Below are 55568 nucleotides of genomic sequence, written 5' to 3' on the forward strand. Positions count from 1 at the left end.
AGCGTTGTACCGGACCGGATCGGGCGAGGCCGAGAACCCGGCCCAGGGCGAGGATCATGAGGGAAAACCAGGCGAGATTGATAAGTGAGTGTACCACCACCAATGACATCGCGGAGCCCGCGCTGCCTCCGGCGGGAATGAACTGCGGGAACGCGGCGAGGTAGAAGATCGCGACTTTGGGGTTGAGCGCGTTGGTCAGAAACCCTTCCCTAAAGGCGCGCCAAAGGGTGCGGCGGCGCGCGGCCGGCGTGACGGATGCCTGTGCCGCGTCGCCCCGGATGGCAGTTCGGACGGCCTTGAGCCCGACCCAGGCGAGATAGGCTGCGCCCGCGATCTTGACCACCGTGAACGCCTGCGCCGACTGCGTGAGGATGACCGAAACCCCAAGGATCGCGAGTGCGCCGTGCAGGTAGAAGGCCGCGACGAATCCCGCGACATTGGCGAACCCGACCGCGCGCCCCGAGGTTGGCACGGTCCGGGCGATCAGCACGCCGTTGGGGCCGGGAGAGATCACCAGAAGCGTGGCGATCAGCGCGAAGGCGAGCAGCGCTTCGAAAGTCATGGTTGCTTCCTCACAGGCAGTACTGCGTGCCGCGCGGGATCAGAACGGGGTAGACTTGGCCCAGATATTCGTAGCCGTAGCAATTGTCGGCAACCCGTACGTCCTGCGCCGTCACACCCCGCGGCAGAAGGCGGGAGACGGCGAAAGGAATGGGCGCGTCGGTCGTGGCATAGGTCTGCGGATCGGGCACCGGGGCCTGCGCGGTGGGCAGCGCGCATCCCGCCAGCGCCACGAGGGGCAACAAGATTGCGGTCTTTGGAAGGGTAGGCATGATCCGGCTTCTCTGTTTCATAAATACTTCGGGGGTGTGGGGGCTTGCCCCCAGGGCGCGATATAGGTTCAGGAGGTCACCTCGGCCGTCTCGACCACGGCATGCAGCAGCACATCGGCCCCTGCCTTGGCCCAATCCTTGGTGATTTCCTCGGCCTCGTTATGGCTCAGCCCATCGACGCAGGGGCACATGATCATGGCTGTGGGGCAAACGCGATTAATCCAGCACGCATCGTGGCCCGCGCCCGAAATGATGTCCATGTGGCTGTAGCCCAGCCGTTCGGCAGCGGTGCGCACGGCCCTGACACAGGTCTCATCGAAGGTCACGGGGTCGAAGCCGCCGACTTTCTCCAGTTCGACTTCCATGCCCATGTCGGCGCAGATCTTCCTGGCGGCGGCTTGCAGTTGCGCCTCCATGTCCTGAATGACCGACAGGTCAGGGGAGCGGAAATCGATGGTGAAGACCGCCTTGCCGGGGATCACGTTGCGCGAATTCGGGTATACGTCGATGTGGCCCGCGGCCCCGACGGCGTGGGGCGCGTGGCTTAGTGCGATTTCCTCGACCTTTTCCAGGATGCGCGCCATCGCCAGCCCGGCGTTCTTGCGCATTGGCATGGGGGTGGAGCCTGTGTGGCTGTCTTTGCCGTGGACGGTGATCTGCGTCCAGGACAGGCCCTGACCGTGAGTGACGACGCCGATATCGCGGCCCTCGGCCTCCAGAATGGGCCCCTGTTCGATGTGCAGCTCGAAGAAGGCATGCATCTTGTCGCGGCGGTCGCCGACCTCCTCGGTGCCGCGCCAACCTATGCGGTCAAGCTCGTCGCCGAAACGCTTGCCCTCGGCGTCCGTCTTGTTCTCCGCCCACTCCTGCGTGTGCAGTCCGGCGAAAACGCCCGAAGCCAGCATGGCTGGTGCGAACCGCGTGCCCTCTTCGTTCGTCCAGTTGGTAACAACGATGGGATGCTTGGTCTTGATGCCCAGGTCGTTGAGCGTGCGGATCAGTTCCAACCCGCCCAGTACCCCCAGCACCCCGTCGTATTTGCCGCCCGTCGGTTGCGTGTCGAGGTGGCTGCCGACGTAGACGGGCAGGGCCTCCGGGTCGGTGCCCGGTCGCGTCGCGAACATGTTGCCGATCTTGTCGACGCCCATGGTACAGCCTGCATCCTCGCACCATTTCTGGAACAGGGCGCGGCCTTCGCCGTCGGCATCGGTCAGGGTCTGGCGATTGTTGCCACCCGCGACGCCTGGGCCGATTTTGGCCATCTCCATCAGGCTGTCCCACAGCCGGTCCGGATTGACCTTCAGGTTCTGTCCCGCGCTGGCTGTCATGCATTCCCCCGAAAATATTTGACCGTCTGGTAAAATGGACGCTACCAGAGGAACGATCCCAGTCAACAGTGACGCGACTCCGGGGGTCACGCAACGGCGGTTGCCGAAAAATCAGGCGGGGTTTCGCCCTGCCGCCCGAGGAACGCGCATGACCGACGATTCGACCCGCATCCAGAAGAACCGCCGGGCGCAAATCCTGGAGGCGGGGTTGGAGGTTTTCTCGGTCGAGGGGTTTCGCGGGGCCACGTTGGACGGCATCGCGCAGGATGCCGGTCTGTCTAAGCCGAACCTGCTCTATTATTTCCCGTCCAAGGAAGCAGTTTACGTGGAGTTGCTTGCCGGGTTGCTGGACACCTGGCTGGACCCGCTGCGCGCGCTGGATCCGTCGGGCGATCCACTTGCCGAACTGCTGGCCTATGTCCGTCGCAAGCTACACCTCGCGCGGGATTATCCGCGTGAAAGCCGGCTTTTCGCGGGCGAAATCCTTCGCGGTGCGCCGCATATGGAGGGGCACCTGTCGGGCGACTTGCGCCGGCTCGTGGATGAGCACGCGGTTATTCTCGCGGATTGGATGGATGCGGGCCACATCGCCCGCGCCGATCCGCACCACTTGATCTTCTCTATATGGGCTTTGACGCAGCACTACGCTGATTTCGACGTCCAGGTGCGGGCAGTTCTGGGCGAGGGGCGCGACCCGTGGGCCGAGGCAGAGCGCGAGGTCGAGGGGCACTTTCGCCGGGTGCTGAGGGTTTGAACGCTGGAGCGCGGCGGTCTGCTGTGCGGACCATGCGTCAGTTCGTAAAGCGCATTCTTTCAGCGGCGAGCCTCTTTCGGACTTCGCCGACCTGTTTTGCTATCTGGCCGATATGGCGCCCATCAGTGCCGCAGCACCCCCCCCAGACATTTATGTGAGGAAACCGTTTTGCAAGGCGTGCCATCTGTCCGCCAAGTTCATCGGGATCACCATCTTCAAGATGACCAAGCTTGCAAAGGTCAAGCGTTTCCATCGCGACTGCGTTCGGCATGAATCCACCTAACCGCCTAGACCAATCGCCATCTGTTAATCCCGGCTCGAACTCCGTAGGATGTGTGCAGTTTATCATGTAGTATTCTGGAGCATTGTCGGTCGCGACATCAATACGTGCGATCGCTTCCTCCAACGTCTCTCCTCCATTCAGTTTTCCGCCCTTTGCGACGAAGAACGAGATTACAACCGGCATATCGGCAGCTTTCGCCGCACGGACAAGGCCGGTCGCCTCTTCAACGCTTGAGAACGTCAAAGCAGTCACAAGATCAGCGCCCGCTTTCTTAAATGTCAGGATCTGCTCGGAATGGTAGTCCTCAGCTTCAGCCGCATCTGGTGTGCGACCAATCTTGTAGGCATCACCCCGTGGTCCGATGACGCCGCCGACGAGCATCGGCGTTTCTGGGCTATCATATTCTCGGGCGAAGGCTTTGTAGAACTCGATTCCACGAATGTTGATCTCTTCGAGACCTTCTCGGGAAAATCCAATCAACTCTCCCCAGTCCCGGCTGGCACGGTAGTGAAGGCCCTCATTGATGACGCCAAAATCATTCTCGACCGCCGCCTCCACGAGTTTGCGGTGATAGTCGGTAAGGCAGGCGACGCCGCGCTTGTCGTCAATCAGTTCAAATGCGCAGAAGTGTCGCAACTCGAACCCGTCTACATATTGGAGCCAAGTCTCGAAACCGCCCCCACAAACCATGTTGCGTCCATTCAGTTGCGGTAGCTTTTCATTTCCTGCCATCGGAGCCCCCCATCAACAAGGCACCGAAACATTATAGCAGAAAAGAGCGACGCAGTCTCGATACCTCGACAAATGGGAATGATCGGCAGCAGCTGCTCAGGGCTCGGCGCGGACATCTTGGGCCTTATGCTCAGTCCACTTTCCCTAATCTACTCTGCCGCCACCGCCCCCGGATTGTTCGGGTGTGTCGTCCAGTCGGCGGGGGTTTTTTGTACCACCTTGCCGGTGCGCGGGTCGGTCGTGCCGGCCGCCAATGGCACCATCGAAATGCAATTCTCCACCGGGCAGACCTCCACGCACAGGTTGCAGGCCACGCATTCCGCGTCGATCACGCTGAACGTGCGGTCTGGGGACATGGCGATGGCCTGGTGCGACGTGTCTTCGCAGGCGGCATAGCAGCGGCCGCAGCTGATGCAGGCGTCCTGGTCGATCTTGGCCTTGGCCACGTAGTTGAGGTTCAGGTATTGCCAGTCGGTCGTGTTCGGAACGGCGGCCCCCATGAAATCGTCGATTGAGGTGTGGCCCTTTTCGTCCATCCAGCGAGACAGGCCCGCGATCATCTCCTGCACGACCTTGAAGCCATAGGTCATGGCCGCCGTGCAGACCTGCACGTTGCCGCAGCCCAGTGTGATGTACTCGGCTGCGTCGCGCCATGTTGTTACGCCACCGATGCCCGAAATCGGCATCCCGGCCGTGGCGGGCGCACGCGCGATTTCCGACACCATCGACAGGGCAATGGGTTTCACCGCCGGGCCGCAATAGCCGCCGTGCGTGCCCTTGCCGTCGATGCTGGGGTGAGGCGACATCGTGTCCAGGTCGACCGAGACGATGGAGTTGATCGTGTTGATCAGGCTGACCGCATCCGCACCGCCGCGCCGCGCCGCCTCGGCCGGTTTGCGAACGTCGGTGATGTTGGGCGTCAGTTTTACGATGACGGGCTTGGAATAGTATTGCTTGCACCAACGGGTGACCATTTCGATGTATTCCGGCACCTGGCCCACGGCGGCCCCCATGCCCCGCTCGGACATGCCGTGCGGGCAGCCGAAGTTCAGCTCGATCCCGTCGGCACCGGTCGCCTCGACCTTGGGCAGGATGGCCTTCCAGGCCTCCTCCTCGCAGGGGACCATGATCGACACGATCAGCGCGCGGTCGGGGTAATCCTTCTTGACCCGTGTGATCTCGTCGAGGTTGGTTTGCAGGTCACGGTCGGTGATCAGTTCGATGTTGTTCAGGCCCAGCACGCGCCGGTCGGCCCCGTGGATCACGCCGTAGCGCGGGCCGTTGACGTTCACAACGGGAGGTCCCTCGGAGCCCAACGTCTTCCAGACAACACCGCCCCATCCGGCCTCGAAGGCGCGGCGGACATTGTATTCCTTGTCCGTCGGCGGCGCGGAGGCCAGCCAGAACGGATTGGGGGATTTGATGCCGAGGAAGTCGGTGGTCAGGTCTGCCATGTGTCTCTCCGTAGGGGGCCTCAGCCCTTTCTGAACGTGATTTCAACGGGTTGGATGTCTCCGGCCTCGACTGAGCGAGCCATGTTCGCGGCCTTGTCGCCCGCCGTGTCGCCCATCAGCATCGGCAGGCCGAGGCGGGGCGGCCCATGTTCGGCGATCTGCGCCTGCATTCGGGCAAAAAAGGCCTTGGCCACCTCGCCGCGGTCGGTACGCGTCTCCAGCCGGAACCCGGCGGCCCGGGCGGCGTCGAGATAGGCCTCGGGCGTGTCGAGGAACGAGTGATCGGGTGTCGCCGCCCAGGGCAGCGGGAAGTCGGGATGCTCGCCGAAGCGCATCACGTCGTATATGGCGAGTATCCCGCCGGCGTGCAGTATCCGCGCGGCCTCGGAAAAGAAGCGGGGTTTATCCGGCAGGTTCATGCCCACGTGCAGAAGGGTGACCACATCAAAGCTGTCGGTTTCGAACGGCATGTCGAGCGCGCTGCCCTGGACAAAGGTGATGTCCGGCCCGGTCAGCGCCGTCAGTCGTTGTGCCGTCTCGACGAACTCCGGTGTCAGGTCGAGCCCCGTGACTTGCGCCCCGTAACGTTCCGCGATGTGCCGCGCCGCGCCGCCGATGCCCGAGCCGACGTCGAGAAGGCGCGTCCGAGGCCCGAGGTCCAGCGGCTCCAGCAGCGCCTCGGTCGCGCTGAGTCCGCCGATGTGAAACTCGTCGATGGGCTTCAGGTGATCGGCGGTGATTTGCGCCTGGGGTATGCCCTCTGCGGCCAAGGCGGCCAGAATCCGGTCGTAAAGCCCGGCTTTGCCGTAGTGTTCGGAGATGCTCCGGTCAGTTTCACTCATATTTTCGGTCCCCACGTTTTCGAGTGAGGGATTTTATCACAAATGCCGCGTTTCGTCGCGCTGCGGGTGGGGCGGGCCGCTCCGACTTCGGTAATATGCAAGAGCTGGCCCATTCGGTCAGGCGTCCGTCACGGCATCTTCCGGGACGGCCTTGGCGGCCTCCAGCCGCGCCTCGGCTTTGTCCCGTGTGGCGGAGTCGAAGTCGTCGGCATGGCGCAGGATAACGGCCTCGCCGGTCAGGTCCTGCAATCCGCGTGCAATCAGAGTGTCGAAGGCTGAATACTCGGCCGTCGCCGTCGGAAAGTCGCTGAGCGCGTTGACCGCGCCCGATTTCGTCAGCTTCATGCGCGTTCGGGTCAGGCGTTTGGCCTTGCCCAGTTCCTCACGCACCAGTTGCTCATAGGCGAATATCGTCTGAAGCGCGTCGTATTCGATCGTGCCCGGCTCTCCTTCGGTCTGGATCAGGGCAAGGCGTCGGAAGGCCGCATCGCGCACGGGCATGACGCCCATCCGGTCGGCGTTGGCCATCAGATTACGAAGCTTTTCAAGGTCTTCCATCCCATCCACGCGGGCCAGAGCGGCGTCATTGCGGGCTGCCAACTCCTTCTCGGTCAGGGCGGCGGGTTTGGGGGCGGGGGGGGATTTAGTTTTTTTCATTGGGCAACTTGGGTCAGCGTCGCGTGAATGTCCATTGCGGCATCTCGCCCCTCGGCCACGGCGGTCACCGTCAGATCTTCCCCGCCGCTGGCACAATCACCCCCGGCCCAGACGCCGCTCAGCGATGTCCGGCCGGATCCGTCCACCGCGATTTTGCCGCGCTCCAGCGAAAGCCCTTCCACGGCTTCCATTTTCTGCCCGATGGCGCGGAACAACTGGTCCGCCTTAAGAGTCAGGCTCTCTCCGGTCGGTTTCATGTCGGCATCGACATATGCCAGCTCCACCTCTTGCAGCTGCGCGTCGCCGCGCAGGGCCACAGGCACCACACCGAACATCAGGCGCACGCCGTGGGTTGCGGCCAGGTCCTGCTCATAGCGGCTGGCGGGCATCCGATCCTGTCCCCGGCGATAGGCGATGGTGACGGTCTCGGCCCCCAGCAGCTTGGACTGCACGGCGGCGTCCACGGCGGTCATGCCGCCGCCGATCACGACGACGTGGCGTCCCACGGGCAGGGTGGTCAGGTCGGGCGATTGGCGCAGGGCGGCGATGAAATCGACCGCGTTCTGGGTGCCGGTCAGGTCTTCGCCCTCCAGGCCCAAGGCCCCGACGCCGCCCAGACCGATCGCAAGGAAAACTGCGTCGTGCTCGGCGCGCAGCGTGTCAAGGTTCAGGCCCTGGCCCAAGGCCTTACCCGTCTCGACGGTGATGCCGCCGATCTTGAGCAGCCAGTCCACCTCGGCCTGCGCATAATCGCCCACGGTCTTGTAGGCCGCGATGCCATACTCATTAAGCCCGCCCGCCTTGGGCCGCGCGTCGAACAGGGTGACGGCATGTCCATGCATTGCCAACCGGTGCGCCGCAGAGAGACCGGCGGGGCCAGCGCCCACGACAGCAACCGATTTTCCGGTATCAGGGGCGCGGGTGAACGGATGCTCTCCCTCGGCCATCATGGCGTCGGTAGCGAACCGTTGCAGACGGCCGATCTCGACCGGTTTGCCCTCGGACACCTCACGCACGCAGACCTGTTCGCACAGCGTCTCGGTCGGACAGACGCGGGCGCACATACCGCCCAGGATATTCTGGTCGAAGATGGTCTTGGCGGCGGCGTCCTCCATCCCCGTGGCGATCTGGCGGATGAACAGCGGGATGTCGATGTCGGTGGGACAGGCCGTCACGCAGGGCGCGTCATGGCAGAAGTAGCACCGGTCGGCGGCGATCATCGCCTCGTGTCCGGTCAGCGGCGCGTGCAGATCGTCGAAATTGCGGGCCAGATCCTCGGCCCCCAGCCGTCCGGCACGAATGCCGTCGAGGCGCAGTGCTTCCGTCATGGGTCTCTCCGGTTGAACTTTGTTGTGGACAGAGTGCCATGAAGTGAAATTTTATCAACTGGTAAAAAATTGGCAGGAGAAGAAAATGCCCAATGCGTACTGGGTGGCCCATGTCACCGTTACCGATCCCGACCCCTACGCACTCTATGCCAAGGGCGCGACGGAGGTATTTTCCAAGTGGAATGCGAAGGTTCTGGCCCGTGGCGGCACGGTGGTCGGGCTGGAAGGCGAAAGCTGCCCGCGCAACGTGATCATCGAGTTCGAGAGTCTGGAGGCCGCGCAGGCATGTTACGATTCGCCCGAATATCAGGCGGCGCGCAAACATCGCGTCGGCGCGGGCGAGGCGCAGATCATGCTGTTGGAGGGGGTGGAGGATTAGTCGCGCACCATTACCGGCACCGAACGCGCAGCGGCGCTTTGCCCCGGTACGCGAAAGAATATCCAGCTTGAGGCGGAGTTGCGCGTCTCCTAGAAGCGCACATGGCCCAAAGCGATGAACCCACCCTTATACGCCTGGCCCGTGAAAACGGTGCCCAGGTTCAACCTGAACCGATCGACCTTGGCGTGCGTGTGCGTGACTTGCGCAAGGCGCGCGGCTGGACCTTGGAACAGGCGGCCCAGCAGGCCGGGCTGGCCAGATCGACCCTGTCCAAGATCGAGAACGGTCAGATGTCGCCCACCTTCGAAGCGCTCAAGAAGCTGGCTATCGGTTTGGAGATCTCCGTTCCCCAGCTTTTCACCCCACCTTCCAAGGCGCAGGTTATGGGCCGTCGCGATATCACGGTCGCGGGCGAGGGGCAGACCCATGTGACCACGACGTACGAGCATGAATTGCTGGCATCATCGCTAACCAAAAAATCGATGCTGCCGTATCGCGCCCGCGTCCGGGCCCGATCCTTCGATGAATTCGACGGTTGGGTGCGCCACGACGGGGAGGAATTCCTCCTCGTCCTGACGGGCACCATCCGCTTGTTCCTTGAATTCTACGAACCGGTCGACATGAAGCGCGGGGACAGCGCCTATTACGACGCCTCCATGGGTCACAACGTCGTCTCAACCTCGCCCGAGGACGCGACGATCCTCTGGGTTACCAGTCTGGCGTGATCAGCGCGTCGCCATAGGTGCGCTTCAGGTCGATACTCTCAACCACCAAATTCGGAAAACTGGCCACAACATCGCGGAAAGCGTGTTGCCGGGCGTGGGCCTCGGCCTGCCTTACGGGGCGGTGCATCGACAGCCGCGCCAGGTTGCGACGATAGGATTCGGCATAAAGCCAATACTGGTTCGGCGTCAGGGCGGCAGCCCCGTCGCGCCCGCTGAACACGATCCGTACCCGCGCGTCGCCGGGGTCGGTGGTGTTGGGCGCATCGAACCACGCGTAGGAGGCATCGTAGTTGCCAGAGATGTCCAAATGCGCCTGAGCGGTCGATCCGATCATAAGGGCAAGGGCGGCGGCACTTGCGAACAGCGCGCCCTTCATGTGGACCGCCCCATCGGCGTCTCGGCCGTCCGGTCGTCGCCGAACCGTTTATCGTCTGACATGGCGTCTTCTCCTTCTGGGATGTAATCGCCGCTGTCTGCCAGCGACGCGTTGTCGTGCACCGGTGCGGAATAGGCGTCAGCCGGTAGGGGACCGGCGAGAAATTCGTGCAACGTCATTTGGGCCTCGTCCACGTCAATGCCTTGATTTTTGGCAATTCGCTTGGCCAGTTCGGCGGTGGAGCCGTCGGCGGCCTCAAGATCAGCGTCCGTCAACTCGGGGTAGTTCGACAGGAGCGGGTCGCGGAACGGGATCCAGTTCTCGGTGAATTCTTTGCGGCTCATGTTGTTTCCTTTCCTTTCGAAGGAAACGCCGACCGGCGGGGCAGGGTTCCGGTGCCACCAGCTTAAACCGGTGGGTCCGGTTCTGTCACTTACGCAAAAGGATTAGGCGAACATCGCTTCCAAATCGACGGAGGACTCGTTCCCGATCCGGTCGAAGTCCCGATCAAGAAAAGCATCCGCCGCGCGGTGCCCGGCGGTGCGCAGTTGCGCCATCACGATCGGATTGGCGACCGTCTTGGTAGCGACCGAAAGCTGCCGCATCAGCGGATCGTCGGCGACCATGTGGACCAGCACATCCTTCATGGCATCCGAAGGAATCTTGCCCGAACGGGTCAGCCGCTGAACGAATTCGATCGCGCGCAATTCGCGCAAGAGCGAACTGTTGAAGCTGATCTCGTTGATGCGGTTCTGGATGTCGCGCGCCGTGACCGGCAGTTCGGGCCGTTCCAGAGGATTGATGTTCACGACCAGAATGTCGCGCGGCAAATGCGGCTCGAACAGCGGAAACAGCGCGGGGTTCCCAGTATAGCCACCGTCCCAGAAAAACTCGCCCTCGATTTCGACGGCGGGGAAGAGCGTGGGCAGGCAGGCGGAGGCCAAGATGGAGTCGACGCCGATCGTCTCTCCGGTGAAGATCTTGATCTTGCCGGTGCGCACGTTGGTCGCGCAGATGCAGAATTGCGGCCCCTTGTCGGAGCAGATGGTCTCGAAATCCATTCCGTCCACGATCTTGCGCAGCGCCTGTTCCGAAAGACTGCCGGTCAGATACGGCGACACCGTGCGGCCCAGGCCGTCCGACATTTGGTAGAGGGGCGACATCTCGATCGCCTGGCTGATCGCCATGGGCGAGAACGCGTCCAGCCAGGGTGCCAGCCGCTCATCCGTTTCCGCGCCGATGTCCGTCCACAGGTTTTCCAGCGTCTCGCGCGCCAGTTCACGGCTGCCGTGGGCCAGTCCGCGTTTCACAGCCGCCCCATTCAGCGCCCCGGCCGAGGTGCCCGAGATGGCCGCGATTTCCAGCCGCTCGTCCGTGAGAATGCGATCCAGGACACCCCAGGTGAACGCCCCGTGCGCGCCGCCACCCTGAAGCGCCAGGTTGATCCGCTTTGGCGTCACCCACGCTCTCCCGAAATTTTTCGCAGCGTTTGCAGGTCGCAGGTCGTGGCGTGGCCCATCGCGCGCTTGATACCGGGTAGCAGCGCCGCGCCGTTCATCGCGAATGACAATTCGATCAGCCCGCGCTGGCCATAGAAGTGCATGACTTCCTCACGCGCCTCGGGGTCGTCGGTCCGGTCGCGGGTGACGGCGTCTGAAAGACGGATGATCGCGGGCATGGGCGCGGGCAGGGACTGATCGGCAGCCAGGATCGCATCGATGGTCGCGGGCTTCAGGCCAGCGCGGCGGGCCAAGGAGATTTCCGCTTCTACGCAACTGCCGCAATCGGCGGCCAACGCCCCGCGCAGTCGGGCGGCGGCATGAGCATCGGCGGGCAGATGAGTGACCGGATCGAGAAAGCCAAAAATCCGTTTGTAGCGGCGCAGAAGCCCCAGATCGGCATCGGCAATCCGCCGGACATAGAGCAGCGAAACACCCAGTCGTTCCTCGGCCCGCTCGATCAGCACAATCGCAATGCGCTGGGCCAGCGATGGTTTGCGAGCCGCGGCCGGGCGGTCAGCCATCGGTCCACTTCTTCAGTAGGTCCGATACCAGAACGCCGTCGATAGTCATCCCTTCCAGATTGGCATCGCAGATCGCGAAGCCCGAGAGATTGGCGTGATCGAGAGTGGCCCCCGACAGGTTCACGTCGTGAAACCGCGTCGCGGCCAGATTGACGTTCGAGAAGGTCATTCCTTCGGCGTTCACGTCGTTCAGGCGCGCGCCCATCAGGTGGCTGTCCTCGATCTGCGCCTCCTTCAGGCTGACGCGCGTAAAGGTGGAACCGTCCAGAACCCGGTTTTCGATTGAAAGTGGTGTCTGTTTCACATTGCTGTCCATCCGCCATCGACGCTGATCGTCGTGCCGGTAATTTGAGAGGCGTGGTCCGAACACAGGAACAGCGCGGTGCCGCCCAGTTGATCGATGGTGGCGAATTCCTTGGAAGGTTGACGATCCAGCAGGACTTCCTTGATCGCCGTCTCCCGGTCCATGTCGTACTTCTTCATCGTGTCGGGGATCTGCGATTCGATCAGCGGGGTCAGCACGTAGCCGGGACAGATGGCGTTGGCGGTTATCGGTTCCTGCGCGGTTTCAAGCGCCACGACCTTGGTCATGCCGACGATCCCGTGCTTGGCGGCGACATAGGCCGATTTGTACGGCGAGGCCCGCAGCCCGTGCGCGGACGCGATGTTGATCACCCGGCCCCAGCCCGCCTTGCGCATCATCGGCAGCGCGGCAGCCGTCGTATGAAACGCCGAGGACATGTTGATCGCGATGATCGCGTCCCACTTGTCGGCCGGAAACTCGTCGATTCCGGCGACATGCTGGATGCCCGCGTTGTTGACCAGGATGTCGCAGGCCCCGGCCTTCTCGATCAGGGCGCGGGCGTCGTCCCCCTTGGACATGTCCGCCTGAATGTAGCGCACGTCGACCCCGTGCGCGGCGGCCAGTTCCTCCGCAAGGGCGTGGTCTGCCTTGTTGTCGGTGAAAGAGTTCAGCACGACGTTCAGGCCGGCCCCGGCAAAGCTGCGCGCGATACCGAGACCGATGCCCGAGTTTGATCCCGTGATGACGGCGGTTTTTCCCTGAAGCGACATGGCGTTTTCCTTGAAGTCCTGTTTATGGGGACTGGACCATAAATGCTGCGTCTGCGAAAGGCGGGGACAGTGCACAACCGGGTGATCCCGCCTCCCCGTCCTGTTGAGATTTCCCGACGCATGGCAGCCTGCGAGCGAGTCTGCAAACCACAAAAAAAAACGCCGGCACAAGGCCGGCGCTAAGTCATTGAGGCAGGTTTCATACAGGCAAGAAACCTATCGAGCAGTGATGCCTTTATAGACGTTCACGTCACCGAGTCCAAGGGAAAGTTTAAGCAGCGCTCGTTAGATGTTTCGATTAAACACCAAATTGAACAGGGCGTTACCGGGGGGAAGACAATGATCGGGCAGTGTTTCCAGCGAATCAGCATCGACGTTTTCGCACGACTCGCGGTTGTGGCTGTCGTTGTCGCTCCCGTGACAGCCTTGGCGGATGGGCATGGAATCGCCCTGTACGGCGACCCTGCGCTGCCTGCCGATTACAAGCATTTGCCGCAGGTCAATCCGGCAGCGCCCAAGGGCGGCACGTTTGCGGATGGACAGGTCGGCAGTTTCGACAGCCTCAACCCCCACATCCAGCAAGGCAACACGCCTTGGCAATTGCGCTTCCTTGCCTACGAAAGCCTTATGGGCAGGGCTTGGGACGAACCTTTCACGCTTTACGGTCTTTTGGCTGAGCGGGTCGAGGTGAATGATGCGCAGACCGAAATCACCTTCAGCCTGCACCCCGATGCGGCCTTCTCGGACGGCACGACGGTCACCGTCGAGGACGTCATCTGGTCGTGGAATATCCTGGGGCAGGAGGGGGCGAATGGTCGCTATCGCAGCGCCTTCGCCAAGGTCGTCTCGGTGGAGGCTGTCGGCGGCCGTCAGGTCAGATTCCGGATTGCCGATCCGGACCGCGAATTGCTGATGTCAATTGGGCTGCGTCCTATCATGAAATCGGCTCAATACGCGGACGATCCCTCGGCATTTTTTCGCTCAGGCGTGGGCAATATTCCGATCACGACGGCCCCATATGTCATCACCGAGGTCGATCCCGGTCGTTCCGTCGAGCTGAGTCGCGACCCTGACTACTGGGGGGCGAATCTGCCGTTCAGGCAGGGCACCAACAACATCCAGACGCTGCGGATGGAGTTTTTCGGGGATGCCACCGCGCATTTCGAGGCCTTCAAGGCGGGCGAGTTGTCGACGATGCGCGAAACCAACGCCGCGCGCTGGGCACGGGATTATGACTTCCCCGCCGTCCAGTCCGGCGAGGTCGTACTATCGGAGGTGCCGCACCAGCGCCCCTCGGGCATGACTGGCTTGGTCATGAACACCCGCCGGCCGCTGTTCGACGACTGGCGCGTGCGCGAAGCGATGATCCAGGCGTTCAACTTTGATTATGTGAACGGCGTCATAAACGCGGGTGTGCAGCCGCGCATCACCAGCTACTTCTCCAACTCCCCGCTCGGGATGGAGCCGGGGGCTGCCAGCGGGCACGTGGCGGACTTGCTGGCCCCCATCTCCGATGACCTGTTACCCGACACGATCCAAGGTTACACGCTGCCGTCCACCGATGGCAGGGCCGGCAACCGTCGCGGCTTGCGGATCGCCAGCCGCTTGCTGGAAGAAGCCGGGTATTCCGTCGAAAATGGCGTGCTGACAGGTACCGATGGGCCCGTATCCTTCGAAATTATGGTGCCGCAAGGGTCTTCCGAGGTGGCGTCCATCGTCGATATCTACGTCGAGGCGCTCAAGCGGCTGGGCATCGACGTGCGTGTCGCCTCCATTGACGGGGCGCAGTTCACCGACCGGCGCAATGCCTACGACTTTGACATGATCTGGTACTCTTGGGGCCTGTCGCTCAGCCCTGGCAACGAGCAACTGGCCTACTGGGGGCCTGACGGAGTCGACACCCCCGGCAGCCGCAACCTGATGGGGGCTGACGATCCGGCCATCGCCGCCATGATCGACGCAATGCTGAGCGCCGGGTCGCAAGAGGAATATGTCGCTACCGTGCGCGCGCTGGACCGGGTGCTGACCGCCGGCCGCTACGTCGTTCCGATCTGGCACAACCCGATAAGTTGGATCGCCCATGACGCCGACCTGAAGTATCCCGTTGATCGCCTGCCGATCTATGGCGACTGGATCGGGTTTCAGCCGGATATCTGGTGGATAGAGGAGTGATCGGGTGCGGGAGTCCTGTCTCCGCCTCAGGTCCAATGTGGCATTTGCCCGCCGGGCAGCGCCGCCCGGGCCAGCATCAACTGCTCGTATGGCATTGATTGTGTGTCGCAGACGCCTCGTACCCAGTCGTCGTCCATCATCACGAAATCCAGAACGCCGGCCAGGAAATCCGGATCGCCGGCGGCCCCTCGAATCGTGTCGCGATCCACGCCCGTCGCGCTTTGGAACGTATCGAGCAACTCCGCCTCGATCAGCCACTCCAGCGCGCCGAGCGCGATCACCTCTGCGTTGTCTTGCCTCATGTCGACTTTCTTTCCTGGCGAGTCCGATTGGAAATCTTTTGTTAACTTTAATGCTCTTTAAACACCTTTGACCAAGCTCTGAATCCTTGCGAGAATATTGAGATGACCGGCCGGATCCTTATTGTCGATGACGTAGCCACGAACCGTATCGTGATGAAGGTCAAACTTGCGGCCGCTTGCTACGACGTCGTACCCGCAGCAAGCGGGGCCGAAGCGCTGGAAATCGCCGCATCGGGCGGTATCGACATCATCATCATGGATATGATGATGCCGGGGCTCAGCGGGGCCGAAACCTGTCGGCGTCTGCGCGGCAATCCGGCCACAGCCACCATCCCCGTCATCCTCGTGACCGCCTCCGAAGACACGGAGGCCCGCATGGACGGTCTGTCGGCGGGGGCTGACGATTTCCTGTCAAAACCTGTTGATGAACTGGCCCTGCTGGCGCGTGTCCGATCTCTCCTGCGGTCGCGCGGGGAGGAGCGGGATTTCCAAGCCCGCGGTGGCGATGTGATCGAGTTGGCCTGTGCCTCCATGCCCGGCCTGGCCGAGGCGCGCGCAGGTTTTGCTGCCAAACCAATCGAACTAGCCCATGGGCGGATCGCCCTTATCGGTGGGTCGACAGCGACCTGGCTACCAGTGCAGCGGGATCGTTTGCGCCCCCTTTTTCGGGAAGCCGTGTCGATCATGAACCGCGACGCCGCGCTGGCCGTCACCGATGGAAGCGCGCCCGATCTGTTCCTGATCGACGCCGACCTTTCGGCCCACAACGAGGGTTTGCGCCTGATGTCGGAGTTGCGGTCGCGCTCGGCAACGCGCCACGCGGCGTTCATTGTCTTGCTGCCCAAGGGCGATAGCGAACGGGCCGCGACCGCCTTGGACCTCGGGGCGGCGGACGTCAGCTACCACCCATTCGCGGTGGATGAGATATCGATGCGGATCCGCACCCAACTGGCGCGGAAGCGCCGCGCCGACCGGATGCGCAGCACGCTGGAATCAGGCCTGAAAATGGCCATGTACGATTCGCTGACGGGTCTTCACAATCGGCATTACGGTCTGCACCAATTGGAGTTGGTCGCCACCCGCTGTCGCGCGCAGGGGATCAAGGCGGGGCTGATCCTGATGGACGTTGATCATTTCAAGAAGGTCAACGACACCTACGGCCATCCTGTTGGCGACGCCGTCCTGGCCCGCGTGGCCCAGACCCTTCAGGCCAGTCTACGAGCCGAGGACCTGGTCGCGCGTATCGGCGGGGAGGAGTTCATGGCGATCCTGCCCGATACCGACCTACGCAACGTTCAGGTCGTGGCCGAGCGCCTGCGCGCCGCCATCGAGGAGATGGGCGTGCCGTTACAGTGCGGTGGCATGCTGACGGTCACGCTGTCGCTGGGTGCTGGCATGTTGGACGAAAGGGACACTGCCGGGTGCGAGGCGCTGTCGCGTATCGACCGCGCGCTCTACTCCGCCAAGGACGGCGGTCGCAACTGCGTGCGCTTGGTCGGAGCCTGACCTCAGCGGCGTTCGCGCCGCGTCTCCATCACCCGTTCGGCAAGCACCGCACGCTCCGCTGGTGTCAGCCCGGCGATGATCTCAGACATCACCGCGATGCCACGCCCCGCCAGATCCGCCTGAAGGTCGCGCTGGGCGCGCATTGCGCCCTCGAAGGCCGCGGGGTCGAAGGGATCGGCCATCAGGGTTTCGGCAATCGCAACGCGTGCGGCCCCCATGCGCTCCCGTCCCCCGGCCAGTCGGCCACTCTCGCGCAGGGTACGGAAAAGGGCCCGGCGATCGGCGCGGTCCAACCCCTGGGCGAGCGCGGCGATCTCGGGCGGGCCACCACCATGACGACCCGGACTCGCCCGGTGCCGGTCGGGCCCGACAATGGCGATGGCTCCGATCACCGCTGCGACGATTGCCACGTTCAGCGCCAGCGACGCAATCAGCGCCCACTTGATCCAGGGCCGGGAGGTCCGGTCTTGGGTCATCCAGTTTCTCCTTCGATCCAGGTCGCTCCGAATACGTCATCCAGCAGCAGGGCATCAATCTCCGTCGTCGCGGCCCCCGGCACATAGATCAGCACCAGGTCCGCCTGCGTAATGCCGAGCCAAAGGCCCAGCACCGCGGCGGTTGGCAGGCCGACGAACCCGCCAAGCCAGCCAAGCAGGCGGCCAGGGCGCGGGGCCGGGGCTGCCTGTCGCGCGGCGTCGTCCAGAATTCGTGCCCGCAGCGCATCGCGAAGGGGCGCGGTGTCTTCGCGTGCCGTCTGAAGCAGCATTTCCAGATCATCGTTTTTCATCGCGCCCTCCATCAGTTTTGCGCATCACGTCCACAAGGCGTCGCTTGCCCCGCGCCGTCAGGCTTTCCACCGCTTCGACGCCGCAGTCCATCATGGCCGCGATATCAGGGTTCGAGTAGCCCTCGATATGTCTCAGCACCACGGCTTCACGCTGCCTATCTGGCAAGCTGGCCAGCGCCCGGTCCAGCGCCGATAGGTCTTCGTCGCGCATCATCCGCGTCTCCACCCCCGGTGACCCATCCTCCGGGTCCCAACCGTCGGGCATTCCCTGTGTGCGCGACGCCCGCCTGCGGGCGTCGATCGCAAGGTTCGCCGCGACCCGGCCCAGCCAGCTCGACATTTGCGCAGAGCCCTGCGCGTCCCAGTCGCCCGCCCGCTTCCAGAGGCGAAGAAACGCTTCCTGCACGATGTCTTCTGCCAACGCGCGGTCGCCCGCTGTCATCCGTCGCGCAAAGGCCATCAGACGCGGACCCAGCCGGTCGAGTAACGCCGCCGCTGCCGCGTTGTCGCCCCGGCCCGCGCGGGCCAGCAGATCGGCCTCGGTCTGGCAATCGTCGGTCATGCGCATCTTTCGCAGGTGCGACCGGGCGGCGCAAACCGCCCGGCATGGTTTCTCAATCGCGGCCGCGGCGCTGCCCCATGCTGTCCCATTCGGTCGCGTCCAGGGAACCATTGCCGTCTGCGTCCGCACGGTTGAAGGCCCATCCGCCGATTCCGCGTCCGGCTCCGCCGTGGTGACCACCGCGTTCGGCCCGTTCGTCGTGATCGCCCATGCGACCTCCATGATGTCCCCGGTCATCATCATCGTCGCCCCGGTGAAAACGTTCCCCTCGCCGTTCCATGCGGGCGTCCATTTCGTCGCGGCTGATCTGGCCATCGCCATCCGCGTCCATCCGCTCGATCATGCGGGCGCTGCGTGCTTCGAAATTGGCCTGGCTGGCCTGGGTCAACTCCGCGGCTGTAAGGAAACCGTCGCCGTCGGTATCGGCATCGTCGAACCGCGCGGCGCGCCGGGTTTCGCCAAGGGCGCGCATCTCGTCTTGGGTGATTTCGCCGTTTCCGTCCGCATCGACCTCCTCGAAGGCGGGGCGTGGCCCGCCGTACCCGTGGGCCTGCGCGATCGTGCCCAGCGATAGACCCGAGAGGAGTGCGAGGCTCAGGAAAGTGATCTTCTTCATGGTGGTCTCCGATTCTGCGACGCGGGCGTTCTTGCCCGGCGTTCCCTTCTCACACGCAGCGCCCCGACCGTTCCGTCGCGGCAATCGGAAAAAAAAGGGCGACATCCCGACGCAGCGACAGCGCGCGGTCTTTGCGCCGCGTGCGGCAGGGCGTAGGAGCAGAGCGAAAGGACACACCATGACAGACGTCGCCTCCCAGACCGAGACTTTTCCTGAAACCCAGACCGAGGGGGCAGAGCGCCCGATGGTGCCCGCGATGCTGCGGGGCTGGAGGCGTCGCTGCCCTAACTGCGGGTCCGGTCCGATGCTCAAGGGGTATCTGAAGGTGCGCGATGCCTGCCCAGTCTGCGATCAGGCGCTTCACCATCACCGCGCCGATGATGGACCGCCGTATCTGACGCTGCTGATCGTGGGGCACATCATCGGACCCGCGATGCTTTGGTTCTTCGTCGCTTATGAACCCGACCCGTACACCTTCATGGCGATCTTCATGGTGGCCGCGACGGCCCTTTCCCTGTGGTTCCTGCCACGGCTCAAGGGCATGCTGGTGGCGATCCAATGGGCGGCCCGGATGGGCGGCTTTGGTCAGGATGAGCCACCGTCGGACATCAGCAAGTGACCGACCGTCCGATCCGGGATGCCGCGACGATCATCCTGTTGCGCGACACGAACAGCGGGCCAAGCGTTCTGATGGGGCAGCGTGGGGCCGGGGCGGCCTTCATGCCCAACAAGTACGTCTTTCCGGGTGGCGCGGTCGATGCGGGCGACGCCGATGTGCCGCTGGCCGCCCCACTGTCCAACACAACGCGCGCCGCCCTTGCCGCCAATTCCACGACAAAGCCCGAGACTCTGGCAGCCGCTGCCCTGCGCGAACTGGCCGAAGAAACGGGTCAGATCATCGCCGCGTCGGGTACCGGTTGCCCTTGGCCCGGTTTCGAGGGTCTTTGCCCGGATCCATCGCAACTGCGCTTCATTTTTCGCGCGATCACGCCCCCGGGACGTCCGCGGCGGTTTGATGCGCGGTTCTTCCTGGCCCCGGCCACAGCCCTGCTGACCGATCCGGATGATTTCTCGCGGGCCGAAGATGAGCTTGGGCACTTGCATTGGGTCCCCTTGGCCGAGGCGCGGGCTTTGGACATGCCTTTCATCACCGAAGTCGTGCTGGCCGAAACGGCGGCTGTCGCGGCGGGCACCGACGCACCGGGCACGCCGTTCTTCGACAACTCCGGCGAGACCTCGGTTTTCCACCGGCTTTGAGACTGGCCGTTTCGCATCAAGAGCATGCACATTTCGCCAGAGGTACTTTGCGTTACGCTTGCAGCAGAATCAGCCCGACGACGCTGCAACTGACAAGTGCCATCGCCCAGAGTTCACGGCGCGAGAATCGTTCGCCCAGAACCAGCCAGGAAATCATCAACGACAGGATGAGTTCCACCTGTCCCACCGCGTTCACATAGGCCGCCGTCTGAAGCGTGTAGGCCGTGAACCAGCAGATCGACCCCGCCATCGACGTCAGCCCGACCAGCATCGTTGCGCGCCAACGGGTAAAGACGGCAACAAGCCCCGTGCGGTCCCGCCAGAGCAACCACGCGCCCAACATCAGCGCCTGCGCCAGCGTCACCAGCATCAGCGTGACCGCCGCGCGCAGGATCGGCTGCTCGCTTTCCACCACAAGCGATGCGCCGCGATAGCCCACCGCCGAGACCGAGAAGAACGCCCCGGACGCCAGACCCAGCAGCGATCCGCGGTTCAGCACCTGCCAGCCGCCGTCCACCGGGACCGACAGGACCACGACGCCCAGAAACCCTATGGCCATCGCCAGTAGGTCCAGCACCGTGACTGTCTCACCCAGCACGATGAAACCTGTGGCCACGGTCATCAGGACGGTTACCTTGGAAAAGGCGATACCTACAGCGAAATTGCGATAGGCGAACAAGGCCACGACGCACATCGTCGCCAGGATCTGGCTGATTCCCCCGGCAAGAGCGTAGGGCCAGAAGCCAACACCCACGTGGGGCAGGGCGGTGTCAGTCCCCAACGTCCAGATTGCCAACCCCGCGGCGATTACCACGGGGGCATAGACGAACCGGGCAAACGTTGACGCAGCAGGCGTCAGACCTGAAACCGCCAGACGCTTCTGCAAAAGGAATCGCAGGGCCTGCACCGAGGCGGCGAAAAGTGTGGCAACAATCCAGAGAGACATTGTGGCATGTGGCACAGCGTTTGGCACGGGCACCAGAGTAAAACGGACCACATTTCGCAACATCCACGCCCTTGCTGCGGAATTGTCTCGACTTGCGCGACCAAGTCGGGCCATCTTGCCACAATGTGGACCCAAATCCGCTCTAACTAGGTCTTATTCTTGCTGGAGTTTCGCCCTAATGACGCTTGCCGACCTACCGGCTTCCATCCTCGCCCGCCTGCGTTTCAGCGCTCGCAATTCAGAAATGGACCACGACTCACCGCCACGCAAGTTCGCAGCCGTGTCGCGGGTTGAGACGGTGTGCATGGTGTTCGGGTTGGGCGGTATGTTGCTGGCATTGGGTGTGACTGTCGCGCAGGCGACGCTGCCTCCGGTACTGGAAACCGAGGGGGCGCTGCGTCGCGCCGTTGTTCAGTCCGGGTTCGACGCCTCGATTTGTCCCGACGGCTGGGCCGCCGACCATGCGGCCATGCTGCCGTTGACCGAGGCGGAGGTCACAGCTTGGTATCTTACGGAAGCAACACGCCTTTCCGACGCTGAGGTGATCGCTTCGGTCGGGATCTACGTCACACAGATCAAGGATTTTCGGCAGATCGAGGGACCGGCACTTACGCGCAACCAGATCCTGCTCTGCATCGCCGAAAGCCGCCGTCTGGTCACGCCGCTGCACGACCGCATCCCCCCGGAATTGCGCGCCGTCGTCAGCGCGATCTGACACGCCTTAGCGGACCGAGCGAAACCTTTGGCGGTCGTCCGTCTGCGCGATCAACCGTTGCCTTTACGGCGCTTTCCATAAAGGCAAGTTTCAGGTGGCTTCGGGAGGGCGCAAATCTCTCTGGCCGTCGAAGATAGTTTAAGGCTAAACAAACTGGCAGCCCCCGCCAGAGGATCCGCAATGACCGACCAGAACGCCGACGACCCGCAGGCCGCCCAACGCGCCGCCGCGCTGCATTATCACCAGTACCCGAAACCCGGAAAGCTTGAGATCCGCGCGACCAAGCCCTTGGCCAACGGCCGGGATCTGGCCCGCGCATATTCGCCCGGTGTTGCCGATGCCTCTACCGCGATCTACGAAAACCCTGAAACGGCGCGCGATTATACCGCGCGCGGCAACCTGGTCGCCGTTGTGACGAACGGCACGGCGGTTCTGGGGCTGGGCAACATTGGCGCGCTGGCCTCAAAACCGGTGATGGAAGGCAAGGCTGTCCTGTTCAAGAAGTTCGCCCAGATCGATTGTTTCGATATCGAGCTCAATGAATCCGACCCTGAAAAGCTGGCGGACATCGTCTGCGCGCTCGAACCCACGTTCGGGGCCATCAACCTGGAAGACATCAAGGCCCCCGATTGTTTCATCGTTGAGAAACTTTGCCGCGAGCGGATGAACATCCCCGTTTTCCATGACGATCAGCACGGCACGGCCATCGTCGTCGGGGCCGCGGCCCTGAACGCGATCAAGCTCACGAACCGCAAGTGGGAAGACATCAAGGTCGTCTCCACGGGCGGCGGGGCGGCTGGGATTGCCTGTCTGAACATGCTGCTGACGCTGGGCGTAAAGCGTGAGAACGTTTTCCTGTGCGATCTTGCCGGCCTGGTGCACGAAGGCCGGACCGAGGACATGACCGAGCAGAAGGCCGCCTTCGCGCAACCGGGCGGGCCGCGTGGGCTTAACGATGTGATCGACGATGCGGACCTGTTCCTGGGCCTGTCCGGTCCGGGCGTCCTCAAGCCCGAGATGGTGGCACGGATGGCCGCGAAGCCGATTATTTTCGCGCTGGCCAACCCGAACCCGGAAATCGCTTACGACATGGCCAAGAAAACGGCCCCTGACGCGATCATCGCGACCGGGCGCAGCGACCATCCGAACCAGGTCAACAACGTGCTGTGCTTTCCGTTTATCTTCCGTGGTGCGCTCGACGTCGGCGCGACGGAGATCAACGAGGCCATGAAGGTCGGCTGCGTCGAAGGCATCGCCGCGCTGGCCCGCGCCACCACCAGCGCGGAGGCCGCGGCCGCCTATGCCGGAGAGCAGTTGACCTTCGGCCCTGACTACCTGATTCCCAAGCCCTTCGACCCGCGACTGATGGGCGTCGTTGCAAGCGCCGTGGCCAAGGCCGCGATGGAATCCGGCGTCGCTATGCGGCCGATCGACGACATGAAGCTGTACAAGGCCAATCTCGACGCCTCTGTCTTCAAGTCGTCGATGATCATGCGCCCGGTCTTCGCCGCCGCGGCCCAGGCACAGCGGCGCATCGTATTCGCCGAGGGCGAGGATGAACGCGTGCTGCGCGCCGCGCAGGCGATGACCGAGGAAACCACCGACATTCCGATCCTTATCGGGCGCCCTGATGTCATCTCGACCCGGATTGAGCGTGCGGGCCTGACCCTGCGCACCGGTCGCGACCTCGAGATCGTGAACCCTGAAAGCGACCCGCGGTATCGCGACTATTGGGAAACCTATCACGAATTGATGGCGCGCAAGGGGGTCGCACCCGACCTGGCCCGCGCAGTCATGCGTACCAATACGACCGCGATCGGCGCGGTCATGGTGCAGCGTGGAGAGGCCGATTCCCTGATCTGCGGCACCTTCGGTCAGTTCCTGTGGCATCTGCGCTATGTCACCGACGTGCTTGGGCAGGGAGAGTTGCACCCCGTGGGTGCCATGTCTCTGATGATCCTGGAGGATGGCCCGCTCTTTATCGCGGACACTCACGTCCACGCGCAGCCCACGCCCGAGCAGATTGCCGAAACCGTCATCGCCGCCGCACGCCACGTCCGGCGGTTCGGTGTCGAGCCGCGGATTGCGCTTTGCTCCTCGTCGCAGTTCGGCAACCTCGATTCCACTTCTGGTCAGACCATGCGCGGGGCGATCACGGCGCTCGATGCGATGATGCTGGATTTCCAGTACGAGGGTGAAATGAACGTCGACGCGGCGCTGGATCCAGATTTGCGCGCGCGCTTTTTGGCTGACGGACGGCTGGACGGCGCGGCCAACGTCCTCGTCTTCGCGTCCACCGATGCCGCCGGGGCGACGCGCAACATCCTCAAGATGCGCGGTGGCGGACTTGAGGTCGGCCCGATCCTTATGGGCATGGGCAACAAGGCCCATATTGTCACGCCCTCAATTACGGCGCGCGGGTTGCTGAACATCAGCGCCCTGGCCGGAACGCCGGTTACGCATTACGGGTAATTGCGAAACCGATCGCCGCCATCGGTACGGTACAAGTACGGTCACTTTTCAACACGGCTGCGCGAGACATGGCGTTGCGGGCTGTCCAGGGCATGTCTTGAAATGCTCTGATGGATGAATGGGAAACCTTTTCCATAGCCTGTCAGACCAGACCTACCGATTGGCGCTGGGCCAGCGGATTGAAGTCGCGATAGGTCAGGCGTTTAACGTGCTGCGGTGGGCCATAGTGGTGGGTTTCGCTCGGTTCCTGACAATGCAGGCCGGATCGATCTGGTTCAATGCAATCTACTGGGCCACCAGTGCGATGCTGTTCGGCTACCTTGCGTCGCTGTTTCTTTTGCGCCCGGAGGTGCCGCTGTTTCGCAGCGTTGATCGGCTCTGGAAACGGCGTCTTCAAACGGTGGCCAACCTCGTGCTGTGCATGGTCGCTTTCATGTTGGTGTTCCAAGGGATAAATGCCCTTGTCGATGGTATCGCGGTCTATCGCTTCTCGCGTTGACCGGCTTTCATGTTTGGCCAGGCCGTCTGAAACACAGCCCGTGGGGGCGAACAGGCGACACCGGTCGCGGGGCGCATGGATGCCGCGTTACCGTTCGATGCACGGGGCCGTGCCGCCCGTTCGAATGGCCGCGGGTCAACTGTCGGACAGGGTCCGATGCCGCCGCCGCGACAGCACCTCGATCGCCTCGGCCAGATGTTTGTCCCTGATGCTGGCATCCCCGGCCTTGGTGCGGATCTGGTGCGCCTCAAACAGGACATCGGTATGGGTCGCTCCCAGCGGCGGCTCGAACCGGTAGGACGCAAGCTCGATCAGCAGGCCCAGCGGGTCCTTGAAATAGATGGAGTTCATGAAGCCCCTGTCCTTTTCACCGGAGTGCTCGATCCCCTTGGCGTCCAGGCGGTCGGCCAATTGGCTATACATCGATTGGCTGACCGCGAAGGCGATGTGATGCACGCAGCCCGCGTTGGTCGGCGTGCGCGCAGGATCCACGGCGCGCGACTCGTTGGTGAAGATCGTGATCAGCCGTCCGTCGCCGGGATCGAAATACAGGTGCCCCTCGTCCGGGTTGTCGAGGTTCGGCTGCTCGAATACGAACGGCATGCCCAGGACCCCCTCCCAGAAGTCGATCGAGGTCTGACGGTCGGCCCCCATGATCGTAATGTGATGAACGCCCTGCGATTGAAGCTTCGTCATCGAATTTGTCCTCCCTGCGTGGTTGTCCGGACCGGGGCCGGATGTCGTTCCGGCTGATTTTTTGGATCAGCATGCGAAGGTACGTCTCCGTGCCGCCGGCATCGCGATTGAACATGACATGTTCCGGTCAGCAGGGAAACGCGCGTAAATGCACAGACACTCCGGGGGGACGGAACGTCCGACGCGGATCACCCGTTCTTCACCCCAAGCTCAGCGCAGGCCGCGGTTCCGCAATTCCGCCCGCGATACCGTGCGCAGATGCACGGCATCCGGCCCGTCAACCAGGCGCAAGGTCCTAAGATGCGCATAAATGCGAGCCAGATCAGTATCCTGGCTGACGCCCGCACCACCGTGCAACTGGATCGCGTCATCGCATATCTGCAAGGCCACGCGCGGGGCCATGATCTTGACTTGGGAGATCAACGGAGCTGCTGCCTTCATGTCACCCTGATCCATGACCCAAGCGGCCTTCAGACACATCAGCCGGGCTGCCTCGATGCCGATGCGGGCCTCCGCGATGCGGTCGGGGTTTCCGCCCAGACTGTTGATATCACTTCCGAAGGCTTGCCGCGCGGCCCCGCGTTCCACCATCAGAGTCAGGCATTTCTCGGCCAGTCCCACAGCACGCATGCAGTGGTGGATACGCCCCGGCCCAAGGCGGCCCTGTGCGATCTCGAATCCGCGTCCTTCGCCCAGCAGCATCGCGTCCAGTGGTACACGGACGTCGGTGTATCGGATGTGCATGTGTCCATGCGGGGCCTCGTCGTCGCCGAAGACCTGCATTCCGCGCAGGGTCTCAACCCCCGGTGTGTCGGTCGGCACCACGACCATGGAATGTTGGGCGTGGCGTGGCCCATCGTCGGCGGTTCGGCACATGACTATATGGACCTTGCACCTTGGATCCCCCGCCCCGGTCGACCACCACTTTTCGCCGTTCAGAACCCATTGGTTCCCGTCCCGGCGGCAGTGCAGGCTGATGTTCGTGGCATCCGACGAAGCGACGTCCGGTTCGGTCATGAGATAGGCGGATCGGATTTCCCCGGCCATTAACGGCTCCAGCCATCGCGCCTTCATGTCCTCGGTGCCATAGCGGGCGAAGACTTCCATGTTGCCGGTGTCGGGCGCGTTGCAGTTGAAAACCTCGGGGGCCAGCCATGACTGACCCATCTCCTCGGCGATCCACGCGTAGTCGACGGTCGTTATCCCCGGCCCGCTGGGCAGATGCGTCTTCCAAAGGTTCCACAGTCCCCGGTCGCGGGCCAAATTTTTCAGGCTGTCCAGGATTTCTGTCTGACGGGGTGTGTGCTCCCAACGATTTCCGGTACCTCCGGTTTCGGCGTGAAATTCGGCGTCCAGTGGCGCAATATGCTCGCGCACCATCCCTGCCACCGCATCGCGCAAGGCGCGGCCCCGTTCTGTCAGTCCAAGATCCATGGCATCCTCCTGCCGACCACTCTTGTCAGCGCGGCGGCGACGCGCAACCCTGCGCGAATGGATGGATTGCCCCCCGAGCTTGCCGATTGGTTGACCGCGCACTTGCCGGGTGCTCCCAAGATCACCGGCGCGCACCGTTTCGGCACGGGGCAGTCGAACCCGACATGGGCGCTGGAGACTGATCAGGGGGCGTTGGTCCTGCGCGCGAAACCGCCCGGCAAGCTGCTGCCGAAGGCGCACATGGTGGACCGGGAGTTCCGGGTCATGGCGGCGCTGGCCGAAACCGGTGTGCCGGTACCGCGGATGATACTGCTAGCCGACGAAGACACCCCTTTGGGACGTGATTTTTATGTCATGGAGCATCTTGCAGGCCGTGTATTCTGGGACCCGGCGTTGCCCGACATCGCGGATCGTGCCGCTATCTACGACGCAATGAACGACGTGTTGGCGACCCTTGCGGCAGTCGATCCGATGGCCATCGGGCTGGAGACTTTCGGACGGCCCGAGGGGTATTTTGAGCGGCAGACCGCGCTCTGGACCCGGCAATACCTGGCCAGCGTCGCCACGCCCGACCCTGGGATGGTCGAGATCGGGGCCTGGCTCGCGGCGCAGGACGTCGCGCCCGCGCCCCCCGCCTTGGTGCATGGGGATTTTCGATTGGATAATATGATGTTCCATCCGACCGAGCCGCGGGTGATCGGGCTACTGGACTGGGAGTTGTCGACGTTGGGCCACCCCTTGGCCGACGTGGCGTATCAATGCATGCAGTGGCATCTGCCGCATGACGGGCCGCTGCGGGGCTTGGGCGGAATCGACCGTGCGGCGGCATGCCTTCCGTCGGAGGAGGACTACGTCGCGCGTTGGTCCGCGGGCTGTGGCGTTGCGGTTACGGATTGGTCGGCATGGATGGTGCTTTCGGCCTATCGCCTCGGGGCAATTCTGGCCGGTGTCGGTGCGCGGGCGGCGGCGGGAAATGCGTCGAACCCGAAACAGGGGCGGGCCTATGGCGCGCTGGTGCCGGAACTGATCGCGCTCGGACTGCAGCTGCGGGAGTGAACGGCCCTTCCACACAAAAAAGGGGGCCTTCTGGCCCCCTTTTCGTTGGTCTGCTGGTCGCGATCAGCTCGCGGGCAGCAGAACCGCGTCGATGACATGAATGACACCGTTTGACGCTTCGATGTCGGCCGTTACGACGTTCGCGCCATTGACCGTGACGCCACCTTCGGTCCCGATCGTCAGCGTACCTTCGTTCACAGCGGTCGCTTCCATGCCGTCGGACAGATCGCCCGACATGACGGCACCGGCGACGACGTGATAAGTCAGGATGTCGACCAGCTGATCTTTATTCTCGGGCATCAGCAGGGTTTCAACCGTGCCTTCGGGCAGCGCGGCAAAGGCCTCGTCGGTGGGTGCGAACACGGTGAGCGGGCCTTCGCCCTTCAGCGTTTCGACCAAACCGGCGGCTTCGGCGGCGGCCAACAGGGTCGTAAAGCTGCCAGCATCGGCAGCGGTATCAACGATGTCCTTGCTGTGACCATCGGCGAAAGCGGTGCCGGCCAGAGCGGTGGTGGTCGCAAGGGCGATGAAGGTTCTGCGGAACATGAAGTCTCTCCTCAAGAATTTACCCGGCTTAGTTAGCCGGTGCATTTTAATTAGGCGGAAGAGACTGGACCGAAAGTGACAATTGGGCGCGCTTCATACGGACTTTTGGCTCTTGACGAACTTCATGGTCGGCTTAAGCGCGGGAGTTTTTTTGTATCCACTCAAATCAATGTGTTAGGCGATTATTTGCCGATCATCGACCGGGTGTGTCGAATAGCGTTCAACCCAGTAGAACGCCAATGACAACGCACATCAGGCCCAAGGCGGAAACCGCCAAAGCACCTAGGTTCAGCGCGACGAGTTTGCGCAAGCGGGTCTCCATCTCGACACCCTCAAGGCCCGAGGCGCGCGCACGGGCGGCCACGATTATGCAGATTATCAGGCCGGTCAGGCCCACGGCGGTCAGTGCCGCACCGACCCAGATCAAAGCTGCCATGTCGCGTCCCTCCGGATTGCATCGCGTCGTCCCCGGCGGTAGCGAAGGACGGGCAAGCCGACAAGAGGAGCAGGGAAAAATGGCAGATCTTAAAGTCGTCGATGACGGCCCCGCAGACACCTACCGCGTGACCGCTGACGAACTGCGGCAGTTCATCGAACGCGTGGAACGTCTGGAGCAGGAAAAGAAAGACATCGCTGAGCAGGTGAAGGAGGTCATGGCCGAGGCCAAGGGGCGCGGCTACGACACCAAGGTGATGCGCAAGATTATCGCGCTGCGCAAACGCGAAGCCGACGACGTCGCCGAGGAAGAGGCGATCATGGACATGTACAAGGAAGCGCTTGGCATGAGCTGACGCCAGTTGCCCTGATCCCCCACGGGGTCAGGGCACGATGAACGTCAGATCGTCCATCGACCTGAGGCGGGCGACGTCCCTTTCATACAGATCGGACAGGCCTGCTATCATCTCCTCTGACCAACCAGGCAGGGCGATATCGGGCGCAACCGCAGCCTCGTCCGCGTATTTGCCGAGGAATGCGGTGACGACCTTGCGCCAGGTTGACTGATCGGGCGTCGGATTGTCGCGAATGTAGTTTTCAAATCGACGAAACCCTGCGGGCGTCATGATCTGACGCAGGATCGCATCCTCGCCTTTCATTTTTGCATCGATACCCGCCACGCCGTGCAGCACGTCCGGCCAGATCAGCGGCAGATCTTCATTGCACCAGATCGTCAGCGGGACATCCGGACATGCCGCGCGGATCTGGGTGATCGGTTCGGACCAGGTGATCTGCGAAAGGTCGTGGCCCGACAGAAATGCGTTAAAATCGGTGGCGGAGGAGGCTTCGAACAATGCCGGTACGAACGTCGCCGGGTTGCGCATGGCGAGATGGAAGCTGACATCTTGCCCAAGAAAGATATCGCGCAACATCTGCGTCCGCTTGGCGGCGTCCGAGTAGATCGAGCGCCCGCTGAGGACCTTGGCATAGACACCGAGGAAGCCCTCGTAGCTGAGGATGAGGCGATCGGCCTCCGTTTCTTCGAGCAGTTCCTGCATCAGTGGATTGCCCATTCCGGGCACCAGGTTTCCGCCGCCTTGGAGGGCCTTGCGAATGGCCGGTCGGGCCTTGCCAGCGGCGGGGATAGCGACCGAATGCTGCAATAAAAGGGCACCGTTTTCGGACAGTGTCTTGAGGATAAGGTCTTCGTCGGTGCAGTGTGCACCCAGATGAATAGCGATCTGCACCAGCCCGGCCCCTCGGTTCTTTTGACGCAACTTAGCCGTGGCCCGCTGGACAGGCAAACGCCAATGCCGTAGCGCCAGGGCCATGTCCGACGGAAATACTCAGACACCGGCACTCTGGCACCCCGACCTCTGGTCGTTGGGTGCGGTGTTGATTGCGACGCTGGTGATGGTGCCGATTGTTGCGGTGATCTGGATGGCGTTTTTTCCAACCGAAAACATTTGGCCCCACCTGCTTTCGACAGTGCTGCCGCGGTACCTTGGAAATACGCTCATTCTGATGGGCGGGGTGGGCGTGTTCGCCGCCATTGTGGGTACGGGGACGGCCTGGCTGGTTTCGATGCACGATTTTCCAGGGCGTAAAGTCCTATCTTGGATGTTGCTTATGCCGCTGGCGATTCCGGCCTATGTCGGGGCCTATGCGCTGGTCGATTTCCTCGAATACGCGGGGCCGGTTCAGGTGGCTCTGCGCGCAAGCTTCGGATGGCAGAGCGCCGCTGATTATGCCTTCCCTGACATCCGCTCCATGCCCTTCGCGATCCTTGTGATCGGCCTTTCACTCTATCCTTATGTTTACCTGCTGGCGCGCGCCGCCTTTGCCGAACAGTCGGGGGCTGGTTACGAGGTCGCCCGCGCCTTGGGGGCCGGACCGTTTCGCCGTTTCGCCTCCGTCGGCTTGCCTCTCGCTCGTCCGGCCATTGCGGCGGGCGTGGCCGTGGTGATGATGGAGAGCGTCAACGATTTCGGTGTCGTCGATTTCTTCGGGGTGCAAACGCTTACGACGGGAATTTTCTCCGTCTGGCTCTCGGGTGGCAACGCAGGGGGCGCGGCTCAGATCGCGTGCGTGATCCTGCTGGTTATTGCATCGCTTGTTTTACTGGAGCGGCGCTCCCGCGCACGGCGGCGATTCTGGCAGGCGGCGCGATCACAGCGCCCCGTGAGCCGCAGCGTGGTCTCCTCCGGGGCAGGTTGGGCCATGGCCTTGGCCTGTGCGGTGCCGATCTTGCTGGGCTTCGTCTTTCCCGTCGGCGTGATGGGCTGGCATGCGATCTTTGCCTCCGGGGGATGGGTTGCGCCGGGATTGTTCGGTGCGCTCGTCAATACCGTGACGGTTGCCGGGATCGCGGCGGTGGTGACCGTGGCTCTCGCACTTTTCATGACCTATGGCGTGCGCATGACGGGTCGGGCGTTGCCGCGCCTGTTGTTGCCAGTGACGACGATCGGGTACGCGGCCCCCGGCGCTGTGCTGGGTCTTGGTGTTCTGATCCCGCTTGCGGCGCTCGACAATCGGGTGGCGGACATGGTGGTCGGGGTCACGGGATGGGATCCGGGGTTGATCCTGACAGGTTCCATGTCTGCGCTTGTCTTCGCATACGTCGTGCGGTTTTTCGCGATCGGGCAGGGGGCGGCAGACGCTGCGTTGACCCGGATTCCGCCGTCGCTGCCCATGGCGGCGCGATCCTTGGGGCAGGGGCCGAGCGCGGTTCTGCGTCGCATTCACCTTCCCCTGATGCGAGGGTCCGTGGCGATGGCCTTGTTGCTCGTCTTCGTTGATGCGGTGAAGGAGCTTCCTGCGACATTGCTTCTTCGTCCTTTTGGCTTTGACACGCTGGCGACCCGGGTCCACGATCAGGCCTCGCTGGAGCGTCTCTCCCAAGCCGCGCCTGCAGCACTCGTAATTACGGCCGTCGGACTTCTCGCAGTCCTCTTGCTCGCCCGGGCAGACGTCGCTAGATGATGCCCCAGTGCCCCTATAGCTCAGCTGGTAGAGCAACTGATTTGTAATCAGTAGGTCCGCGGTTCGAGTCCGTGTGGGGGCACCATTTAAAAACAACGGGTTAGTGGTTGATCTGATGATCCTTCTAACGCGTCTCTGCAACAAATCTGCAACATTCTGGTATTCTGCAACGGGCGACCCGAAGATCGCCCGCGCATGGGATTCTAGACGTTGATCGGGAAGGACCAGAACCGTTCGCCGGTTTCTGCGCATTTCGCGAGGCGGATTTCTGTCGTGTCAGCGAGGCAGATGATCACCGAAGTCAGGTCGAGGGTTTCCTCGAGGTCACTCAGCGCAGCCTTGATTGTCTGCATGTCCATTAGTCTTACTCCTATGTTGACCGAGCGCGCCATGCGCTGCGGTTCGCCGCAAAGACCTTATCGGGAATGAATGCTGCTTCATCATGGGCCAGGATGCCGTCTTTGATGCCGTAACCACGCGCAGACTCCCCGTCCTGACCGGCTGGGACGCAGACGACGGACGAGTGATTGTACAGATGCAGTTCCGTCAACGTGCGCCGCTTGGTCGCGATGGGCAGACCTATCGTTTCCCACACGCGGGCGATCTTGACGAAAAGTAGTTGGGACTGATGAAGATAATCCCGCTCGACATCCGCTGGTCATCAAAGCGCTGCACTCCATGGCTCTTCGGACAGTGCGGACGAAGCCGTGCCATCTGAGCGTTGCTCAGCCAGTACAAGTCGCTCATGTCGTGCCCCGAAATTCGGGAGCTTGAACCAAGCATTGTCGGGAGTCGCAACCAAATCAATGGATCTTGAGCCGAATATGCCCCACGGTGGGAAGCGTGGGGCCTGGATATACATCTCTAGCAGTCAAGTTTTTACGCTGAAATGAAACGAGAAGCCGACAGCAAGCTCAACTGCAAATCTGGATGGACTTCCGTCTGTTGGCAATCTCGCTAGGTGTTAGCGGCTTGTCTTACCTAGTGTGAGCAATGCGATGGCAGGTTGGGCAAAGGCAGATTAGGTCTTCCGTACTTGTCACGGTAACATCATGCAGATTGCCCAGCGGACTAAGGTGGTGGACCTCAATCAGGTATTTATCCCGTTCCCACTGCAGCCTAAATCCGCAGGTCTGACATGTGTAGTCGTCAATAACCTTTCGTTGTTCGACAAGCTTAGGGTCCCTGCTACGCCTGAGGTAATGCTGCTCTTGAAGGATGCCCTCAATCCCGGCTGCATATGCCGGGGAGCGCATGTCTACAGGATAAGCCTCTTTGCGGTAGTCTGGTAGTAAGCCCCATACGCCTTTTCCGTGCCCATTTACCGAATAAAACACCGCCCGTCCTCTGTAGTTTTTTGAGCTTTCGGCGTTGTCTTCTACTGTTCTTCGTATTGTGGCTGGAGACTGCTTAGTCCAACTTGCACCCGCTTTTTGGCGCTTTTCCTGCGCGAGTGGGTAAACTTTTTCATATGGCGCTTCTCCACCCAACTCGTTGTAGACTTCTATCAGGTCGAACAACCATGACCCCGGTTCGATATTTGCCATAGTGGGTAAGTCTCCGATTTAGCCCGGTCCGATTTCCGACTGTAGGTCATAGCGCACATCATGCTATGGACTTTTGAAGTTCTTTGAGACACAAAATAGGCGCATTTCGGGACACACAGCGCAAATGCTGGTCTGATTATCCTTTGAAAAACAGTGCCTTCTGGGTCGCTCAGAAGTCATGAATGGCCCGTGTGGGGGCACCATAAAGGTCACTTGAAGGCTCTGTTTTTCAAGGATATCAGGCACTTCGCATCCATCTCGAGACACAACTTGGGACACATATGGGACACTTGCGATGGTGGTGATGATGAAGCTCAAATACGTTGACGATCTACCGGGGGGCCGTAAGCGATTCCGGCGTCGGTTCTCGAAAGCTGTTGCTGGGGTCTTGGGCGAAGAAGTCTTTCAGGTTCCCATGAAGGCGCGAGAGGGTGCTGCGCTGGCCACGGAGCAGGAAGCCCTCCTAACCGAATACGAAAAGATCGAGGCGAAGGCCAAGCGCAGGGCGGCGGGGCAAGGCGCGCTCTCTCCCCTTGAGCATTGGCGTGACGCCGTTGCCGAGGTCGCTGCCATGAAAGACGCCATAGTTGGCGACCTGAGTGAAGATGATCGGCAAGCGGTCTTGGGGGATGACCTCCAGCGCCGGGGTGCCGACCCGGTCTTGATCAGGGCCTTGATGACCCCCGGCGCAGAGGAGCCTACGGTGACCCTGCAGGATGCGAAAGAGATGTATCGGAAGCGTCGAGTCGATGGGTCTAGGGGCCGCTACAAGGCGAACCAGCTTGATCGCGTATGCGGGCGCGTGGAGGCGGCGCTCGGCTCTCTCCGTACATTGCCGCTGGTGGACCTGAAAAGGGCGCACGGGCGGAAGCTGGAGGGTGCCTACCGAAAGGCACGCAAGAAGGATGGTACACCCCTCGCTTCCTCCTCCGTTGGGGGCGACCAGTTCAGCCTCGCGGCCACCTAGGGGGGCACCTTGGGCTCGGAGCGGACGTTAGCTGCGCTCGGCACCAAAGTCCGGTCTGGGCCGAAAGCGCCGATTGGGCAGATTCGAGTGAAGGTCTGGAAAGTCCCGCTGAGCCGACCTGACTGACGGTCAGTCGCAAGCGGCCCATAGCGGAACTTTAAGCGGTCTTCCGATTTCGCATTGCGGCTTTCGGAGTGCGGCCGATCATAGATAGCGCAGTATTCTCGGCGATTGAATGATCAAGCCGCGGCCAATGCAGCCGTTCCGGTCGTTGGCGTGGGCACCTGCACAACGGTTGAAGATTCCAAGCAACGAGCAGCTGCCGACCTTAAGCTCCCAACATTCAACGCATCGCCCGATCTCTGGGCGTGACATTTGCCAAAAATGAACCGTTCGTGAGGCATGTCATCTGCCTTCGTTCAATTCAGGCGTTGAACCAGCGGGTACGGCGCGTCTCGTCGAAGCCGTTCTTGAAAGTCTTCCCCGCGACAGATGGCGGATGAAACACGGCCTCGAGTTTTGGGCCCGTCAGAAAATCAAGTTCGGCATAGCTCACGCGGCCATCGCCAAATTCGACGATACAGGTGCCCTGACCCGTATTGCGCTGCACGTCGCCGCCTGCGAGCTTTGCAAGGATGGAACTCGACACGGATTGGGCGGCGCTTTCTGCAAATGTGCCCGATTTGGGCAACCCGGTCGCCGCCATGTCACCGATTGCGTAGACGTCGGCGAACCGTGTCTCCAACGTCGGAAGGTCGATGGTAACCCAACCGTCTTCGGTCAATCCGCTATCGATCACCACCTGCGGCGGCTGATGTTTGGGCACGCCCAGGAACAGCCCGAAGGGCAGTTCGGTCCCATCGTCCAGCACCGCCAGCCCTGGTTCCAGCCTCACGACTGTTTTCTGCCGCAAAAGGCGGATCCCGTATTCCTCGAACGTATTCACTAACTCGTTGGCCATCTCTGCGGAGGCGGGCATAGGGCTGGACAGGGGCGAAACGAAGGTGATGTCGCAGGCGTCCCGAATACCGCGTTCGGTAAGGTAGTGATGCAGGGTAAGAGCGCATTCGCTGGGGCCTGGGGGGCATTTGTAGGGAAACCCGCAGATTCCGACGATAACCGGTCCGCCCGAAAAATCGGGCATGATATCGCGCAGCCGGTCCGCTCCGGCGTCGGAATAGAACTCGTTGCCATGCTCGGAAAGGCCGGGCGTCGCGGCCATGTCGTAATCCGCTCCCAGCGCGATCACCAGGAAGTCGGCCTCGTAGGTGCCGCGATTGGTGGTCACGCGCTTTGCCTCTGCGTCTATGGCGGTGATCGTCTCCTTGACGAGACGTATGCCAGGCTTGGCGAAGGAGGCATAAGGCAGGCGAACGGCGTCCAGCGTCGTCTTGCCGAACATCACATCAATCCTGGAATATCCAAAGACGAAGCTGTCCCTTTGGTCGATGATGATTACGTCGGCATCGTCGCCTAGAGACCGGGACAGAAGAGTCGCAAGCTCCATGCCGCCGAAACCGGCCCCGAGAATAAGAACGCGAGATTTCATGATTGACCCTTTTTGGCGTGACCGCCCTCAGAGTTATCCGAAAATGCGCCCGGTCACTGGGAGTAGGTCTGGTTAAGTCTCGGAGTGCGTTCTTACGGAAAAACGCACACGCTCAACAGGCAAGGTTTCATCCGCTTTGTCAATCAAGGGACAACTCCGTGTCGAGCGCCCAAAGCATGTTAAATACCAAGGGCAGGACGGCGCAGATGGTTGGAGCAGTTCCTGCCACGCTGGGTCGGCTCACGCCACGATGCCTCTATGCTTTGCAGCCGTCGATCCCGCATCTGACGCGGTCGGCTCTACACCGATGTCTTCAGCGGCATGGCATCTCCCGTTTGCCTGATATCGAGGGGACAAACCAAAGCGCCAGCAGTTCAAACGCTACCCGATCGGATTCTTCCACATCCACTGCCCGGCAGTGCATGTTTACATGCACGAGAGGGGACATCGCCGAGGTTCAGACCGCCGAGGGTAAGCTCCATCTCTTTGTCGGCATGGACCGCGCCAGCAAGTTCGCCGTGACCCAGCTCGTCGAGAAGGCAGACAGGAAGACGGCGTGGGAGTTCCTTCAGCACATGCTCGAAGCGGTACCTTACCAAATTCACACCATTCTCACAGACAACGGCATCCAGTTCGCCGAGCAGCCCCGGAACCGGAACAAAACCTATTCTCGGCCAATGCGCATTGATATGATCTGCGATGCCAACGGGATCGAGCATCGGCTGACGAAACCGAACCATCCGCGGCCCAACGGCCAAGTCGAGCGAATGTACCGAACGATCAAGGAGGCGACCGTCAAACGCTACCACTACGACAGCCATGATCAGCTGCGCACACACCTCGCCGACTTCCTGGCAGCTTACAACTTCGCCCGAACTCTCAAGACGCTCAACGGTCTCACGCCCTACGAATACATCTGCAAAATCTGGACATCAGAGTTGAGCCACGGCCAAAAACCAATTGTCAATTGCGCTGACCGGAGACGTGGTCGTGCCACTTCCAGTTGGCTACCTGAGTGGACGTATTGCCGGTGGCACGGCAACTACCATCAAGCCTCGTTTCATTCCAGCTTTTCCAACGTCACCGCAAAGGTACCCTCGACTTCAACAGCGTCCGAAAGGTCGATGTCGCGCCCGAAATTCTCCGAAGTGCCCAACATTCCTTGAACCCTACCGATAAGGCTGAGCTGGGATCCATCGAAGACGTAGCTTTCTAGAGTCACGGACAACGCGCCGTCCTCTTCGTCTTCACCACCAAAGAGCCGGAGCGTCGTCTCGCCGTTCTCATAGCGTGACAGCCCCATCTCCTTGCGGCTGGTGTTCCCGCCAGGGGCGTCGAAGCTCAGCGTGACCACCAGCGGATCCTCACCATCGTTGTTGAAAGCGCGGGCGTAGATGTTGATCGACGGCCAGTTTTCACTACCGCTCCAATCGCTCTGTCGGTCCCAGAGCGGAACGACCTGCTCCTCGCCTGCGAGGTTAAGGGTCAATTCCCCCACGTTTTGCGCATGGCCTGGCGCAGCAAAGCCGACGAGCGTAGTGAGAAGTGCGGCAGTTTTCAAAAGCATGAAATGTCCTCGCGTTGAACTTATGGCTTCAGCGTAGGAAAGATGTATGCGGTAGCGCAAGATGCGAGACTCTGGGCTACGAAGCCTCATTGTTGTAGACTACTATCCGAAGGCCGAGCGCGCATTGAGCGCGCCATGGCGAATAACGACATGGGTACCGAGGGGACATTTCCCGCATCCATCCACGGCGGCCCCTAGCGTCTGCGGCAGCGATGGTAGGCCTCAAAGCTCAACTTGGCCGATGCTGTACCTTGGACGATGGCCATTTTGGGCGCAGAGCGGACCTCCGCTGCGCGGCTTACGAACGTCAGCTATGCGGACAAAGCAGACATTGGTCGATTCCCATATGCGGATAAAGTTCATTCGTACACATTGAACCTCGGGGCAAATAATGAGACGCGCTTTCCTTGACAGCTTTCCGATTATCTTAGGGGAAGGGTCTATGTACGAGCGCCTTCGAAGTGGTGGGAGCGAAGGATTTGACCCCGCCATCGCCTATGCTGGAATGCTGTACGACGAGACAGGACGGGAAGTGCTCGCAGCTACACACCGCGAGTATCTCGATATTGGTCAGCGATATGGGCAGCCTATGGTGGCAGCTACGCCCACGTGGCACGCAAGTGCATCCCGCATCGCAAGATCAGCTCACGCCGGAAGAGCGATAAACGCCGATGGCAGTGATTTCATGAAGGCGCTTCGAGCAAGCTATGGGCCTAACGCTGCGCCGATTTTGATCGCGGGCGTGACCGGGCCGTTCGGGGATGGGTACAAGCCGGAGGAAGCTCCGGATACTATAGCCGCCATCAATCTACATACACCGCAGATTGCCGCGCTCGCCGAGGCGGGCACCGATTTTTCAAGGTACAGACGCTACCGAGTGTTGCTGAAGCACGCGGCATTGCCAAAGTACTCGGATCGACTGGCTTACCATACGTTCTGAGTTTCGTAATTCGCCGAGACGGTTGCGTCCTGGACGGCACGCCACTCGATCTAGCCATCAACGCAATAGACGAAGAAACTCAAAGTTCACCTTCAAGCTACGCCGTCAATTGCGTGCACACGTCGGTTTTCTCCGCAGCCTATTCATCAATCCATGCTCGCAGCGCAACCGCTGCCGAGCGAATTCTTGGCATAGATGCCAACACATCCGCGAAGACCCCTGAAGAACTCGACGGGCTATCAGAAATTGACACCGAAGCACCTGATGATTTTGGCAGAAACGTTTCGGCACTGAACGAGAGTTTCGGAATTGCCTATCTAGGCGGATGCTGTGGCTCCTCAACCGAACACATCGCTGCGCTAGCCGCTCAGTGCGTTGCGAGGGGGGATGTCTAGGATTGGTTTTCTACTCTTACATACTTGGCCGATGAACATGGCAACTTTGGGCTCTTTGCCATCATTCAACGCGTCGTCACCCCACGGCGGCTTCAGACCGCCAAACGTCCCGTCTCCGATCCATCCGTTTGAAAAGAGTGAAGCTTCGGCGTTACAGGAACGGCGACAGTCGTCCGCCATCTCAAACCAGACATCGCTCGATCCGATCCATATCGACCGCTCCGAGCCCAAAGCGGTCGGACCAAATAGCGTTCTTTGCAGTTGCCGTTATACGTCAGAAGACCGATCGGTTAAAATATGCTACCCTTCAATCAGTTCAGTGCATTGTATCCTATTCCAAAAAAGAAACTTCCCTTGAGGCAGACTTAAAAAAGTTAATCCAGCGGTAAAACATCCGTCAGCAGGCGACGTAACCCAAGGGAGGAAGAAGTCATGTCTTCACCAAAATACATGATGATAACCGTGGCAAAATGTGCGCCACAGCAATATGGCCAAGCGATCGAACACCTGGAAAGTCTGGCCAACGACCTAAAGACTGGGGCGGGGGCGGTGACAACCCGGCATGGTATTGTGGCGACAGGTGAGCATACGGGTCAGCTCATTCTGTTTCAAACGTATGAAGAAATGAATGGTATTGACCGGGCGTTTGGCGTTTACGAAAAGTCAGAAGCTTATAAGGGCCTTGTGCACGATATTGCTATCTCGGTCACGCTTCGAAACATCCTTCGCATTGAAGACGTGGGGCTTAAAAACCCGTCCAGCGATGTTCCAGCCTATGGCGTTGCCACGCGCGTAAAGTCGGCAGGGCTCGAATTGGACAGATTACGCGCAGCCGTACCTCACTTCGAGAAAAATGGAGCTATGATATTTCGGTACTGCACTATTCTGACAGGACCCACAGCGGGGCATAGACTTCTAGTCGTGGGCTACCCGTCGATGGACGCGGTAGAAAAGACATATGATGCGCTAAGAGGCAGCGCAGAATACAATGAAATTCTGGAGACCCATGAGATTGAATGGCGTAATATAATTCGCATAACCGGCTAAGAAGTCGGCATCAACTGCAGCGAATGGCCAGACTAGTGTCTGGCCATTTAAATTTCAGTGAACGGCGGTTTCGTCCCGCAAGTCGGTCATTGGCCCCTCGGACCTCGCTACAGTCGCGACCAATATCCGCTTTTCTCGCTGCGGTGCAGCTGGTGGCTTTGGTCAGTTACATTGCTGCATCTGCGAGTGTCAGCACCGAAGCATGTCTGCTTCGGGCTCCAAGGAGACGCTCGCTGCGCGAAGCGCCAATGCCCGCTTCAGACTGACTTCTTCGACCAATATCGATAAGGCGTCAGAACGCACTGATGATAGAATCTACAAAAGATCATCAGCTCCGATAGCCCTCTGAAATCCCGCTATAATTCTTACACCAAGTCCTGTGCCCATCCAAAACTGATGGCCTTACGCCGGTCTCAATAGATTTCATCATGAGATTAAGATGGCACTTTCCAAACAAGCGAAGACGCTGAACAAGAACCAGATAAGTGCTGTCCTTAACTATTTGAGAGGCCGAAGAAACCAGCTTCGCAATCAAGTGATCTTCCTGCTGTCGGTCAAAGTGGGGCTGCTCAGCGCCTTGACCTCAACCGAACTGCTGGAATTCTGCGAATACACAGATGAAGAAGAGGAACGGCATTGATAGCGCTCTGCGCTTGTCTCGGTGATGTTAACACGTTGGGCGGGAAGTGGACATTCCCTGCGCGGGTTTTGAACGTCGAACTAGCGGACCAATGACCTTCGCAATCCGGAGCCTTTGAGGCAGCGGAGAGGGGTTTCATTCTGCAGCGCCGCATGTCGAAGCGGACGTCGGACTCCGCTGCGGTGTCTTTGGCCAACCAACGGGAATTTAACCGCTTGCGAAAGGAGTGCTGAGCTTTCGCCCGCTATACCCGATGCACGATGCGAGGACATGCCAGCCAGCATGGATACTACGACCGGAGGCGTAACGGTGCCATATCAATGCGATAGTCTTCACCAACCCGAAACACGGTCCCATTGGGAACCTGATACCAGTCGTCCCCATGCGTGATCGGTTCAGATGCGACTTCTGCCGCAAGATAAGAGCGCTTCGGGTCATGATGCACATGCGGCTGACCGCAGATGGGACAGCTGTAAGTGTGATCGCGCACCAGATAGAAAAGCGACCTGTTCAGGCATGATCCGATCATATGCTCTCCGTTTGTCAGGATGATATTCAGCCCGACACGCGCGTCTGGATCAACTTCTGCCGACCACATTATGATCTGTTCAAGGCCGGCTCTTGCCGTCTCAAATAGACCGCGTTCAGGATGCTGCAGGAACAGCCCCATGAGGTATCGGAAGATGTGTTCGCTATCCGTTGTCCCTTCAATCTCGGATCGGTGCAGCGGATCAAAATGGTCCAGCATCTTTTCACGGACCTCGTCGAAATTTGGGATCGTCCCATTATGGGCAAAAATCCAGCGACCGTGATGGAACGGGTGGGTGTTTTCGATGCTAGTCCCGCCCACCGTGGCACGCCGAACATGGGCCACGACGGTCCGCGCATAGACTCGCGCTGCCTTTCGGCTGAAATGCTCGCCATGAAAGGCAGCCCAGACCTGTTTTTCAATCATCGGAGTTCCGTTGGGATATTCCGCGACCCCCCAACCGTGGCCATGCGCAAACCCCTGCATGTCACGCTTGCTCTGTTGCATCAGCGCGTTTTGCGATTTCACCAGGCTGCATTCGACCCTGGTCGGTTCATTGGCGTGCATAGCATAGAGACGGCACATGAATGGATTCTCCTCTTTGGGTCACAGAATAGGCAATTAATCTTGGCCTGCCTGACCGAGATCAAATCTCGTAGAGATATTTCACCCAAAAAGGATCTATGACGGATCGTAACCCACCTACGGATCGCGGGGATCAACGCCTTGTTGCAGACCTGCTTGATGACGAACCGGCACTGCTGTCATCACTGAATTTTGGACCGTATGTTGCTCAAGGGCGCGCTGATGGGCCATCCTTGCTGATCGGGGACCAGTCCGAAATTGCACTGTTTGTATCGGCACAGGCATCGCGGCTTGATTATCGCATGGCTTTGTTGGCAAAGTCCGGCGACAGCGTATTGGTCCGCAGGCGGGTCCGCTGTTTCGAGGACTATCTTGCAGAAGTTCTGGGGCAAGAAGACGTTACATACCTGCATGGATCCGCTGATGACGCCCGCCCGGTTGCGCAACAGGTACGCACATCCGGGAAGATTCTGGAAATGCTGGCCTACTCGGTACAAAGGTCGAGCGGCTTGATATTGAAACCCTACCTGACGACGGGCCACAGTTGGCGCTTGGCTCAAAGTCTGGGAGAGGCAACCAAATGCTGTATCCATGTCTGGGGGCCCTCACCAAGACTGGCGCAGCGGGTCAATAACAAGCTTTGGTTCGGACAGCTTGCCCGCAGCATTCTAGGCAATCAAGCAACGCCCCCCACGCAGGCGGCATACGGCCCGGCGGCGGCGGCAGGGTTGGTGAGCCGGATGAGCAGGACGTGCAGTCAGATCGTGGTCAAAGTGCCTGATAGCGCAGGCTCAGCAGGAAACCTTCGCCTCGACACAGCTACGGTTCGGGGCAAAAGCCTTGATGACCTGAGAAACTTCCTGCTGCGTCGTATTCGAACTTTCGGTTGGCAAGACACATACCCGATCCTGGTGGGTGTATGGGACGAGGATGTCACGTGCAGCCCTTCTGCACAGATCTGGGTGCCGCGTGTTCAAGATGGCCCACCTGTTGTCGAGGGCATCTTTGAACAACACGTCCGTGACAGCGCGGCCACCTTTGTAGGCGCATCGCCGTCGACCTTGCCACAAGTATTGCAGGACCATTTGAGCGCTGAGGCGTTACGCATTGCGGGCATCTTGCAGCGACTTGGATATTTCGGAAGGTGCAGCTTTGACGCGGTGATATTCCGCGCCGCTGACGGGATCGGCAAGATCCACTGGATCGAATGTAACGGACGTTGGAGCGGAGTCTCTATCCCGATGACAGCAGCAGCTATTCTTTCGGGGACGCGGCCTGGCCCAGCCATCTCGATTGTTCAGGAACTGCACCCTGGCCGTCAGATGCAAACTAAAGCCCTTTTGCAGCGGCTTGGTGACCTGTTGTTTCGGTTCGGGCATAACAAAACAGGTGTGGTTGTGATGTCCCCGCCTGAACACGACGATGGTACACAGATAAATCTGCTTTCGATGTCTCAGACGCAGGCTGATTGCGATGGAATTCTGCATGAAGCAATGCAACGGATTCTGGACTAAGAGTTGGTCGAGGTAAGCCGCTTGGCATTTCACCGCGAACGGCAGGTTCGAGCCATAGCTGCCGTTCATGCCTGATGCGGCAATCAGTTTCTTTGAGCCAAAATTACTTGGCAAGAGGCTCTTAAGGACACCCCAAGAAAATGCCGTGGAGTTCTTCAGCGCCGTGAATCGTTCTAGCCCTGATCTTGCCGCCGAATGTTTCTTGGATTATTTTCACGGTTTCACGGTTTCACGGTTTCACGGTTTCACGGTTTCACGGTTTCACGGTAGGAAGTCTTTCTTCTGGGCGGAAGGTCACAGAGCTGACGCGCTGCGATCTCGGTAGCTCAGTGCCTCCCTGTATTATTCAAGACGTTAATTTTCGTGTTGTCGCATGATGTACCTTATGAACGGCGCAGAATGATCGCCGTTGGTTCAAGCCATAAAGAATCGAGTCTAATGACTGCAACGCTGTATTGAACGCCACCGGTACGTCCCGGCTCTGGTTAAGATCGTGCACACTGACGGCTGTGCCTGCGTTGCTACAATCTGAACGTCGCAAGCCGCTTTAGTCCAGTACCTCGCGTAATGTGCGCGCCAATTCCTGCAAACCGTAAGGCTTGCGCAGTGTCCGGTAGCCACCCTTTCTGGTCTTCCCGTTTGGCTCAACCCCCTTTGAATAACCGGTAGCCAACAGGATTTTTACGGCAGGCCTCAAAGCCACCGCCTTTTCAGCCACATCATAGCCTGTCATTCCGCCCGGCATGACGACGTCGGACAGTACCAGATCGATATCTTCGCGCTGCTCCAATATCTTCATTGCTTGCGGGCCGTCCGAAGCGAAAACAACCTTGTATTGCAATTCCTCAAGGCGTGTCACAGTCAAGCGTCGGACTTTCGGATCGTCCTCGACCACTAGAATAGTTTCGGTCCCCGTTTCTGAGACTTTTTCGGATGTTAAAGCTTTTCTGGTCCCCACTCTTTCCACAGCAACGGGCAGGAATAGATTGATTGTGGCTCCCTGTCCGGCCTCACTGTAAATTGCTACGTGCCCCCCAGACTGTTTCGCAAAGCCATATACCATACTAAGCCCCAAGCCCGATCCAGCCCTCGGTCCCTTTGTGGTGAAAAACGGTTCGAACGCCCGCGATTGCGTCTCGGGAGTCATACCGACGCCCGTGTCAGTAACGGATAGACAAACATAGTCCCCCGGCATGACATCGATCTGAGTGGCCGCAAAGTCGGCATCCAGCGCAACATTCCGGGTCTCCAGTGTAAGAGTTCCGCCATTCGGCATTGCATCGCGCGCATTGATCGCCAGATTCAGGATCGCGCTTTCGATCTGGCCCGGGTCTGCAAGCGTTGCTTGAAGATCGTCAGCAAGCCGAGTTTCAATGTTGATCTGCTCATTTAGAGTACGCTCGAGGAGCGGAAGCATCGTTCTTACCAAGTCGTTCAAAGCGACGCTTTCCGGTGCAAGGGACTGGCTTTTCGAGAAGGATAACAATTGACTGGTGAGCGCTGCACCCAGACTTGACGCCTCCAGCGCCTCATCGATAAGCTCACGCAACTGGACGTCGTCGGTTCGCATTTCGAGTAATTCAAGATTTCCAATGACAACTGTTAGCAAGTTGTTAAAGTCATGTGCCAAGCCACCCGTCAATTGACCGACTGCCTCCATTTTCTGGGCGCGCTGCAATTCAGCCTGCCTTTTCTTATCCACCGTCAGATCATGAATGATCCCTAGAAAATGGCGCGCGCCGTCGATCTCCAATTCAGACACCGTCAGCCGGATCGGAACTCGGGAACCATCCTTGCGTCCCGCATCCATCTCGCGTCCGATTCCAATGATCTTCTTTTCGCCGGTCTTGATGTAATGCTCCAGGTAGCCGTCGTGCCTGCTGCGATCGGGTTCAGGCATCAGCATCTTGACGTTCTGACCAAGAACCTCATTAGCCTTGAATCCGAAAATACCCTCTGCGCCTGAGCTGAAAGTGCCAACAATTCCGTGCTCATCAATTGTCAGAATCGCCTCAGGCGCGGCATCAAGGATGGCGCGGAGCCGTGTTTCCCGATCCTGAATGGCTCGCTGCGCCTTCTTCTCGTCAGTTACATCTTCCACCACCAGCAGAATACACTCTTGGCCTTTCGGCCGCCCTTCGATCCGTCTGGCACTCAGGAGCATGTCTCTCCGTCCGAGACCAAAGGTATCCAGCTGCAGATCAAAGGCCTCCACCACAGCTTTCTCAGGCAAAATGGTTTCCAGAAATTCGCGTAGCCGAGGGACGTCCCATTGCCGGTTCTGGATCGAGAACAGGTCTCTTCCGATAATACCCGCCCCTTCCGTCGGGAACATTCGATCGAACGACCGACTAGCCGAGAGGATTGTGAATGTATCGTCAAGCACCAGCATTGGTTCACGCATGGTGCTGATAATGCTCTCGGCAAATTCCCGGGCATTTGCGGTCTCACGCTGCAAGGTCTTGAGGTCCGATACATCTACAAATGTCACCACGACACCATCAATCTTGCCTCTTTGCGTACGGTAGGGAAGAATGCGGCGAACGAACCAACGTCCATCTACGCTTTCAACTTCACGTTCGGCTGGAACAAGGGTTTCAAGGACTAATTCAGCGTCCTTGAGAAGGTCCGGATCCTTGACCTTGCCAGTGATGTCGCTGAATGGACGCTCGACATCTTTGCTGATCAGGTTGAACAACTCGCGTGTCGCTGGCGTAAACCGCATGATCTTGAATCCAGTATCGAGAAATAACGTTGCAATACCTGAGCTTGACAGCAAGTTATTGAGATCATCCGACATCCGACGTTCTTCGTCGATCTTCTGCTGAAGCTGGGTGTTAAGCGTTGTCAGTTCTTCATTCAGTGATTGCAGTTCTTCCTTGGATGTCTCCAACTCTTCGTTCGTCGACTGAAACTCCTCGTTCATCGACATGGCCTCTTCATTAACGGCCTTCAGTTCCTCCGTGGTCTGCTCATAATCACTGATAGTGTTGCGCAAATCAGTCCGCGTCGTTTCAAGCTCCTGTTCCAGCTGGCGATTTATTTCGGCGTTCGATTCTTCCGCTGCGGACACAACCGGAGTCGTGGGTTGGTCAGCGAAGGTGGCCAGGAACAACCTGGCTTCGTCCAAGGTCACCGGATGAACTTGAATCTCCACTCCGACTCTTTCGCCGTTGCGCGTGATCGTGGCCCTTTCCCTTACCCCTGTATCTTTCGTCCGCGCCGCCCGAATGGCGGTGCTCAGTCGCGCGCGGAGTCCCTCCCGGGCCATGGCGAGGAGATCACGGCTTGTTTCGCCTGACGGCACCCTGAGATAGTCATCCGTGGGCCCCTCGAAATAAAGGGCCTCTGACTGGTCATTCACAAGAACGGCTGCGGGGGCATAATGTTCGACGAGAAGACTTTGGCTCAACTGCGCCAGCTTGTTGCCAGTCGCTTGAAACGGCCTGCGTGTCGGAGCGGTCGCTGCATTGGTGAAAGGACGTTGCACAAGGGGGAAATCAAACGAGCGATTACGTGCGTGGTCCACGCGTTTGTAGATGCGGTATTTTTTCGACAATGGCTGAAAGTGCGCGCTATTGGTGCCAGTTGTCTCGGACATGCCGAGAAAAAGAATGCCGCCATCATTTAGGGCAAAATGAAACATCTGGATGACGCGTTCCTGCGCATCGGGCGTCAAATAAATCATCAGATTGCGACACGAAATCAGGTCAAGTTTAGAGAAAGGCGCGTCTGATAGAATGTTCTGGTTGGCGAAGACAACCGCATCACGCAATTCCGGTACCACGCGATAGCTATGATCTTCCTTTGTGAAAAACCGTTTCAATCTAATGGCGGAAACATCTTCGGAAATGGAATCCGGATAGACCCCATTTCGGGCTATCGTTAACCCACGTTCATCGACGTCGGATGCAAAGATCTGCAACCTTACGTCTTTTCGAAGATTTGTAATTTTCTCAATAAACAGAATTGCCAGTGAATAGGCTTCCTCGCCGGTGGCACACCCCGGAATCCATATCCGTACGGGCTGCCCAGGATCATGGGACTTGACCAGTCCTTCGATTACGGTCTTGTCGAGATACTCAAAAGCATCAGCATCCCTGAAAAACGATGATACGCTGATGAGGAGATCAGCACAGAGGCTTTTTGCCTCATCTTCCGAGTCCTGCAAGAGCGCGAGGTAGTCACCCGAATTCTCCATGTGCCGCAATGCCATCCGCCGTTCAATCCGACGTAGTAATGTGCCATCCTTGTAAAGATCGAAATTTACTGGTGAATGGGCCCGTAGGACAGCGATGATCTGATCCAATGAGCTCTTGGCATCCTCACCCAATACCTTTTTCGCTTGGGCATTTTGAATGAAAGGATGCCGGACATAACTGACGATAATGTCAGGCATCTTCGGAATCTCAACAACATAATCGACCGCCCCGGTCGCAATCGCGCTGCGGGGCATCCCGTCATGCGGTGCCTCGGCAGGCTCCTGCACCAGAACAATGCCGCCTTGTTCCTTAATCTCCCGGATGGCCGCTGAACCGTCACTGCCCGTGCCCGACAGGATCACTGCGATGGCGTATTGCCCCGAATCCTGGGCCAAGGACCGCAAGAAGAAATCAATCGGCATGCGCGTGCCGCGGCGGTCTCTTGGTTCAGACAGATGCAATACACCGGCCTTGACCTCTATGTATTTTTTCGGCGGGATGACATAGATATGATCGGGTTGCACGCGGATCTGGTCCTCGGCGAGTACAACGGGCATATCTGTGTGCTTGGCCAATAGATCGGCCATGAGACTCTTGTGATCCGGATCGACATGATGGACCAAAACGAATGCTGCGCCAGTATCGGAAGGGGCTGCGTCAAGAAAGGCACTATATGCTTGAAGACCTCCGGCAGAGGCACCCAAGCCTACGATAGGAACAATCAAATCAGCCTTTGCGGTTGCTTTCGCCTTGGCGACTGTTGCAGGGGCGGGCTTGGATTTACCACTTGCGGCAGGTTTTGCTGTTCTTCTCGCCATGCCACCTCAAATCCCGGCCAAAAAGGCTCTTTTCATGGTTTTGATGTGAGACGATCATGTCTTTCTTCGCCTCCCTTGCGCCAAGAAAACCGCCTTCATCCAGATTAGTAAAGGAAAACGTGTGCGTACCGCTGTGGTGCGGCAGAGCTTTGTGCGCTCTGACCGAACCTATGGTGCGCGTCGTGTCTGGCATGATGTGTTGGCGGAAGGCTTTGAATGTGGTCTTCACGGCATTGAGCGACTGATGCGCATGAACGCCCTCAGGGCTCGACCCAGATGTCGCCAACTTCCCAAGGATCAAGGCGAGCGATCCATCATTGCTCCAAATGTGCTTGAGCGAGAGTTTGAAGCAGATGGGCCAAATCAGAAATGGGTTGCCGACTTCACCTACATCTGGACTGCGGAAGGTTGGCTTTATGTCGCCGTGGTGATCGATCTGTTCTCACGTCGCGTGGTGGGATGGTCGATGAAGGACGCCATGACGGCGCAAATGGTCACAGACGCCCTAATGACGGCCATCTGGCGCAGAGGCCGACCCAACCAACTACTGCATCACTCAGACCAGGGCAGCCAATACACCAGCGAACCGTTCCAGCGTCTTATGACAGACAACGGCGTCACTTGTTCGATGAGCCGGTCAGGCAATGTCTGGAACAACGCTGCGATGGAAAGCTTCTTCTCGTCCCTCAAGATCGAACCGGTAAAGCACAAGGTCTACTGCACCCGTGATCAAGCCCATGCTGAGGTCTTCGACTACATCGAGCGGTTCTACAACCCGACACGTCGCCACTCGACCAACGGATACCTAAGCCCTATGCAGTACGAGGTGAGAGCGATGAAAGCTTAAGTTGCCGTCCACCAAACCGGCAGCAGCTCATTCCGTATATTGAGCGCCTGATGCGGGCGAGTATGATGCTTCCAGCGCGGTTTGGGCTGTTTATAAATGCGACGCCTGCCACGACTGCGATCTCGGCCACAGGCGTTGTTGCGGAGGCCAAACGTCGATCTTGTTTGCCGCCCCTAACGCTCTCAGGCGCGTCTAATCCAAGGGTTTGACGCCGTTGGGCATCCGATGAACACGCGGTTTGGTTGACGTGCCCTATCCGCGCGTGTTCACATTTGGGGTGTGTCACGGTTTAAAACTTTTCAACGCACTGATATTGCTGGAGTTGGAAGAATGTCGACGAACAAACTCGGGCAAAGTTCGACACGGCAACTCCCGGAATTCCTGACGAGTGATGCGCTTGCAGACCTGAACGCAGGTGCGCACAACGCGCCATTCGACGTTCTTGGCCCCCACAAAAGTGGAAATCGACGTTGGATCACGGCTTTTCAGCCAGGCGCAGTTGAAGTCGCCGCGACGGTCGCGGGCAAGCAGACACCGCTGTCCCGGATTGATGGTGATGTCTTTTCAGGCCCCGTTTCCGGCAAAGCATACACGCTGACGATGCGCTATGCGGACGGATCGGTTCACACGATTCAGGACCCGTTTGCTTTCTCCCCCGTGCTCACGGATTTCGATCGATATCTGGTCGGGGAGGGGACCCATAAGGAGCTTTGGCGAGTTTTGGGGGCCCATGTGGTCCGGCACCAAGGCGTTGAGGGCGTCCATTTTGCGGTCTGGGCCCCCAATGCTCGTCGGGTCAGCGTCGTCGGTGATTTTAACCATTGGGACGGACGCCGGAACCCGATGCGGCCTGCGGGTGATACCGGCGTCTGGGAGGTGTTCCTGCCTGAGGTCGGCGAGGGGGCCTTGTACAAGTACGAGATCCTGGGGGCTGACGGCAGCTTCGCACTGAAAGCGGATCCGGTCGGGTTCGGATCGCAGCATCCGCCCGAAAAAGCCTCGATCGTGCGCGATATCAAGGGCTACGGCTGGAAAGATCAGGGCTGGATGAAGACCCGTGCGGCCCGTTCGGATCGTGCCAGCGCGATTTCGATCTATGAGGTGCATTTGGGGTCGTGGCGGCGGCGGTACGATGACGGAGGGCGACCGCTCAGTTATAAAGAGCTCGCACGGGACCTCGTTTCATATGTCAGATTCATGGGGTTCACCCACATCGAACTTCTTCCCGTATCGGAATTTCCCTTCGATGGATCCTGGGGGTACCAGCCTGTCGGCCTGTATGCGCCGACAATCCGCTTCGGCCCGCCACATGAATTCCGTGACTTCGTCGAGGCCGCCCATGCCGCCGATATCGGTGTTCTTCTGGACTGGGTGCCCGGACATTTCCCGACGGATGATCACGGCCTTGCCCATTTCGACGGCACGTCGCTGTATGAACACGCGGATCCGCGCGAAGGATTCCATCAGGATTGGAACACGCTGATCTATAATTACGGTCGGCGTGAAGTGAAGAATTACCTGGTGGCCAATGCCCTATACTGGATGGAAGAATATCATCTGGACGGATTGCGCGTCGATGCGGTGGCCTCGATGCTTTACCGGGATTATTCGCGAAATGACGGTGAATGGGTGCCCAACAAGGACGGTGGGCGCGAGAATTACGAGGCTATCGCCTTCCTGCAGGAGATGAACGTTGCTGTTTATGGTGCCGACCCCAGTGTGATGACGGTGGCCGAGGAAAGCACCTCCTTCCCGGCCGTTTCGCAGCCTGTGCATACCGGCGGCCTTGGGTTTGGATACAAATGGAACATGGGGTGGATGAACGACACGCTACGATACATGGAAAAGGATCCGATCTACCGCCAGCATGATCATCACCTGATGACCTTTCCGATCGACTGGGCCTTCACGGAGAATTTCATCCTTCCAATCAGCCACGATGAAGTCGTTCACGGCAAGGGCTCAATGATCGGGAAGATGCCCGGGACCGAATGGGAGAAGTTCGCAAACCTGCGTGCCTACTATGCATTCATGTGGATGCAGCCGGGCAAGAAGCTTCTGTTCATGGGGTGCGAATTTGCCCAACCTGAGGAATGGAACCATAACGCCGAACTGAACTGGACGGTCGCCGATCTGCCCGCCCACAAAGGGGTGCAACACCTGGTTCGCGACCTGAACGCGCTCTACCGCGATACTCCGGCGCTACACGTGAACGATTGCCGCCCCGAAGGCTTTGCCTGGTTGAAGAACGATGCTGCGCAGTCAACCATGGGGTTCGCACGTTTCGGCGTTGCGAATGACGTACCTATTGTCGTGATGTGCAACTTTACGCCGGTTGAACGGTTGGATTTCCGTGTCGGCGTCCCCGAGCCGGGATATTGGGAGGAAGTCCTAAATACCGACGCCGCAATTTACGGCGGCGGGAACCGCGGTAATCTGGGCGGAACAGACACAGCCGGGGTGGCGGCTGACGGTCACGCGCAGTCGATCGCGCTGACCTTGCCGCCGCTGGCGGTGGTGGTCCTGCGGCTGCGACGCGAAGCCGGGAAATGACACGAGGGAGGACTGAGAATGCCGACGAAACGTTTAACACAGCGATCCATGGTTTTTGTGCTTGCCGGGGGGCGAGGCAGTCGCCTCAAGGAGCTGACGGATCGACGTGTGAAACCTGCCGTCCCTTTTGGCGGCAAGGGGCGCATTATCGACTTTGCCCTGTCAAACGCGCTGAATTCCGGCATCCGGAAGATGGCCATCGCAACACAATACAAGGCGCACAGTCTGATCCGGCATCTGCAACGCGGCTGGAACTTCTTCGGAGCGGAGCGGAACGAATTTCTCGATGTTCTCCCGGCCTCTCAGCGGGGTGGGACGGAAAGCTGGTACAAAGGTACGGCTGATGCCGTGACGCAGAACATCGATATCGTCGATAGCTACGATGTTGACTACGTGGTCATTCTTGCCGGCGATCACATCTACAAAATGGATTACGAGATCATGCTCCGTCAGCATGTCGACTCCGGTGCCGACGTCACGGTCGGATGCCTGACCGTCCCGCGCATGGAGGCGACGGCCTTCGGGGTGATGGCGACGGACAAGGACGGTCGGATCACCAGCTTTCTTGAAAAACCCGCGGACCCGCCGGGTATCCCCGGCGATCCGGACAAGGCACTGGCGTCGATGGGCATCTATGTGTTCGACTGGAAATTCTTGCGGGATCTTCTTCTCAGGGACGCGGAAGATCCGAACTCCTCCAACGATTTCGGAAGCGATCTGATCCCCGATATCGTGAAGAACGGAAAGGCCATCGCCCACCGGTTTGACGACAGCTGCGTTCGTGAACCGGGGGCTCCGGCCTACTGGAAGGACGTCGGGACTGTCGATGCCTTCTGGCAGGCGCATATCGATCTGACGAACTTCACGCCCGAACTCGACTTATGGGACCGCTCCTGGCCGATCTGGACGTACAACGAAAGCGTCCCGCCCGCGAAGTTCATCCACGATGAACGGGACCGGCGGGGCATGGCGATATCCTCGATGGTGTCCGGAGGTTGCATCGTCTCGGGAACCGAAGTCCGCAATTCGGTTCTTTTCACCAACGTGCACACCAATTCCTATGCCGTTCTGGATCATGCCGTCTTGTTGCCGAACGTGACTGTCAACCGGTCCGCGCGTCTGCGACAGGTTGTCATTGATGGCGGTGTCACGATCCCCGACGGTCTTGTCGTCGGGGAAGATCCGACCGAGGACGCGAAGTGGTTCCGCGTCACCGACCGGGGAACGACGCTCATCACGCAAGTCATGCTGGACAGAAGGGCTGCCGATTCATGACAAGAATCCTCTTCGTCGTATCGGAGTGTGCCCCCCTGATCAAAACCGGGGGATTGGCCGATGTGGCCGGCGCATTGCCGGGCGCATTGGCCGCTTACGGCGACGAGGTCCGCGTCCTGCTGCCCGGTTACAGGGCGGTCATGGCAAAGCTCGGCAAGACCAAGGTGCTGGAGACCTTCGACGACCTGTTCGGCGGACCTGCCCGGCTTCGCGGGGGGCGTGTCGCGGGGCTCGACCTGCTGGTGATCGATGCGCCGCACCTGTACGACCGCGACGGGGGCATCTACGTCGATGCGACGGAACGTGATTGGCCCGACAATCCGGAACGGTTCGCGGCGCTGTCCCATGTTGCTGCGCAGGTCGCGAAAGCGGGGGTGGGCGGATGGGCCCCGGACATCGTTCACGGCCATGACTGGCAAGCAGGTCTGACACCCGAATACATGCACGCAACGGGAACCGATGTGCCCTTTGTTTTCACCGTCCACAACATCGCGTTCCACGGGAACGCGCCCGCCGCCCGGATGGATTCTCTGCGATTGAACCGGGCACGATTTGACGCGGATCATTTTGAATTCTGGGGGCAGATATCTGCCTTGAAATCGGCCCTGACGGGGGCCGCCAGGATCACGACCGTATCGCAAACCTATGCGGAGGAGTTGTTGACGCCCGAGTTCGGCATGGGGATGGATGGCGTCCTGCGGCACCGCCAGGCAGACTTGGTTGGCATCGTGAACGGGATCGACCTTGATGTCTGGAACCCGGCGACTGACCCGAACATCAAGCCCTACAAGGGCGTGGCCGGAAAGGCCCTGAACAAACGGGCCCTGCAAAAGACCTTTGGGCTTGGGCAGGTAGAGGGCCCTCTTTGCGTGCTCGTATCTCGCCTGACGGAACAGAAAGGCATCGATCTGTTGCTGGAGGCTTTGCCAACACTTTTGGATCGTGGGGGGCAATTGGCCCTGCTTGGATCTGGCGATCCCAGGTTGGAGGTCGCCTTGCACGAAGCGGCGTCAACCCACGCGAATATCGCGGTCAAAATCGGCTATGATGAAGCTCTCTCGCATCAGATGATGGCCGGCGGCGATGCGATTCTGGTCCCATCACGGTTCGAGCCATGTGGCCTGACGCAGCTTTACGGCCTTCGCTATGGCACCTTGCCCCTTGTGGCGCTGACGGGTGGGCTGGCGGACACGGTGATCAACGCGTCCCCCGCCGCGTTGGCGCGAAACGCGGCTACCGGGTTGCAGTTTTTCCCGGTCACGACACCTGCGCTTTCCAACGCATTCGCGCGCCTTTGCAGTCTCTACGCCCAGCCGAAAGTCTGGAAGACGATGCAGGCGAATGCAATGAAGCAGCCCGTCGGATGGGAAGTGTCAGCTGCGGCTTACCATGATATCTATTTGTCCTTGTCAGAGGCGCGACCTTGAGCGTTGAACCGTTTCCAATCCGTCCGGGTCATCCATCGCCGCTCGGCGCGACGGTTGATGAAGAGGGCGTAAATTTCGCTGTGTTCTCGCAACACGCGACGAAGGTCTTGTTGTGTCTGTTCGACGAGGAGGGAAACGAAAATCAGATCATCCCCTTGCCCGAGCGTGAAGGGCACGTCTGGTATGGCTATTTTCCGGGTATGCACCCCGGGCAGCAATATGGCTTTCGAATGGACGGTCCTTACAAGCCTGAGGAAGGCCACCGCTTCAACCCCTACAAGTTGCTGATCGATCCCTATGCCAAGCGTCTGACCGGGCATCCCAAGTGGCACGACGCCCTGTTCGGCTACAAGACCGGGCATAAGGACAAGGACCTCAGCTTCGACAAGACGGACAGCGCGCCGTACATGCCGCGCAGCGTTGTCGTCGATCCTGCATTCAACTGGGGTGAGACGCCCCGGCCACATCATTCCCTTGAAAATTCAATTATTTACGAGGCCCACGTGAAGGGCCTGACTGCAGGCCGCAAGGATATCCCGAACGCGGGCAGCTATCTCGCAATGGCCTCCGACCCCATTCTGGAACATCTGAACAACCTCGGTGTTACGGCGGTCGAACTTCTGCCGGTGCAGGCGTTTCTCAACGAGAAATTCCTGCTCGACCGCGGGCTGACCAACTACTGGGGGTACATGACCTACGGGTTCTTCGCCCCCGATCCGCGCTATATGCAAGGCAGTGACATCGCCGAATTTCAGCAAATGGTTCAGCGGTTCCACTCGGCAGGGATCGAGGTGATCCTCGATGTTGTCTACAATCACACGGCGGAAGGCAGCGAACTGGGGCCGACCCTGATGTTCAGGGGCCTTGATAATGCGAGCTACTACCGGCTCGCCGATGATCGGCGTTACTACATCGACGATGCAGGGTGCGGGAATACGCTGGATTTCGAGAATCCGTTCGTGATCCGTCTTGTCATGGACAGCCTGCGCCACTGGGTCGAGGTCATGCACGTGGACGGGTTTCGGTTCGACCTGTGTTCCGCACTTGGTCGCACGCGCCACGGGTTCGAGAGGGACGGGCCGTTCTTCCGTGCCATCGGCCAGGACCCTGTTCTGAACCGGGTGAAGCTGATTGCGGAGCCTTGGGACATCGGTCCGGGCGGCTATCAGTTGGGAGCCTATCCGGCCCCGTTTGCCGAGTGGAATGACAAGTTCCGCGACAACACGCGCGAATTTTGGCGCGGTGACCGAGGGAAGGTCGCCGATATCGCGGCCCGCCTTACCGGGTCTGCCCAGTTCTTTGACCACGACGGTCGTGCCGCTACCTCGTCGCTAAACTTTCTGACGGCGCACGACGGGTTCACGCTGCAAGATGCGGTAAGCTATTCTGTCAAGC

Annotated in this window: 55 protein-coding genes, 1 tRNA gene and 4 pseudogenes (2 of these 60 cut by a window edge); 27 read left to right on the plus strand and 33 right to left on the minus strand. The window is 60.0% G+C overall.

The genetic code is table 11. From position 1 onward, the window contains the following. The 3 genes from BLV27_RS10505 to BLV27_RS10515 form a co-directional block, all read right to left on the minus strand. On the minus strand, positions 1–562 hold the 5' portion of the coding sequence (locus BLV27_RS10505) for a LysE family translocator (RefSeq protein ID WP_092645687.1). 68 nt of this gene lie to the left of the window's left edge; only the first 562 of its 630 coding nucleotides appear in the window; its start codon is at positions 560–562; its stop codon lies beyond the left edge, outside the window. A gap of 10 nt (positions 563–572) precedes the next feature. Further along, complete coding sequence (locus BLV27_RS10510) at positions 573–833, minus strand: hypothetical protein (RefSeq protein WP_092645689.1); 261 nt, start codon at positions 831–833, stop codon at positions 573–575. 68 nt (positions 834–901) lie between these two features. Then, entirely contained in the window at positions 902–2161 is a 1260-nt protein-coding gene (locus tag BLV27_RS10515; RefSeq protein WP_092645691.1) for a Zn-dependent hydrolase, read from the minus strand. 148 nt (positions 2162–2309) lie between these two features. Here BLV27_RS10515 and BLV27_RS10520 point away from each other — a divergent pair, with 148 nt between their 5' ends. Beyond that, positions 2310–2915: a TetR family transcriptional regulator C-terminal domain-containing protein gene (locus tag BLV27_RS10520; protein ID WP_092645693.1), complete on the plus strand. Its 606-nt coding sequence runs from the start codon at positions 2310–2312 to the stop codon at positions 2913–2915. A gap of 37 nt (positions 2916–2952) precedes the next feature. Here the strand turns inward: BLV27_RS10520 and BLV27_RS10525 are convergent, their stop codons facing one another. The 5 genes from BLV27_RS10525 to BLV27_RS10545 all read right to left on the minus strand — a co-directional run bounded on the left by BLV27_RS10525 (position 2953) and on the right by BLV27_RS10545 (position 8211). After that, the gene (locus BLV27_RS10525) at positions 2953–3930 is read right to left on the minus strand and encodes a homocysteine S-methyltransferase family protein (RefSeq protein ID WP_092645695.1); all 978 of its coding nucleotides are present in this window, start codon (positions 3928–3930) and stop codon (positions 2953–2955) included. 149 nt (positions 3931–4079) lie between these two features. Beyond that, positions 4080–5384 carry an NAD-dependent dihydropyrimidine dehydrogenase subunit PreA gene (preA, locus tag BLV27_RS10530; protein WP_092645697.1) on the minus strand — a complete coding sequence of 435 codons (1305 nt, stop codon included), beginning with the start codon at positions 5382–5384 and terminating at the stop codon, positions 4080–4082. Between the two features lie 20 nt (positions 5385–5404). Continuing rightward, positions 5405–6226, minus strand: coding sequence for a class I SAM-dependent methyltransferase (locus BLV27_RS10535; protein WP_092645699.1), 822 nt, complete (start codon positions 6224–6226; stop codon positions 5405–5407). A gap of 117 nt (positions 6227–6343) precedes the next feature. Beyond that, positions 6344–6883: a hypothetical protein gene (locus BLV27_RS10540; protein WP_092645701.1), complete on the minus strand. Its 540-nt coding sequence runs from the start codon at positions 6881–6883 to the stop codon at positions 6344–6346. Beyond that, positions 6880–8211: an NAD(P)-dependent oxidoreductase gene (locus BLV27_RS10545; protein ID WP_092645703.1), complete on the minus strand. Its 1332-nt coding sequence runs from the start codon at positions 8209–8211 to the stop codon at positions 6880–6882. The genes BLV27_RS10540 and BLV27_RS10545 overlap by 4 nt, the downstream gene beginning before the upstream one ends. 85 nt (positions 8212–8296) lie before the next feature. Here BLV27_RS10545 and BLV27_RS10550 point away from each other — a divergent pair, with 85 nt between their 5' ends. Further along, positions 8297–8590, plus strand: coding sequence for a DUF1330 domain-containing protein (locus tag BLV27_RS10550; protein ID WP_092645705.1), 294 nt, complete (start codon positions 8297–8299; stop codon positions 8588–8590). Between the two features lie 101 nt (positions 8591–8691). After that, positions 8692–9315: a helix-turn-helix domain-containing protein gene (locus BLV27_RS10555; RefSeq protein ID WP_092645707.1), complete on the plus strand. Its 624-nt coding sequence runs from the start codon at positions 8692–8694 to the stop codon at positions 9313–9315. Here BLV27_RS10555 and BLV27_RS10560 read toward each other — a convergent pair. From BLV27_RS10560 to BLV27_RS10585, 6 genes are all read right to left on the minus strand, one after another. Further along, positions 9299–9691 carry a hypothetical protein gene (locus BLV27_RS10560; protein ID WP_092645709.1) on the minus strand — a complete coding sequence of 131 codons (393 nt, stop codon included), beginning with the start codon at positions 9689–9691 and terminating at the stop codon, positions 9299–9301. The genes BLV27_RS10555 and BLV27_RS10560 overlap by 17 nt on opposite strands. After that, positions 9688–10035 carry a hypothetical protein gene (locus BLV27_RS10565; protein WP_092645711.1) on the minus strand — a complete coding sequence of 116 codons (348 nt, stop codon included), beginning with the start codon at positions 10033–10035 and terminating at the stop codon, positions 9688–9690. Before BLV27_RS10565 ends, BLV27_RS10560 begins: the two co-directional genes overlap by 4 nt. A 102-nt stretch (positions 10036–10137) precedes the next feature. Further along, positions 10138–11151: a patatin-like phospholipase family protein gene (locus BLV27_RS10570; RefSeq protein WP_092645713.1), complete on the minus strand. Its 1014-nt coding sequence runs from the start codon at positions 11149–11151 to the stop codon at positions 10138–10140. Continuing rightward, positions 11148–11714, minus strand: coding sequence for a carboxymuconolactone decarboxylase family protein (locus BLV27_RS10575; RefSeq protein ID WP_244504620.1), 567 nt, complete (start codon positions 11712–11714; stop codon positions 11148–11150). The genes BLV27_RS10570 and BLV27_RS10575 overlap by 4 nt, the downstream gene beginning before the upstream one ends. Continuing rightward, a complete protein-coding gene (locus BLV27_RS10580) occupies positions 11707–12018 on the minus strand; it encodes a pentapeptide repeat-containing protein (RefSeq protein ID WP_211605502.1) in 312 nt (103 codons plus the stop codon). The genes BLV27_RS10575 and BLV27_RS10580 overlap by 8 nt, the downstream gene beginning before the upstream one ends. After that, on the minus strand, positions 12015–12788 hold the full coding sequence (locus BLV27_RS10585) for a 3-hydroxybutyrate dehydrogenase (RefSeq protein ID WP_092645715.1): 774 nt from the start codon (positions 12786–12788) through the stop codon (positions 12015–12017). The genes BLV27_RS10580 and BLV27_RS10585 overlap by 4 nt, the downstream gene beginning before the upstream one ends. A gap of 339 nt (positions 12789–13127) precedes the next feature. Between BLV27_RS10585 and BLV27_RS10590 the strand changes: the two genes are divergently transcribed. After that, positions 13128–14960: an extracellular solute-binding protein gene (locus BLV27_RS10590; RefSeq protein WP_092645718.1), complete on the plus strand. Its 1833-nt coding sequence runs from the start codon at positions 13128–13130 to the stop codon at positions 14958–14960. A 26-nt stretch (positions 14961–14986) separates the two neighbouring features. Here the strand turns inward: BLV27_RS10590 and BLV27_RS10595 are convergent, their stop codons facing one another. Continuing rightward, positions 14987–15262 (minus strand): DUF3572 domain-containing protein, encoded by a 276-nt coding sequence (locus BLV27_RS10595; protein ID WP_092645720.1) that lies wholly within the window; start codon positions 15260–15262, stop codon positions 14987–14989. 102 nt (positions 15263–15364) lie between these two features. On the opposite strand from BLV27_RS10595, the gene BLV27_RS10600 reads away from it, so the two are divergent. Continuing rightward, complete coding sequence (locus BLV27_RS10600; RefSeq protein WP_092645722.1) at positions 15365–16768, plus strand: diguanylate cyclase; 1404 nt, start codon at positions 15365–15367, stop codon at positions 16766–16768. A 2-nt stretch (positions 16769–16770) separates the two neighbouring features. On the opposite strand, the gene BLV27_RS10605 is transcribed toward BLV27_RS10600, so the two are convergent. From BLV27_RS10605 to BLV27_RS10620, 4 genes are read right to left on the minus strand one after another with little or no spacing between them, the layout of a single operon-like run. Beyond that, the gene (locus BLV27_RS10605) at positions 16771–17244 is read right to left on the minus strand and encodes a periplasmic heavy metal sensor (protein ID WP_092645724.1); all 474 of its coding nucleotides are present in this window, start codon (positions 17242–17244) and stop codon (positions 16771–16773) included. Further along, positions 17241–17555 carry a hypothetical protein gene (locus BLV27_RS10610; protein ID WP_139176599.1) on the minus strand — a complete coding sequence of 105 codons (315 nt, stop codon included), beginning with the start codon at positions 17553–17555 and terminating at the stop codon, positions 17241–17243. Before BLV27_RS10610 ends, BLV27_RS10605 begins: the two co-directional genes overlap by 4 nt. Next, complete coding sequence (locus tag BLV27_RS10615; RefSeq protein ID WP_244504621.1) at positions 17542–18117, minus strand: sigma-70 family RNA polymerase sigma factor; 576 nt, start codon at positions 18115–18117, stop codon at positions 17542–17544. The genes BLV27_RS10610 and BLV27_RS10615 overlap by 14 nt, the downstream gene beginning before the upstream one ends. Before the next feature lie 52 nt (positions 18118–18169). Beyond that, on the minus strand, positions 18170–18733 hold the full coding sequence (locus BLV27_RS10620; RefSeq protein WP_170831424.1) for an EF-hand domain-containing protein: 564 nt from the start codon (positions 18731–18733) through the stop codon (positions 18170–18172). A gap of 178 nt (positions 18734–18911) precedes the next feature. Between BLV27_RS10620 and BLV27_RS10625 the strand changes: the two genes are divergently transcribed. After that, the gene (locus BLV27_RS10625) at positions 18912–19352 is read left to right on the plus strand and encodes a DUF983 domain-containing protein (RefSeq protein ID WP_092645732.1); all 441 of its coding nucleotides are present in this window, start codon (positions 18912–18914) and stop codon (positions 19350–19352) included. Then, a complete protein-coding gene (locus BLV27_RS10630; RefSeq protein ID WP_092645734.1) occupies positions 19349–19990 on the plus strand; it encodes an NUDIX domain-containing protein in 642 nt (213 codons plus the stop codon). The genes BLV27_RS10625 and BLV27_RS10630 overlap by 4 nt, the downstream gene beginning before the upstream one ends. Before the next feature lie 52 nt (positions 19991–20042). On the opposite strand, the gene BLV27_RS10635 is transcribed toward BLV27_RS10630, so the two are convergent. After that, complete coding sequence (locus BLV27_RS10635; protein ID WP_092645827.1) at positions 20043–20936, minus strand: DMT family transporter; 894 nt, start codon at positions 20934–20936, stop codon at positions 20043–20045. 244 nt (positions 20937–21180) lie between these two features. On the opposite strand from BLV27_RS10635, the gene BLV27_RS10640 reads away from it, so the two are divergent. From BLV27_RS10640 to BLV27_RS10650, 3 genes are all read left to right on the plus strand, one after another. Then, complete coding sequence (locus BLV27_RS10640; protein ID WP_139176600.1) at positions 21181–21651, plus strand: hypothetical protein; 471 nt, start codon at positions 21181–21183, stop codon at positions 21649–21651. Between the two features lie 180 nt (positions 21652–21831). Further along, positions 21832–24123: an NADP-dependent malic enzyme gene (locus tag BLV27_RS10645; RefSeq protein ID WP_092645738.1), complete on the plus strand. Its 2292-nt coding sequence runs from the start codon at positions 21832–21834 to the stop codon at positions 24121–24123. Between the two features lie 118 nt (positions 24124–24241). Further along, the gene (locus BLV27_RS10650) at positions 24242–24622 is read left to right on the plus strand and encodes a hypothetical protein (protein WP_092645740.1); all 381 of its coding nucleotides are present in this window, start codon (positions 24242–24244) and stop codon (positions 24620–24622) included. A gap of 135 nt (positions 24623–24757) precedes the next feature. Here BLV27_RS10650 and BLV27_RS10655 read toward each other — a convergent pair whose 3' ends face one another. Continuing rightward, complete coding sequence (locus tag BLV27_RS10655) at positions 24758–25318, minus strand: VOC family protein (protein WP_092645742.1); 561 nt, start codon at positions 25316–25318, stop codon at positions 24758–24760. 210 nt (positions 25319–25528) lie between these two features. Then, positions 25529–26752: an acyl-CoA dehydrogenase family protein gene (locus BLV27_RS10660; protein WP_092645744.1), complete on the minus strand. Its 1224-nt coding sequence runs from the start codon at positions 26750–26752 to the stop codon at positions 25529–25531. A 57-nt stretch (positions 26753–26809) separates the two neighbouring features. On the opposite strand from BLV27_RS10660, the gene BLV27_RS10665 reads away from it, so the two are divergent. Next, a complete protein-coding gene (locus BLV27_RS10665; protein WP_092645746.1) occupies positions 26810–27808 on the plus strand; it encodes a phosphotransferase family protein in 999 nt (332 codons plus the stop codon). A 63-nt stretch (positions 27809–27871) separates the two neighbouring features. Here BLV27_RS10665 and BLV27_RS10670 read toward each other — a convergent pair whose 3' ends face one another. Both BLV27_RS10670 and BLV27_RS10675 read right to left on the minus strand, forming a co-directional pair. After that, positions 27872–28354, minus strand: coding sequence for a fasciclin domain-containing protein (locus BLV27_RS10670; RefSeq protein ID WP_092645748.1), 483 nt, complete (start codon positions 28352–28354; stop codon positions 27872–27874). A gap of 220 nt (positions 28355–28574) precedes the next feature. Further along, positions 28575–28790: a hypothetical protein gene (locus tag BLV27_RS10675; RefSeq protein WP_092645750.1), complete on the minus strand. Its 216-nt coding sequence runs from the start codon at positions 28788–28790 to the stop codon at positions 28575–28577. A gap of 79 nt (positions 28791–28869) precedes the next feature. Between BLV27_RS10675 and BLV27_RS10680 the strand changes: the two genes are divergently transcribed. Next, positions 28870–29145, plus strand: a complete 276-nt coding sequence (locus BLV27_RS10680) for a DUF2312 domain-containing protein (RefSeq protein WP_092645752.1) — start codon at positions 28870–28872, stop codon at positions 29143–29145. Between the two features lie 27 nt (positions 29146–29172). Here the strand turns inward: BLV27_RS10680 and BLV27_RS10685 are convergent, their stop codons facing one another. Beyond that, a complete protein-coding gene (locus BLV27_RS10685) occupies positions 29173–30036 on the minus strand; it encodes a hypothetical protein (RefSeq protein WP_139176601.1) in 864 nt (287 codons plus the stop codon). Between the two features lie 82 nt (positions 30037–30118). Here BLV27_RS10685 and BLV27_RS10690 point away from each other — a divergent pair, with 82 nt between their 5' ends. Beyond that, positions 30119–31771, plus strand: coding sequence for an ABC transporter permease (locus BLV27_RS10690; RefSeq protein WP_092645756.1), 1653 nt, complete (start codon positions 30119–30121; stop codon positions 31769–31771). Positions 31772–31780: 9 nt separating this feature from the next. Continuing rightward, a tRNA-Thr gene (locus BLV27_RS10695) sits at positions 31781–31856 on the plus strand. 118 nt (positions 31857–31974) lie between these two features. On the opposite strand, the gene BLV27_RS19345 is transcribed toward BLV27_RS10695, so the two are convergent. Further along, on the minus strand, positions 31975–32130 hold the full coding sequence (locus tag BLV27_RS19345; protein ID WP_170831425.1) for a hypothetical protein: 156 nt from the start codon (positions 32128–32130) through the stop codon (positions 31975–31977). Positions 32131–32213: 83 nt separating this feature from the next. Here BLV27_RS19345 and BLV27_RS19350 point away from each other — a divergent pair, with 83 nt between their 5' ends. Next, entirely contained in the window at positions 32214–32390 is a 177-nt protein-coding gene (locus BLV27_RS19350) for a hypothetical protein (RefSeq protein ID WP_170831426.1), read from the plus strand. Here the strand turns inward: BLV27_RS19350 and BLV27_RS19745 are convergent. Both BLV27_RS19745 and BLV27_RS10700 read right to left on the minus strand, forming a co-directional pair. Then, positions 32390–32518, minus strand: a pseudogene (locus BLV27_RS19745) (IS5/IS1182 family transposase); the annotation flags it as partial. The gene BLV27_RS19350 and the pseudogene BLV27_RS19745 sit on opposite strands and share 1 nt — an antisense overlap. A gap of 230 nt (positions 32519–32748) precedes the next feature. Beyond that, positions 32749–33318, minus strand: coding sequence for an HNH endonuclease (locus tag BLV27_RS10700; RefSeq protein ID WP_092645758.1), 570 nt, complete (start codon positions 33316–33318; stop codon positions 32749–32751). Positions 33319–33625: 307 nt separating this feature from the next. Between BLV27_RS10700 and BLV27_RS10705 the strand changes: the two genes are divergently transcribed. Further along, positions 33626–34285 carry a hypothetical protein gene (locus BLV27_RS10705; RefSeq protein WP_170831427.1) on the plus strand — a complete coding sequence of 220 codons (660 nt, stop codon included), beginning with the start codon at positions 33626–33628 and terminating at the stop codon, positions 34283–34285. Between the two features lie 424 nt (positions 34286–34709). Here BLV27_RS10705 and BLV27_RS10710 read toward each other — a convergent pair whose 3' ends face one another. Continuing rightward, on the minus strand, positions 34710–35834 hold the full coding sequence (locus tag BLV27_RS10710) for an NAD(P)/FAD-dependent oxidoreductase (RefSeq protein ID WP_092645762.1): 1125 nt from the start codon (positions 35832–35834) through the stop codon (positions 34710–34712). Between the two features lie 251 nt (positions 35835–36085). On the opposite strand from BLV27_RS10710, the pseudogene BLV27_RS10715 reads away from it, so the two are divergent. Continuing rightward, a pseudogene (locus BLV27_RS10715) lies at positions 36086–36772 on the plus strand (integrase core domain-containing protein); the annotation flags it as partial. Between the two features lie 122 nt (positions 36773–36894). On the opposite strand, the gene BLV27_RS19085 reads toward BLV27_RS10715, so the two are convergent. After that, positions 36895–37401, minus strand: coding sequence for a hypothetical protein (locus tag BLV27_RS19085; RefSeq protein ID WP_139176603.1), 507 nt, complete (start codon positions 37399–37401; stop codon positions 36895–36897). Positions 37402–37906: 505 nt separating this feature from the next. Here BLV27_RS19085 and BLV27_RS10720 point away from each other — a divergent pair. From BLV27_RS10720 to BLV27_RS19555, 4 genes and pseudogenes are all read left to right on the plus strand, one after another. After that, positions 37907–38341, plus strand: a complete 435-nt coding sequence (locus BLV27_RS10720) for a homocysteine S-methyltransferase family protein (protein WP_425283655.1) — start codon at positions 37907–37909, stop codon at positions 38339–38341. Beyond that, positions 38266–38736 (plus strand): annotated as a pseudogene (locus BLV27_RS20210) (homocysteine S-methyltransferase family protein); the annotation flags it as partial. The gene BLV27_RS10720 and the pseudogene BLV27_RS20210, both read left to right, overlap by 76 nt. 432 nt (positions 38737–39168) lie before the next feature. After that, positions 39169–39783, plus strand: a complete 615-nt coding sequence (locus tag BLV27_RS10730) for a DUF6854 domain-containing protein (protein ID WP_092645768.1) — start codon at positions 39169–39171, stop codon at positions 39781–39783. Positions 39784–40222: 439 nt separating this feature from the next. Beyond that, entirely contained in the window at positions 40223–40423 is a 201-nt protein-coding gene (locus BLV27_RS19555; RefSeq protein WP_211605503.1) for a hypothetical protein, read from the plus strand. A 289-nt stretch (positions 40424–40712) separates the two neighbouring features. Here BLV27_RS19555 and BLV27_RS10740 read toward each other — a convergent pair whose 3' ends face one another. Further along, positions 40713–41537 carry a class II glutamine amidotransferase gene (locus tag BLV27_RS10740; protein WP_092645770.1) on the minus strand — a complete coding sequence of 275 codons (825 nt, stop codon included), beginning with the start codon at positions 41535–41537 and terminating at the stop codon, positions 40713–40715. Between the two features lie 98 nt (positions 41538–41635). Here BLV27_RS10740 and BLV27_RS10745 point away from each other — a divergent pair, with 98 nt between their 5' ends. Then, positions 41636–43051: a preATP grasp domain-containing protein gene (locus tag BLV27_RS10745; RefSeq protein WP_092645772.1), complete on the plus strand. Its 1416-nt coding sequence runs from the start codon at positions 41636–41638 to the stop codon at positions 43049–43051. 547 nt (positions 43052–43598) lie between these two features. Here BLV27_RS10745 and BLV27_RS10750 read toward each other — a convergent pair. Next, complete coding sequence (locus tag BLV27_RS10750) at positions 43599–48071, minus strand: chemotaxis protein CheB (RefSeq protein WP_092645774.1); 4473 nt, start codon at positions 48069–48071, stop codon at positions 43599–43601. Next, positions 48034–48300: a hypothetical protein gene (locus BLV27_RS19355; protein ID WP_170831418.1), complete on the minus strand. Its 267-nt coding sequence runs from the start codon at positions 48298–48300 to the stop codon at positions 48034–48036. Before BLV27_RS19355 ends, BLV27_RS10750 begins: the two co-directional genes overlap by 38 nt. On the opposite strand from BLV27_RS19355, the pseudogene BLV27_RS10755 reads away from it, so the two are divergent. From BLV27_RS10755 to glgX, 5 genes and pseudogenes are all read left to right on the plus strand, one after another. Next, positions 48208–48918 (plus strand): annotated as a pseudogene (locus BLV27_RS10755) (IS3 family transposase); the annotation flags it as partial. The gene BLV27_RS19355 and the pseudogene BLV27_RS10755 sit on opposite strands and share 93 nt — an antisense overlap. Positions 48919–49248: 330 nt before the next feature. Beyond that, positions 49249–51471: a 1,4-alpha-glucan branching protein GlgB gene (gene glgB / locus BLV27_RS10760; RefSeq protein WP_092645776.1), complete on the plus strand. Its 2223-nt coding sequence runs from the start codon at positions 49249–49251 to the stop codon at positions 51469–51471. 18 nt (positions 51472–51489) lie between these two features. Then, on the plus strand, positions 51490–52746 hold the full coding sequence (gene glgC, locus BLV27_RS10765; RefSeq protein ID WP_092645778.1) for a glucose-1-phosphate adenylyltransferase: 1257 nt from the start codon (positions 51490–51492) through the stop codon (positions 52744–52746). Beyond that, positions 52743–54173 (plus strand): glycogen synthase GlgA, encoded by a 1431-nt coding sequence (gene glgA, locus BLV27_RS10770; protein WP_092645781.1) that lies wholly within the window; start codon positions 52743–52745, stop codon positions 54171–54173. Before glgC ends, glgA begins: the two co-directional genes overlap by 4 nt. Continuing rightward, positions 54170–55568 carry the 5' portion of a glycogen debranching protein GlgX gene (gene glgX, locus BLV27_RS10775; protein WP_244504622.1) on the plus strand. It continues 695 nt past the right edge of the window, so 1399 of the gene's 2094 nt are visible here — the first part of the coding sequence; its start codon is at positions 54170–54172; its stop codon lies beyond the right edge, outside the window. The genes glgA and glgX overlap by 4 nt, the downstream gene beginning before the upstream one ends.

The organism is Jannaschia faecimaris, assembly GCF_900107415.1.
Lineage (GTDB): Bacteria > Pseudomonadota > Alphaproteobacteria > Rhodobacterales > Rhodobacteraceae > Jannaschia > Jannaschia faecimaris.

Excerpts from the sequence above, each read along its gene's own strand:
- BLV27_RS10640 (WP_139176600.1), top strand. The coding sequence starts at position 21,181 with ATGGACCACGACTCACCGCCACGCAAGTTCGCAGCCGTGTCGCGGGTT.
- BLV27_RS10675 (WP_092645750.1), bottom strand. The coding sequence starts at position 28,790 with ATGGCAGCTTTGATCTGGGTCGGTGCGGCACTGACCGCCGTGGGCCTG.
- BLV27_RS10720 (WP_425283655.1), top strand. The coding sequence starts at position 37,907 with ATGCTGTACGACGAGACAGGACGGGAAGTGCTCGCAGCTACACACCGC.
- BLV27_RS10575 (WP_244504620.1), bottom strand. The coding sequence starts at position 11,714 with ATGGCTGACCGCCCGGCCGCGGCTCGCAAACCATCGCTGGCCCAGCGC.
- BLV27_RS10690 (WP_092645756.1), top strand. The coding sequence starts at position 30,119 with ATGTCCGACGGAAATACTCAGACACCGGCACTCTGGCACCCCGACCTC.
- BLV27_RS10560 (WP_092645709.1), bottom strand. The coding sequence starts at position 9,691 with ATGAAGGGCGCGCTGTTCGCAAGTGCCGCCGCCCTTGCCCTTATGATC.
- BLV27_RS10750 (WP_092645774.1), bottom strand. The coding sequence starts at position 48,071 with ATGGCGAGAAGAACAGCAAAACCTGCCGCAAGTGGTAAATCCAAGCCC.
- BLV27_RS10510 (WP_092645689.1), bottom strand. The coding sequence starts at position 833 with ATGCCTACCCTTCCAAAGACCGCAATCTTGTTGCCCCTCGTGGCGCTG.
- BLV27_RS10700 (WP_092645758.1), bottom strand. The coding sequence starts at position 33,318 with ATGGCAAATATCGAACCGGGGTCATGGTTGTTCGACCTGATAGAAGTC.
- glgC (WP_092645778.1), top strand. The coding sequence starts at position 51,490 with ATGCCGACGAAACGTTTAACACAGCGATCCATGGTTTTTGTGCTTGCC.
- BLV27_RS10745 (WP_092645772.1), top strand. The coding sequence starts at position 41,636 with ATGACGGATCGTAACCCACCTACGGATCGCGGGGATCAACGCCTTGTT.
- BLV27_RS10710 (WP_092645762.1), bottom strand. The coding sequence starts at position 35,834 with ATGAAATCTCGCGTTCTTATTCTCGGGGCCGGTTTCGGCGGCATGGAG.
- glgB (WP_092645776.1), top strand. The coding sequence starts at position 49,249 with ATGTCGACGAACAAACTCGGGCAAAGTTCGACACGGCAACTCCCGGAA.
- BLV27_RS10670 (WP_092645748.1), bottom strand. The coding sequence starts at position 28,354 with ATGTTCCGCAGAACCTTCATCGCCCTTGCGACCACCACCGCTCTGGCC.
- BLV27_RS10550 (WP_092645705.1), top strand. The coding sequence starts at position 8,297 with ATGCCCAATGCGTACTGGGTGGCCCATGTCACCGTTACCGATCCCGAC.
- BLV27_RS10625 (WP_092645732.1), top strand. The coding sequence starts at position 18,912 with ATGACAGACGTCGCCTCCCAGACCGAGACTTTTCCTGAAACCCAGACC.
- BLV27_RS10650 (WP_092645740.1), top strand. The coding sequence starts at position 24,242 with ATGGGAAACCTTTTCCATAGCCTGTCAGACCAGACCTACCGATTGGCG.
- BLV27_RS10645 (WP_092645738.1), top strand. The coding sequence starts at position 21,832 with ATGACCGACCAGAACGCCGACGACCCGCAGGCCGCCCAACGCGCCGCC.
- BLV27_RS10535 (WP_092645699.1), bottom strand. The coding sequence starts at position 6,226 with ATGAGTGAAACTGACCGGAGCATCTCCGAACACTACGGCAAAGCCGGG.
- BLV27_RS19085 (WP_139176603.1), bottom strand. The coding sequence starts at position 37,401 with ATGCTTTTGAAAACTGCCGCACTTCTCACTACGCTCGTCGGCTTTGCT.
- glgA (WP_092645781.1), top strand. The coding sequence starts at position 52,743 with ATGACAAGAATCCTCTTCGTCGTATCGGAGTGTGCCCCCCTGATCAAA.
- BLV27_RS10585 (WP_092645715.1), bottom strand. The coding sequence starts at position 12,788 with ATGTCGCTTCAGGGAAAAACCGCCGTCATCACGGGATCAAACTCGGGC.
- BLV27_RS10655 (WP_092645742.1), bottom strand. The coding sequence starts at position 25,318 with ATGACGAAGCTTCAATCGCAGGGCGTTCATCACATTACGATCATGGGG.
- BLV27_RS10680 (WP_092645752.1), top strand. The coding sequence starts at position 28,870 with ATGGCAGATCTTAAAGTCGTCGATGACGGCCCCGCAGACACCTACCGC.
- BLV27_RS10590 (WP_092645718.1), top strand. The coding sequence starts at position 13,128 with ATGATCGGGCAGTGTTTCCAGCGAATCAGCATCGACGTTTTCGCACGA.
- BLV27_RS10520 (WP_092645693.1), top strand. The coding sequence starts at position 2,310 with ATGACCGACGATTCGACCCGCATCCAGAAGAACCGCCGGGCGCAAATC.
- BLV27_RS10705 (WP_170831427.1), top strand. The coding sequence starts at position 33,626 with ATGAAGCTCAAATACGTTGACGATCTACCGGGGGGCCGTAAGCGATTC.
- BLV27_RS10615 (WP_244504621.1), bottom strand. The coding sequence starts at position 18,117 with ATGACCGACGATTGCCAGACCGAGGCCGATCTGCTGGCCCGCGCGGGC.
- BLV27_RS10635 (WP_092645827.1), bottom strand. The coding sequence starts at position 20,936 with ATGTCTCTCTGGATTGTTGCCACACTTTTCGCCGCCTCGGTGCAGGCC.
- BLV27_RS10545 (WP_092645703.1), bottom strand. The coding sequence starts at position 8,211 with ATGACGGAAGCACTGCGCCTCGACGGCATTCGTGCCGGACGGCTGGGG.
- BLV27_RS10515 (WP_092645691.1), bottom strand. The coding sequence starts at position 2,161 with ATGACAGCCAGCGCGGGACAGAACCTGAAGGTCAATCCGGACCGGCTG.
- BLV27_RS10605 (WP_092645724.1), bottom strand. The coding sequence starts at position 17,244 with ATGACCCAAGACCGGACCTCCCGGCCCTGGATCAAGTGGGCGCTGATT.
- BLV27_RS10565 (WP_092645711.1), bottom strand. The coding sequence starts at position 10,035 with ATGAGCCGCAAAGAATTCACCGAGAACTGGATCCCGTTCCGCGACCCG.
- BLV27_RS10595 (WP_092645720.1), bottom strand. The coding sequence starts at position 15,262 with ATGAGGCAAGACAACGCAGAGGTGATCGCGCTCGGCGCGCTGGAGTGG.
- BLV27_RS10555 (WP_092645707.1), top strand. The coding sequence starts at position 8,692 with ATGGCCCAAAGCGATGAACCCACCCTTATACGCCTGGCCCGTGAAAAC.
- BLV27_RS10665 (WP_092645746.1), top strand. The coding sequence starts at position 26,810 with ATGGATGGATTGCCCCCCGAGCTTGCCGATTGGTTGACCGCGCACTTG.
- BLV27_RS10660 (WP_092645744.1), bottom strand. The coding sequence starts at position 26,752 with ATGGATCTTGGACTGACAGAACGGGGCCGCGCCTTGCGCGATGCGGTG.
- BLV27_RS10525 (WP_092645695.1), bottom strand. The coding sequence starts at position 3,930 with ATGGCAGGAAATGAAAAGCTACCGCAACTGAATGGACGCAACATGGTT.
- BLV27_RS10540 (WP_092645701.1), bottom strand. The coding sequence starts at position 6,883 with ATGAAAAAAACTAAATCCCCCCCCGCCCCCAAACCCGCCGCCCTGACC.
- BLV27_RS19345 (WP_170831425.1), bottom strand. The coding sequence starts at position 32,130 with ATGGACATGCAGACAATCAAGGCTGCGCTGAGTGACCTCGAGGAAACC.
- BLV27_RS19555 (WP_211605503.1), top strand. The coding sequence starts at position 40,223 with ATGGCACTTTCCAAACAAGCGAAGACGCTGAACAAGAACCAGATAAGT.
- BLV27_RS10600 (WP_092645722.1), top strand. The coding sequence starts at position 15,365 with ATGACCGGCCGGATCCTTATTGTCGATGACGTAGCCACGAACCGTATC.
- BLV27_RS10740 (WP_092645770.1), bottom strand. The coding sequence starts at position 41,537 with ATGTGCCGTCTCTATGCTATGCACGCCAATGAACCGACCAGGGTCGAA.
- BLV27_RS10620 (WP_170831424.1), bottom strand. The coding sequence starts at position 18,733 with ATGAAGAAGATCACTTTCCTGAGCCTCGCACTCCTCTCGGGTCTATCG.
- BLV27_RS10610 (WP_139176599.1), bottom strand. The coding sequence starts at position 17,555 with ATGAAAAACGATGATCTGGAAATGCTGCTTCAGACGGCACGCGAAGAC.
- BLV27_RS10730 (WP_092645768.1), top strand. The coding sequence starts at position 39,169 with ATGTCTTCACCAAAATACATGATGATAACCGTGGCAAAATGTGCGCCA.
- preA (WP_092645697.1), bottom strand. The coding sequence starts at position 5,384 with ATGGCAGACCTGACCACCGACTTCCTCGGCATCAAATCCCCCAATCCG.
- BLV27_RS19350 (WP_170831426.1), top strand. The coding sequence starts at position 32,214 with ATGGGCCAGGATGCCGTCTTTGATGCCGTAACCACGCGCAGACTCCCC.